Raw genomic sequence first — 57,252 nt, forward strand, 5'->3', positions numbered from 1 at the left:
GACGCACAGGACAACCGCGAGCAGCCCGATCACGGCCAGGATCAGGCTGAGCTTGGACAGCATTGCGCAAAATTTTGTGTACATGGATTAATCTTTTTCTGACCCGGCCGTCCCACCGCCCCGCAAAGGACAGGAAGACAGGCGCCCCCCGCCTTGCGGCAGGAGGCATGGCCTGCCCGGCAGCTTACTTGGTGTCCTGGACCGCTTTAACGAGGCGCTTCATGTCGGGCGTGGTCATGAACTTGTCGTAGACCGGGCCCATTACGGCCTGGAACGACTTCTTGTCCACTTCCACGATCTCGGCGCCAGCGGCCTTGACATTGGCCAGTGACTTCGCTTCCTGCTCGTCCCACTTCTGGCGCTCGAATGCCACCGACTCCTTGGCCGCCGCGCGGATCATGTCCTGCTCGGCCTTGGGCAGCTTGTCATAGATGATCTTGGACATCACCAGGATCTCGGGCGCCATCGAATGCTCGGTCTTGGAGTAGACCTTCACGGCTTCCACGTGTTTGGCCGTGTCGAACGACGGAATGTTGTTCTCGGCGGCGTCAATCAGGCCGGTCTTCAGGCCGGTATAGACCTCGCCATAAGGCATGGGGGTGGCGTTGGCGCCCATCGCGCTGACCAGCGCGACCCAGAGGTCGGATTGCTGGACACGGATCTTCAGGCCCTTGGCATCAGCGACGGTCCTGATCGGCTTCTTCGCGTAGATGGAGCGTGCACCACTGTCATAAAAAGCCAGGCCGATGAAACCGGCAGACTCGCAGCTCTTCAGGATCTCGTCACCGACCGGGCCGTCGAGCGACTTGCGCATGTGCGCGATGGAGCTGAACAGGAAGGGCATTGTCGGCACCTGGGTCAGCGGACAGATGGCGTTCATCGGGCCGACATTGACGCGCGTGAAGTCGAGCGCGCCAATCTTCACCTGGTCGATGGTTTCCTTCTCGCTGCCGAGTGCCTGCTTGTTGAAAACCTTGATCTTGTGTTTGCCGCCGCTCTTTTTCTCGAGAAGCTCGCCCATGTACTTGACGGCCGCGACGGTGGGGTAGTCATCAGCGTTGTGCGTGTCGGCCGAGCGGAACTCGGTGGCCTGGGCAGCACCCATGCCAAGGCCCGCCAGCAAAGCGGCAAGGGCGGCCGAGCGAATAGCCGAAATGCGGGGAGTTCTGTTTGTCATGATGCGATGTCTCCTGAGTTATGGTTGCGCGTTGAAATGGGAAAGCTACTGCGAAAACGGCGTTTCGGCAATGCCGCGAACGCCGGGATGGGCCACGAACACCGCGCCCGCCAGCGCGGGCTCATAGCCGGCGATAGGTTGCGCGGGGGTGATGGAGGCGATGAAGAGCTGGTCCATGCGTGCGCCGCCGAAGCAGCACATCGAAGGCTTCGCGGCCGGAACTGCAATGGAGCGGTCCAGCTTGCCCGCAGGCGTGAAGCGGTGAACCAGACCGGCATCGTTGCCGCAAATCCAGTAACAGCCCTCCTCGTCGACAGCGGCGCCATCGGGTCGCCCCGGCAGCGGCTTCATGTCAACAAACACCCGCTGGTTCGTGGGCGTGCCGGTGTCGGTGTCGTAATCGAAGGCCCAGATGGTCTGCACTGACGGATGGGAGTCCGACAGGTACATGGTGCGCCCGTCAGGGCTGAAAGCCAGGCCATTGGGCGTGATGAAGCCGCTCAGGAGGTTTCTCAGCTCGCCATTTTTTTCATGGCTGTAGAGGCAACCCGCACGGGAACCGAGAGCCATATCGAGCACCATGGTGCCGGCCAGGAAGCGCCCCTGGCGGTCGCAGCGGCCGTCGTTGAAGCGCATGCCAGCCTGCGCATGCCGCACCCCGGCCAGCAGCCGGACATCAAGACGGCCGCCATCATGCGGCTGCAATTCGAATACGCCAGTTTCCATGCCCGCCACCCAGCCCGACTGCGTGCCCCGCGGGGCAATGCAAGCGAGCATTTCAGGCGCCAGCCAGTGGCTGGTGCGCCCTGTTGCGGCCTCCCAGCGGCACAGCTTGCGCGCCGGAATGTCGACCCAATACAGCGCCTGCTCGGCGGCATGCCAGACCGGGCTTTCGCCCGTGGCATTGCGCGCATCGAGCAGCAGCTCGGCCCGCGTCGCGTCCGTGAGGGTGCTCATGCGGTCAGTCGCCGAAGGGGCCGGCCACGACAAAACCGCCGCCCTGGTATTGAACCACCGGATCATTCAGATCCGGCTGGGGGGTGCGCGCATACACCGCATCGCGGAAAACATCCGAGCTGTCTTTCGGCACATAGCCGATGTGGCGAGCGCGGCTGTTGTCCCACCAGGTCACGGCGTTGTCAGACATGCCAAAAATGATGCTGTGGCCCAGCACCGGCGTCGTCAGGCAGGCGGTGATGAGGCGGTGCAGGTCGTCATAGCTCAGCCAGGTGGCCAGCATGCGGCGGTCCCTGGGCTCGGGAAATGAAGAGCCGATGCGCACGCAGGCGGTTTCTATGCCGTAGCGGTCAAAGTAGAGCCGCGCCAGGTCTTCCCCAAACGCCTTGCTCAAGCCATAAAAGCCGTCGGGCCGTGGCGGATGATCCGCAGTGATCGTCTGGTCCTGGCGGTAAAAGCCGGTGACGTGGTTGGAACTGGCAAACACCACACGCTTGACGCCGTGTTTGCGCGCAGCCTCATAAAGGTTGTAGGCGCCAAGGATGTTGGCCTGCAGGATGGGCCCGAACGGCCCTTCGACCGAAACGCCACCCAGGTGGATGATGGCATCCATCCCCTTGACCATCTCGTTGACGGCAGCCGCATCGGCCAGGTCGGCCAGCACCACTTCCTCGCCCACAGCAGCATCGCCAAACGGCTGGACATCGGACAAGCGAAGCACCGAGCAATTGGCCTTCAGGCGCTCGCGCAAGGCTTTTCCCAGACCGCCGGCAGCACCGGTCAGCAAGAGTTTTTCATGAACTTTGATTGTCATTTTGGGCATCCTGGTCGGATTGCGAATTGGAACTGGACTTTTTCATGAAGTTTGTTAAAGTCAAACAAGTCGTCAGTCATAGGTTGTCTGATGACTGGGAATTCTCCAACCCCTCCATTTGCTTGTCAACGGTTTTTTAATGACCCTCAGGAAAACCCTTAGTCATCCCGAGCCCCTGCCCGCGCGCCACCTGGCGGCGCCAGGCGCACGCCGTCCGCGCGGACTGGTCGGTGAAATCGTCGAAAGCCTGGCCAACAGCATTCGCGATGGCCAGTTGCAGCCCGGCGCGAAGCTGCCGACAGAAGCAGAAATCATGGCCCGGTTCGATGTCAGCCGCACGGTGGTTCGCGAATCGCTGTCGCGGCTTCAGGCGTCCGGCCTGGTCGAGACCCGGCATGGCATCGGCACCTTTGTACTGCCCCCGCAGGAAAGCGGCAACTTCAGGATCATGGCGGAAGACTTCGCCACGGTAGCCGATGTCATTTCAGTGCTCGAGTTGCGCATCAGCCTTGAAACCGAGGCCGCAGGCCTGGCGGCCCAGAGGAGAACGCCCGAGAACCTGCTGGCCATGCAAAATGCACTGCGTGCCTTTCGGGAGTCCATCAATGATGACTCCGACGCCGTGCCGCCCGACTTCCAGTTTCACATGGAAGTGGCCCGCTCCACAGGCAACCGGCATTTCGCCGACCTGATGACCTACCTGGGCACCATGATCATTCCGCGCACGCGCGTGAACATCGTGCACAACGCGCCCGAAGGCCGGCTGAACTATCTCGAACGCGTGAACAGCGAGCATGAAAGCATCTACAGCGCCATCAGCAACCAGGATGCCGAGGCCGCCCGCGCCGCCATGCGGACCCACCTGTCCAACAGCCGGGAGCGCCTGCGTCGCGGCAACAATCTGCTCTCCATGCAACCTCCGGACGGGCTCGCGAACCAGGCCTGACTGGCTCTGTGACACCTCTGTTGCGATGGCGTCGCATGGAGCCATGTTGTACGACAACTGACAATTAAGTGCAGCGTAGCAACCCACCCGCCCGCCCCTCACCAGGAAGCACCTGCGGCTGACGCAGCCCTCAGCTTCGATACCCACCCCGTCAAGACACACCCAGCGGCATTTCATTCCACGGCTGCGCGCATGGTCGGCTGCAGGACCGGGTCAGCCCGCGTCCAACCCTGAAAACACCCCGCGGACGGCCCGCACCCGCACCCGGAGCAGGACCCAGGCAAGCCTGAACACCACCCCAGATCCGCGGCAGTAGCCCATGGCCATGCCATGTTTTGCCCGACCACGCCGGTCTCGCAATGCGACACCGGCACGCCCGCATTTTCTTATGGCATGCGGGTTAACACCGATAAAACAGGCTGAAAAGGCAATTGAATTAGTTATGTTTTATAACCACAATTCACCCACCAACCAAAGCTGACCATGACTTCCAACACCTCTTCCACCGACATCCAGCTAGACATTCGCGGCGCGCATCAAGAGATCGCAGTGATCCGCCTGAGCCGCGTTGCCAAACGTAATGCCGTCAACGACAGCCTGATTCTGGCCTTGCGTGACATCTTCGAAAAACTGCCCACAACCGTCCGTGCTGCCGTGATCCACGGCGAGGGCGAGCACTTCTGCGCCGGCCTGGACCTGGGCGAACTGGAGGAGCGCGACGCCGGCCAGGGCATGCACCATTCGCGCATGTGGCACGCCGCGCTCGAACGGGTGCAGTTCGGCCCGGTTCCGGTGATTGCCGCGCTGCAAGGCGCCGTGGTCGGCGGCGGACTAGAGCTGGCCAGCGCCTGCCATATCCGCGTAGCCGATGAGACTGCCTTCTATGCGCTGCCGGAGGGCTCTCGCGGCATTTTTGTCGGCGGTGGCGGATCGGTTCGCATCCCCAAGCTGATAGGCGTCGCACGCATGACCGACATGATGCTGACCGGCCGGGTCTACAACGCACAAGACGGCGAGCGCGCCGGCTTTGCGCAGTACCTCGTACCCGAGGGCCAAGCCTTCGACAAGGCCATGGAACTGGCCGCACGTGTGGCGCAAAACGCCCCCCTGACGAATTACGCACTGATGCATGCCCTGCCCCGGATTGCCGAGCAGCCGGCCGAGCAGGGCTACCTGACGGAAGCCCTGATGGCGGCCATTGCCCAAAGCGCGCCTGAGGCCAAGGACCGGGTCCGCGCCTTCCTCGAAGGCCGGGCTGCCAAGGTGCAGAAAAGCTGAAGCCGCGCGGCCCAGCACGGAACGACATATCACCCCATCACGCAACAAGCACAACAAGAAAAACGCGAGCACGCCCGGAAGAGACAAGCATGACCAGCCCGAAATTTCGTCCCCTGACTTTTGGTGTCACCCGCGTCAATCTGCGCGACGGCGCGCCTGGCGTGCACTACCTGCGTGCCGATCAGCCCCTGCTGGACTACCCCGGCCGAATGACCGACCGCCTGCAGCACTGGGCGCAGGTGGCACCCGACCGGACCTTCATGGCGCGACGCGAAAAGCTTGCCGACTGCGGCACGGGCGACTGGCGTCATGTGAGCTACGCCAACGCCTGGGCCAGCGCATGCAGCATCGCCCAGGCGCTGATCAACCGCGGCCTGAGCGTGGATCGGCCGGTGGCCATCCTGTCCGAGAACGATCTCGAGCACGCGCTGCTGGGATTGGGCTGCATGTTGGCCGGGGTGCCCTTTGTGCCGGTCTCGCCGGCCTATTCGCTGGTCAGCCAGGATTTCGACAAACTGCGCCACGTGTTCAGGACGGTGACGCCCGGCCTGGTCTTTGCAGCAGACGCGACGCGCTACGGCCGGGCCATCAAGGCGGCCGTTGACGCCGACATTGAAGTGGCGTTGACCAGCGGCGAGATGGACGGCCGTGGCAGCACCTCGTTTGCGGAGTTGCTGGCCACGCCTGTCACGGCCCAGGTCGACGCCGCAATGGCCGCCACGGGGCCAGACACCATCGTGAAATTCCTGTTCACCAGCGGCTCGACCAAGCTGCCCAAGGCGGTGATCAACACCCAGCGCATGTGGTGCGCCAACCAGCAGCAAATGACGCAGTCCATGCCCGTGCTGGCCAGCGAACCGCTGGTCCTGGTGGACTGGCTGCCCTGGAACCATACCTTTGGCGGCAACCATAACTTTGGCATGGTGGTCTTCCACGGCGGCACGATGTACATCGACGACGGCAAGCCCACCCCCGCGCTCATGGCAGAGACCCTGCGCAACCTGCGGGAGATTGCACCGACGGTGTATTTCAACGTGCCGACGGGGTTCGAGGCCATTGCCAACGCCATGAAGACCGATGACACCCTGCGCAAAAACCTGTTGTCACGGGTGAAGATGTTCTTTTATGCCGGTGCCTCGCTGGCCCAGCCAGTCTGGGACAGCCTGTACGCATCACAGGAAAGAGAAGTCGGGGAGCGCATCGTCATGACCACCGGACTGGGCATGACCGAGTCGGGGCCCTTTGCGATTTTTGTCACCAACCCGAACGTCAAGGCGGGCGACCTGGGCGTGCCGACACCGGGGATGGAACTCAAGCTGGTCGACATGGATGGCAAGACCGAAGTGCGCTACCGCGGCCCCAACATCTCGCCGGGCTACTGGCGCGACCCCAAGGAGTCGGCGGCGCATTTTGACGAGGAAGGCTTTTTTTGTTCGGGCGATGCGGTCAAGTGGATTGACGAGACCGACGTTCACCAGGGATTGAAGTTTGACGGCCGCATTGCCGAAGACTTCAAGCTGGCCACCGGCACCTTCGTGAGCGTGGGCCCCCTGCGCGCCCGGATCGTGGCAGCCGGCGCACCCTACATACAGGACGTGGTGCTGACCGGCATCAACCTGAAAGAGGTGGGCGCCATGGTGTTCCCGACCCAGGCTGTGCGTGCGTTGAGCGGCCTCGACGCCGGCGCACCGATGGCCGATGTGCTGTCCAGCGCGCCGGTGATTGCCCACTTCCAGCATGTGATCGACACCCTGGCCAAAACCGCGTCCGGCAGTGCCGGCCGCATTGCGCGCATGTGCCTGCTCGCCGAGCCGCCCACCCTGGACCGGGGTGAAGTCACCGACAAGGGCTCGATCAACCAGCGCGCCGTGCTGGCGCACCGCGCCGAAACGGTAGAGGCGTTGCATGCCGACAGGCTGCACACCATCCTGAAACCACAAGCGCTTTAAAGGAACCCCCTCATGGCCACCCCAGGCTTTTTCTCCCACTTTGACGACATCTGGATGCTGGACGGCGTGCGCACGCCCATGGTCGATTACTGTGGCGCACTCGGCCACATTTCGCCCACGGACCTGGGCATCAAGGCCGCGCGCTCCGCCCTGGAACGCAGCGGCGTGCCAGCCGCGCATATCGGCTCCGTCATTGCCGGCAACATGGCGCCGGGCGACTTTGACCAGTTCATGCTGCCGCGCCACATTGGCCTGTATGCGGGCGTACCGCTGGAGGTGCCTGCCCTGATGGCGCAGCGTATTTGCGGCACCGGTTTTGAGCTGTTCCGGCAGGCCGGCGAGCACATCCAGAGCGGCGCCTGCGAGGCGGCCCTGGTGGTGGGCGCCGAGAGCATGACGCGCAACCCGATTGCCGCCTTTGACCACCGCACCGGCTTCAAACTGGGCGCGCCGGTCGGTTTCAAGGACTACATGTGGGAGGCCTTGAAAGACTCGGCGGCGGGTATCAACATGATCCAGACGGCCGAGAACCTGGCCAAAAAATACGGCGTCACGCGCGAGCAGGTCGACGAATTTGCCTCGCAATCGTTTGCCAGGGCCGTCGCAGCGCAGCAATCCGGCTTCCACGCGGGCGAGATCGTGCCGGTGGTGTCTGAAACATTCGGGCTTGAAGGCTACGCATCGCGCAGTATCAAGCTGCAGGGCAAGCTCACCGAAGTGGCGCAGGACACCCACGCCCGCATTTCACCCGCCGAGGTGCTGGCCAAACTCCGCCCGGTGTATGAAGGCGGCGTCCAGACCGGTGGCAACAGCGCGGCGCTGGTCGATGCGGCTGCGGCGGCCATTGTGGCCTCCGGCAGCTATGCCAAAGCCCATGACAAAAAGCCACTCGCACGCGTGGTTGCCGCCGCCGTGGTGGGCGTGCCACCCGAGATCATGGGCATCGGCCCGGCACCAGCCATTCGCCTGCTGCTGGAGCGCACCGGCATGACGCTGGACCAGATTGGCCGCTTCGAGATCAATGAAGCCCAAGGCGCGCAAACATTGGCCGTAGGCCGCGAGCTGGAACTGGATTTGAACAGGCTCAACGTCAACGGCGGCGCCATCGCACTCGGCCATCCGCTCGCCACCACCGGCGTGCGCCTGACCATCACGCTGGCGCGCGAACTCAGGCGTGCCGGTCTGCGCTGGGGCATTGCATCGGCCTGCATTGGCGGCGGACAGGGCATCGCCTTGCTGCTGGAAAACCCGGGCGCGGCCTGACGCAACCAAATAGCAAACCAGTAGCGAACTAATAGCGAACTAATAGCGAACCAGTAGTAGCAAACCAGAATTTTTGAAAGCCTGACATGAATATTCAAGGACAAGCCGCCCTGGTCACCGGCGCAGGCTCCGGACTCGGGGAAGCCACTGCGCGCGAGCTGGCCCGTCTGGGCGCGAAAGTCGCGGTGCTTGACGTGAATCTCGCCAACGCCGACAAGGTCGCCGCCGAAATCAACGCGGCGCACGGAGACGGCAGCGCCATAGCCTGCCAATGCGACATCACCGACACCGAAAGCCTGCAGGCTGCCATCGCCAAAGCGACGGCCGCGCATGGCACTGCCCGCATTCTGATGAGCATTGCCGGTATAGGCAGTGCCAAACGCGTGGTCAGCCGCGACGGCTCACCGGCCCCGCTGGAGGACTTTGTGCGCGTGGTGAACGTCAACCTGATCGGCACCTACAACGTGGCCCGCCTGTTTGCGGCAGAGTGCGCCAAGCTGGCGCCGCAGGAGGACGGCGAGCGCGGTGTGATGGTCTTCACCGCCTCGGTGGCCGCCTTTGATGGCCAGGTCGGCCAGCAAGCCTACAGCGCGTCCAAGAGTGGGGTCGTCGGCATGACCTTACCCATGGCCCGCGACCTGGCGCAGCACGGTATTCGGGTTTGCACCATCGCCCCCGGCCTGTTTGCAACACCGCTGATGAGAACCCTGCCCGAGCCGGTGCAGCAGTCGCTGGCCGACAGCATTCCGTTTCCTCCGCGCCTGGGCAAACCGGAAGAGTTCGCCCAACTGGCCAGCCACATCGTCACCAACATGCACCTGAACGGCGAAGTGATTCGTCTCGACGGCGCTCTGCGCATGGCGCCACGCTGACCCGGGAGCCCTTCATGAGCAAGACCACCGTCTACGACATCAAGGTGCAGTTCGGCGACTGCGACCCGGCCGGCATCGTGTTCTTCCCCAACTTTTCGAAGTGGATGGACGCCGCCTCGCTGCACTTCTTCATGGAATGCGGCGTGCCGCCATGGCGTGAACTCGTCAAGACCACGGGCATCGTCGGCACGCCCCTGCTGGAGATCCACACCCGGTTCATGCGCCCCGCCACCTACGGCCAGACGCTGCACATCCACACCAGCATCGAGGAGTGGCGCGACAAGGTGTTCATCCAGAAGCACATCGTCAAGCGCGGCGAAGAGGTGCTGTGCGAAGGCCGCGAAACCCGCGCCTTCGTGGTCCGCCCGGCGGGCGAACCCGACCGCATCAAGGCCATCCCGATTCCGGACGACATCAAGGCCAGGTGCTTTGAGTAGCTGAGCCCATTGATCTTCAAGAACCTGCATTTTTAATTCAACGAGACAAGCCCATGACGACACACCGCGCCGCCTGCATGCAACCAGACGTGGCGCGCGGCATGGCGCAATCGGCCGATCTGCTCGGGACGGACGCCGAGGAATGGCGCCGCCTGATCAAGACCCTTGGGCTCTCAGCCGAGTCTTGATGCGCTTGCCTTCCACTGGTCCATTCGCTTCCCTCGCTTTCCCCGCCTACCTAACTACAAGGAGACATTTCATGCAAACACGTCGCAATTTCATTCAGACCTCGGCGGCGCTCGCCGCAGCGACCGCCGGCCTCGCGCCTTTTTCTGCCTTCGCGCAGGCGCTGGAGCAGGTCAAGATTCTTTACGGCTTTCCGGCCGGCAGCTCAGGCGACATTTGCGCGCGCCGCGTGGGCGACAGGCTCGGCGGTACCGCTTACGCCAAAAACAACGCGATCGTGGACACCAAGGCCGGCGCCGGCGGCCGCATTGCGCTGGAAGGGCTCAAGATGGCCGCGGCGGACGGGTCTGTGTTGGCGATGACACCGTTCTCATGCATGTCGCTGTATCCGCACATCTACAAAAAACTGGCTTATGACCCGTTCAAGGACTTTGTACCCGTGGGCACCGCCTCCGTGATGCACCATGGCCTGGCTGTCGGGCCCCTTGTGCCAGGCTCGGTCAAGAACGTCCAGGACTTTCTCGCATGGGCCAAGGCCAACCCGAAAGACGCCAGCTATGGCTCGCCCGCGGCCGGTTCAACCCCTCATTTCATTGGTGCCTTGCTGGGCATGAACAACAACGTTGAACTCAAGCACGTACCCTACCGTGGGTCGGTGCCCGGCGTGACCGATGTTGTCGGCGGACAGCTCGCCGCGATGGTCACACCGCACGGCGATTTCATTCCCAACCACAAGGCCGGCAAGCTGCGCATCCTGGCAACCTCCGGAAAACAGCGTTCGCCGTTCGTACCCGAAGTCGCAACCTTCGCCGAGCAGGGCTTTGCCGACCTGACCGTTGAAGAGTGGTTCGGCTTTTACGCGCCTGCGAAAACCCCCGCAGCCGTTATTGCGGCAGCCAACGCCGCGATCAACGCCGCGATCAAGGACAAATCTGTCATTGATTCGTTGACGGTGGTGGGGCTGATCCCGTTTGGTGGCAGCGCCGAAGACATGGCACGCAGCCAAAAAATTGAGTTCGACCGCTGGGGTCCGCTGATCAAGAAAATCGGTTTCACCGCCGAATCCTGATCTCTGACTGATGCCTGAATGATGTCTAGCAGACGAGTCGCAGTGGCGATCCATGCACTACCAGCCCTCGCATCATCAGGCGTCTGCGACCAGCTTTCACCTGCCGCTGCAGAACATCCAGCTCGTTGTTGCGACTCTGCATGGGTTTCAAATTTCAGCTGTTAGAGATCAATGACATTCCGGGAACTTGTGAATCCGCTGAAAGATTCAGTTGCCACTGAGCAACGACATTCCGGGAATGGCCTGGTCGAAAAATCAACCACTACTACCACGAGACAAGCATGAAAATTTCCTCCCTTATCACCCTGACCGGACTGGCCGGACTGGTCGCCACAGGTGCTGCTCAAGCTCAAAGTGTCAGCCTTTACGGCATCATCGATGCCGGCGTCGAGTCTGTCAGCAACGTGGCATCAGCCGGCGGCCGCATCACGCGCATGCCCTCCAATACCGGCATCCTTCCTTCTCGGGTGGGCATGCGTGGCACAGAAGATCTTGGCGCTGGCTTGAGCGCCATCTACACGCTTGAAATGGGTTTTGCCCCGGACACAGGCGCTTCGGGCCAAGGTGGCCGTCTATTCGGGCGCCAGTCGACGGTGGGACTCAGTGGTAACTGGGGCGCGGTCACGCTGGGCCGTCAATGGACCATGCTGTTCTGGTCCCTGCTGGATTCGGATATTGTGGGGCCCAGCATCTATGGACTCGGCTCTCTGGACAACTACATCCCCAATTCACGCATCGATAATTCAATTGCGTACAAAGGCAAATTCAGCGACTTCACCGTAGGCGCTACCTACAGCCTGGGCCGTGACACCGTCAATGCAGGTCCATCGCCTGCCGGCACCAATTGCCCAGGCGAAAGCGGGGCTGATTCCAAGGCATGCCGCGAGTGGTCGGCCATGGTGAAATACGACACCAAGACCTGGGGCGCAGCATTGGCTTATGACGAACTGAACGGCCGCACGCCTGCCAGCGCTACGGATGTGGTGCTGCCTGCCGGCCTGACCAGCAGTTCCAAATCCGACTCCCGGCTGATGGTGAACGGCTACGTGAACCTGGCCAGCGTCAAAGTCGGCGGTGGTGTCATTCGCCGTAACAACGACGGCAGCGCGACGCGACCCAAAAGCGACCTTTGGTACGTCGGAGCCTCTTACCCAGTCTCTCCGGCCTGGACGATTGACGGAACTCTCGCCAAGCTGAACTACAAGAACGTCGACAACTTTGACTCCACCCTGCTGGCGGTGCGATCGCTGTACAAGTTATCGAAGCGCACGACCTTGTACGCTCAAATCGGCACGATTCGCAACGATAGCCAGACCAACGTTTCTGTCAGTGGCGGTGCACCTGGCAGCAACCCCGCTTTGGGTGGATCGCAGACCGGGACGATGGTGGGCATCAACCACAAGTTCTAAGCGCAGAGACCTTTGCGCATGAGCTACCAGCCACATCTACACGACATCTGCTTCATTCTTCACGATGTGCTCAAGGCCCCTGCGCAGCTGCAGGCGCTTGAGCCCCATGCGGACTGCGATATCGAGCTGATGCGGCAGGTACTGGACGAGGCGGGGAAATTCGTCACCCAGGAAGTGGCGCCCCTGCAAGGTGTCGGTGATGCCATCGGCTGCAAGTTTGTCGACGGGTCGGTCATCGCACCGCTCGGGTTCAAGGACGCTTACCAGGCCTTCTGGCAAGCGGGTTGGCCCGCGCTGGCGTGCGCGCCCGAAGATGGCGGCCAGGGCCTGCCCGCCCTGCTCGAAGCCGTACTCTATGAAATGCTCAGCGCCGCCAACCACGGCTGGACCATGGCGCCGGGCCTGCTGCACGGCGCCTACGAGTGCCTGAAGCACCATGGCAGCGACGAGCTGAAGGCGCGCTACCTGAGCAAGATTGCCACCGGCGAATGGCTGGCCACCATGTGCCTGACCGAGCCCCACGCGGGCAGCGACCTCGGCCTGGTGCGCACGAAGGCCATGCCGCAGCCCGATGGCAGTTTCCTGCTCAGCGGCACCAAAATCTTCATCTCCGGCGGTGAGCATGACCTGACCGACAACATCGTGCACCTGGTGCTGGCGCGCCTGCATGGACCTGGCATTGAAGCGCCACCCGGCCCGAAAGGCCTGTCGCTGTTCCTGGTGCCGAAATTCATGCCCGATGGCACGCGCAGCCCGGTGCATTGCGAACGCATCGAGGAAAAGATGGGCCTGCACGGCAGCCCCACCTGCGTCATGCGCTTTGATGACGCCACCGGCTGGATCGTCGGCGAGCCCGGCCGCGGCCTGAGCGCCATGTTCGTGATGATGAACGCGGCCCGGCTGCATGTCGCGCTGCAGGGCATCGGCCTGCTCGATGCCGCATGGCAGAAAGCCGACGCCTATGCCCGTGAGCGCCGGCAGATGCGCGTACCCGGGCAGCGCAACAGTGCCGAGGCTGCCGATCTCATTGCCGGGCATCCCGCCATCCGCCGCATTCTGGACACCCAGCGCGCCTGGATCGACGGCGGCCGCCTGCTGGCCTACAAGACCGGCATCGAACTCGACATCGCCAGGCACCATCCCGATGCCGCGCGCCGGGGCAGCGCCCAACGCTGGTGCAGCCTCGTCACGCCGGTGCTCAAGGCCGCGCTCACCAGCCAGGCTTTCCACGGCGCCAGCGACTGCCTGCAGGTGTTCGGCGGCCACGGCTACGTGAAGGAATGGGGCATCGAGCAGATCGTGCGCGACTCGCGCGTGACCATGATCTACGAAGGCACGAACGAGGTCCAGGCGATCGACCTGCTGGTGCGCAAGGTGTTGCCGGACGGCGGCTCGGCACTGGCGGCCCTGCTGGATGAGCTGGGCGATGCATTGGATGCCGGCAATGCCGCGCACGCCGAACTGTTGAGCCGCTTTGCCGGGCTGCGCTCGCTCGCCTCTGCGCTGGCGCAGGCGGCTCCCGGCAACCCCGAACTGCCTTACTGGGTGGCGGACGACTACCTGCGTGCCCTCGCCTTGGCCCTGCTGGCCTGGGCCTGGGGCCAGATCGAGTCGGCCATGCCCCCCCTGGCTTCCGGGGAAGATGCCACACGCTGGACCGCGCCGGCAAGCGCCCTGCGCCACTGGGTACTGCCTGAATTCGACATGCGCATGGGTATCATCAAGGAGCGGCTGGACACCACCTGACCCGGCCATCTCCTTCATCCTCTACTTCATGCCCGAAAAATCTCCCGTCCCCGCCGTCGAGAACGTCAAGACCACTTACCTGGAGAGCCTGATCGGCTACAACGCACGCCGCGCCGCGCTGGTCATCATCGACGCCTTCCTGCAGAAAATGGCCGTCTACGGCTTGCGGCCGGTGGATTTTTCGGTACTTTCCCTTATCCACCACAACCCCGGTATCACCTCGCGCCAGCTGTGCGCGACGCTCAACATCCAGCCGCCCAATCTGGTGGGCATGATCAAGTCGCTGGAAAACCGCTCACTGCTGACCCGCCGGCCCCATCCCAACGACGGCCGGGCCGTCGGCCTGCACCTGACCGCCAGCGGGCAGGAACTGATGCACGATGCGGAACGCACGGCACAGGAGCTGGAGTCTGACGCCGCCAGCCGCTTGACGGCGGCCGAGCGCAAGACCCTGATCCGCCTGCTGCAAAAAATCTACCTGTGAGGCCTGGATGCCGCACGCAGGTGGCTCGGCCCGGTGGCCTGGCGTGTCGCCCCTCAACACCCGACACCTTGTGCGTTCACCGCGGCCTTTGAAGTCTTTTGGCTGCAAGCCTAAACCGTACGGGCATAGGTAGCTATAAAACTAGTAGCAGCGCGGAAATTGCGTTATATTTGGCGCAAGCTTTTTGCTTGCCAGGCTGCCGCGGCCTGACCGTGACCCGATTGTGACCAGAGGAGATAAACAATGAGTGTCAAAGAAAATGCAGCTGTCAGCCAGTTGCTTGAACTGCTGGAAGCACGCTATGCACTGCGCGTGTTGTGGGCCCTGAAAGACGGCCATCCCCAGACGTTCCGCCTTCTGCAAGACAGCATTGGCAGCATCACCCCCAACACACTCAATACGCGGATCAAGGAATTGCGCGCCGCCGGCCTGCTCGGCCACGGCAGCGATGGCTACACGGTGACCACACTGGGCGCCGACCTCCTCAAGCGCCTGAACGACCTGCAGGCATTCGCCGGCAAGTGGGTCGTCAACCAGACCAAAGTCAGCATCGTCAAGAAAAAATAGCAGGCCATAACAGGCCTTGCGCGCGGCGCGTCCAGGGCGCCTCAACGAGCCTTGACGAGGCAGGCCGTGCGCCTTCCCCCGTGTTGGCCTCTCAATTCAGACAGCGGTTTCCAGCAGCTCGACCGGGTTGCCAAATTTTTCAGCCGCAGCCCTGACGGCCGGGTCGCGCAGTCCACATAAAAAGCCGCCGTCGATCAGCGGCTCGTCCCCCACCGTCACCGTGCTGTCCAGCGCGACCAGATCCATATGAACGGGTGGCTCTTCCCACTGGGGCATGGTGCGCAATATATAGTCGCTTGGGCGGGCCAGATCAATGCCAAAGTGAAGCGCTCCCGGGGCGTTGGAGCCGGCGGGGTAGATCGTGTGGCGCGGCGCCTTCGGATTGAAACCGCAACCCAGCTCGATCAACCGGCCGCCCACCAGCATTTCGCGCAGGATGCCGGCCTCGCGGCATTCGCCCGTGACTTCCACGATGGTGTCACTTTCAAACCGGCAGCCTATTCGTCCCTCAAACGGTTTTTCAAATCCAACCGCCCACTGGGGGTAAAACGTGCCCGACATTGCAACAGGCGCCTGTGCGTCGTTGCGATGCGCCGTACGGTCCCACAGGTTGGGGCCATGGGTGGGCAGGTAATGGACATAGCAACCCGGCTCGTCGGCAAACATTTTGCCGCGCCAGCGGTTGTGGGCGAGCAGCAACTCGCGCATCTCGGGCGTGTATTGAATGGAAAAATCGCTGCCCCGCACATCTGAAAACTTTACCGTGAAATCCCGGCCGGCCGGATAACGCCTGGCTGTGGCGCGAATGATTTCGCCGATTAACTCCGCTGGAAAACGCGCCTGCGGTGTGTGCAGCAGATCGAGATCGCGAAAATACGTGATCTTGACCCAGCGCTGGCCCGCCGCGCGCCGGGCAATAAAAAACGGATCGAAAATCGAACAGAACCAGGTCGACACCACAAAGTCGGCCTCGGCCACCAGCACCTTGACTGACTCGGGCACCTCGATCACCTGACTGGTGGTTTCCATGTACTGCCGTACCGTCGCGCCACGCGCGCGCGCCAGGCCCGTAACAGCATCGGCGACCCGCGTATCGAGCAGTGGGTCGGTCAGCAACAGCACTTTGTCGCCCTGCCTGAAGGCAAAGGTGCGCTGAAAATTCTCCAGCGCGGCAAAATAATTTTTTGTCTGCGTAATGGCGGGATTCAGGGGCTGCGGCAATCCAGCCAGCAGGTCGCCTGCAGCGAGGCCGGAAGATGCGATTTCGGAGGAGGCAGGTTTCATGGCAATCAGGTCTGAACGGAATACAGGGAATCAATCAAGGAATCAATCAGGGAATAAAGGCTCAGTCAAGCGCAGCGCCCGAACGTCTGACGGCATCGCCCCAGAGTATCCGGCTGCTGGCCATGTGCCGGGCCAGCTCTTCGGGTGTGCCGGGCGCCACTTCGGCCCCGCGTGACTGCAGCTGATTGCGCAGTTCAGGGTCGGCCAGCGCTTTATGAATAGCCTGGCTCAGGCGATCAACAACAGGCCGCGGCGTACCGGCCGGTACAAAGATCGCGTCCCAGGCGCTGACGTCCAGGCCCGGGAGACCCGACTCGGCAAGGGTGGGTATATCGGGCCAGCCTGCGACGCGCGTGCCAGTGGTCACGGCCAGGGGTTTGACGCGCCCGCTTTTGGCCTGTGGCGCCGCGTTGGGCATCACCTCAATCATCAGGTCTACCTGTCCGCCGATCAGGTCGGTCATGGCCTGCGCGCCGCCACGGTAGGGAATATGGACGACAGCCAGTCCCGCACGGGATTTGTAGATTTCACCCGCGAGGTGTGAGGTGGTGCCATTGCCTGCGGAACCGAACGTGTATTTGCCGGGGTGGGCTTTGAGCAGCTGGGTGAGTTCGGCCATCGAGTTGACTTGCAGCGTGGGCCTGACCACCACCATGGCGGCAATGCGCGTGAGCTGGCTCACCGGTTCAAAATCGCGCACCGGGTCAAACCCCGGCGACTTGTAGATGGCATGGTTGATGGCATGCGTGCCGTTGGTGCCATACAGCAGGGTATAGCCATCAGCAGGGGCTTTCGCGGCAGTGACGCTGCCTACATTACCGCCCGCACCCCCGAGGTTTTCCACCACGATGGGCTGGCCAAGTTCTTTGGCGGCGCGCAGCATGACTAGGCGCGCCAGCGTGTCGCCACCACCACCGGCAGGAAACGGAACAATCAGCTTGATGGGCTTGTTGGGATAGGCGCCGACCGGCTGGCCCTGCACGGCAGGCACGAGCGTGGCCAGCGCCACACCACAGACCCAGGCCAGGCGGGTGATGGATTGGGTGATGGATGTGAACGGGAGTTGCAGCAGTTTGACAGGGGGCGGGGTCATGGCGTCTTCCGGAAGGACTGGTAATCACTGGGCTGGGCCCAGGCGGGCATCAAATATTCTTAGATGACTTATATTTTTGCATGCAATAACGGCGATATTATCGGGTTAATCCCTTATTTTTCGATTTATTGCATGCAATAATGCCTTGATTCCCTTTCCTCAGTAGGCGACTTCCGCCCCACACCGCATTTTCATGAAGGCCCGCTGATGTCATCCCAGATTGACTACACCACCCGTGAACTGAGGCGAAAAATCCTCAGTGGCGAGGTGGCCCCCGGGAATCGCATGGTTGAGCTGGAGCTGTCGGCGCAACTGGCGGTGTCGCGCACCCCGATCCGCATCGCGCTCGGTGAACTCGAAAAGGAAGGCTTGCTCGAGCGCCTGCCCACCCGCGGCTTTCGGGTTCGCCAGTTCACGGTAGACGAAATTGCCAACGCCGTCGATGTGCGTGGCGTGCTCGAAGGAATGGCCGCCAGAACTGTGGCCGAGCGCGGCCTGAAGCCCCGCGTCCGGGACGAATTGCAGGCTTGCGTGGACGAAGGCCGGCTGCTGCTGCAACAGGCCCAAGCCGCCGGCCATGTCATTGACGCGGCCCGCTGGGTGCCCATGAATGCGCGGTTTCACAATGCATTGGTGCAGGCAGCCGGCAACAGCACCCTCACCTCTGCGCTGGCCCATGTGAGCAAGACGCCCATGGCCGGAGCCGGCGCCCTGAGCCTCAACGGCATGCTGCCGCTGCTTGAATTCGGGTTCATCGCGCGGGCGCAAAGCGACCATGAAGACGTACTGGCTGCGCTGCTCGCGGGTGAAGGCGGGCGGGCCGAAGCCCTGATGCGCGAGCATGCCCACCGCAGCCGCGACAACAAGCGCGAACTGATCCTGCGAATGCAAAAAACTTCACCCGGCTGAGCCCGGCGGCATCGACGCGGTTTTCCGGATTTTTTCCGGATTTTCATCCAAAAACCCACTGCGGACGGGCGCAAAAAGCCATCACTTGAATGGCCACTTTTCCACCGTGAGACAGCCGCCTCACTCAAGCGTGAAGGGGCTTTGTTCGCATGACGCGCGCACATCCGAACCGGGCACAAACCGGAACTTTGCCACTGCCACCGGCCTGGCAATTACAATTCCCGGCAGCCCCGCTGAAGCAGCGGGATCGAAGATGGGCCACCCGAAACGGGGCCGCGCCCGCCACCACGCCGAAAATTTCGCCCTCAAAACCGAATCCCTTGTCTTGAAAAGGGCTTTGTAACCCCCAGTTAACCCCCTTGTTAGCTTAAACCTTGTCTTCAAGCATGTCTGAAAATACACAACCCGAGCAAAATCAACCACTTACCGGAGCGCCTAGCCCCGAAGAGCTGGAAGCCGCGCAAGCCGCCAACGAGTTTGACGCGCTGACCCAGGCCCAGGCTGAACTGGTCACCCTGCAGGCCAAAAACACCGAGCTGGCCGACAGCTACCTGCGCGCCAAGGCCGAGACGGAAAACGCCCGCCGCCGCGCTGACGACGAAATTGCCAAGGCACGCAAATTTGCGCTGGAAAGCTTTGCGGAAAGCCTGCTTCCCGTTGTCGACAGCCTCGAGGCCGGCCTGGCACACAAGGACGCAACGCCCGAACAGATCCGGGAGGGTGCGGACGCCACGCTCAAGCAACTCAAAACCACCCTCGAGCGCAACAAGATCGTGGAAATCAACCCCGCCAGCGGAAGCCGGTTTGACCCGCACCAGCACCAGGCGATCAGCATGGTGCCCGCCGAGCAGGAAGCCAACACCGTAGTCAGCGTGCTGCAAAAAGGCTACCTGATTTCCGACCGCGTGCTGCGCCCCGCCCTGGTCACCGTAACCGCGCCGAAATAAACGCATAAATCAGGCTGAGGCACTTGAACTCGTACAAGTTATCCACAAGTCATCAACATGCTCATTCACAGCGACTGAGCCATCAGCCACACCACCATCCAATCGTCAACGAATCAAAAAAGCAGGAGTAAATCATGGGAAGAATCATCGGCATCGACCTGGGCACCACCAACAGCTGCGTGTCCATCATGGAAGGCAACACGCCCCGCGTTATTGAAAACTCGGAAGGCGCGCGCACGACCCCGTCCATCGTCGCCTACCAGGAAGACGGTGAAGTGCTGGTCGGCGCCTCGGCCAAGCGCCAGGCGGTCACCAATGCCAAGAACACCTTGTACGCCATCAAGCGCCTGATCGGCCGCAAGTTCACCGAGAAGGAAGTCCAGAAGGACATCAACCTCATGCCCTACAAGATCGCGGCTGCCGACAACGGCGACGCCTGGGTCGAAGTGCGCGGCAAGCAGATCTCGGCCCAGCAGGTCAGCGCGGACATTCTTCGCAAAATGAAAAAGACCGCTGAGGACTACCTCGGCGAGCCCGTCACCGAAGCTGTGATCACGGTGCCGGCCTACTTCAACGACGCGCAGCGCCAAGCCACAAAAGACGCCGGTCGCATTGCCGGCCTGGAAGTCAAGCGCATCATCAACGAGCCCACCGCTGCAGCCCTGGCCTTCGGACTGGACAAGCAGGAAAAGGGCGACCGCAAGATTGCCGTATATGACCTGGGCGGCGGTACCTTCGACATCTCCATCATCGAAATTGCCGACGTTGACGGTGAAAAACAGTTTGAAGTGCTGTCCACCAATGGCGACACCTTCCTGGGCGGCGAAGACTTCGACCAGCGCATCATCGACTACATCATTGCCGAGTTCAAAAAAGAGCAAGGCGTGGACCTGAGCAAGGACGTGCTGGCCCTGCAGCGCCTGAAAGAAGCCGCTGAAAAGGCCAAGATTGAACTGTCGAACAGCGCGCAGACCGACATCAACCTGCCCTACATCACCGCCGATGCCTCAGGCCCCAAACACCTGAACATCAAGCTGTCCCGCGCCAAGCTGGAAGCCCTGGTGGAAGAGCTGCTCGAGCGCACCCTTGCGCCCTGCCGTACCGCCATCAAGGATGCGGGTGTGAGCGTGGGCGACATCCACGACGTGATCCTGGTCGGCGGCCAGACGCGCATGCCCAAGGTGCAGGAGATGGTCAAGGCGTTGTTCGGCAAGGAGCCCCGCAAGGACGTGAACCCCGACGAAGCGGTGGCGGTAGGCGCTGCCATTCAGGGCCAGGTGCTGTCGGGCGACCGCACCGACGTGCTGCTGCTCGACGTCACCCCGCTGTCCCTCGGTATCGAAACCATGGGCGGCGTGATGACCAAGATGATCAAGAAAAACACGACCATCCCGACGAAGTTTGCACAGACTTTCTCGACGGCTGAAGACAACCAGCCGGCCGTGACCATCAAGGTGTTCCAGGGTGAACGTGAAATCGCTTCGGGCAACAAGGCCCTGGGCGAATTCAACCTCGAAGGCATTCCGCCGGCAGCACGCGGCACGCCGCAAATTGAAGTGTCCTTCGACATCGACGCCAACGGCATCCTGCACGTCGGCGCCAAGGACAAGGGCACCGGCAAGGAAAACAAGATCACCATCAAGGCCAATTCCGGTTTGTCTGAAGCCGAAATCCAGCAGATGGTGAAAGATGCCGAGTTGCACTCCGCCGACGACAAGAAAAAAGTCGAGTTCGTACAGGCCAAGAACAATGCCGAGGCCATGGTCCACAGCGTGCGCAAATCGCTGGGCGAGTATGGCGACAAGCTGGAGGTCGGCGAAAAGGAAAAAATCGAGACCGCCATCAAGGATATGGAAGAAGCGCTCAAGGGCGACGACAAAGACGCTATTGAAGCGAAAAACACGGCCCTGATGGAAGCCAGCCAGAAGCTGGGCGAAAAAATGTACGCCGACATGCAGTCATCTCAGGCAGCGGGTGCTGAAGCAGCGGCGGGCGGGGCAGGTGCCGAGCAGGCCCATGCCAAACCAGCCGACGACAACGTGGTGGACGCCGAAGTCAAGGAAGTCAAAAAGGGCTGACCAGAAACAAGACCTGACGACGGGCAGCCCTGAATTGGCGCGATAACTGCATGCTGCAAGGCGGAAACCAGGAGCAATCCGGGATTTCCGCTTTTGCGTTTTCGGCCCTTTCATGCAGCGCCAGCCGATTCCGCTGTTTTGTGCCCTGTTGTTTTGTGCACTGTTGTGATTGACAGCCCAAGAACCCTGTTAACGAAGATTCCCTGACCCACCTGCCATGGCCAAAAAAGACTATTACGACACGCTGGGCGTCCCCAAGAACGCCAGCGACGACGACATCAAAAAAGCGTATCGCAAGCTCGCGATGAAGCACCATCCTGACCGCAACCAGGGTGACAAGTCCAAGGTTTCCGAAGAAAAATTCAAGGAAGCCAAGGAGGCCTACGAGGTACTGTCCGACGAAAACAAACGCATGGCCTACGACCAGTACGGCCATGCGGGTGTGGACCCGAATATGCGGGGCGGCGGCCCTGGCGCTGAAGGCTTTGGCGGGTTCGCCGAGGCGTTCGGCGACATCTTCGGCGATGTGTTCGGTGGCCAGCGCGGCGGGCAGCAACGCGGCGGCCGCCAGGTGTACCGCGGCGGCGACCTGAGCTACGCGATGGAAATCACGCTGGAAGAAGCAGCGCATGGCAAGGAAGCCCAGATCCGCATTCCCAGCTGGGACGACTGCAACACCTGCCACGGTTCGGGCGCCAAACCCGGCACCAAAGTGGTGACCTGCACCACCTGCCATGGCCACGGCGTGGTGCAGATGCGCCAGGGGTTTTTCAGCGTGCAGCAGACCTGCCCGCAATGCAAGGGCACGGGCAAGCTGATTCCCGAACCCTGCGTGGCCTGCCACGGCGTGGGCAAGACCAAGAACAACAAGACGCTGGAAGTCAAGATCCCGGCGGGCATCGATGACGGCATGCGCATCCGCTCCACCGGCAACGGCGAGCCGGGCACCAACGGCGGCCCGCCCGGTGACCTGTACATCGAGATCCGGATCAAGAAGCACGAAATTTTTGAGCGCGACGGTGACGACCTGCACTGCGCGGTACCGATCAGCTTCACCACCGCGGCCCTCGGCGGAGAGATCGAAGTGCCCACGCTGGCGGGCAAGGCCGCGATTGACATCCCGGAAGGCACCCAGGCCGCCAAGCAGTTCCGGCTGCGCGGCAAGGGCATCAAGGGCGTGCGTTCCAGTTATCCCGGCGACCTGTACTGCCACATCACGGTGGAAACGCCGGTGAAGCTGACGGAGCACCAGCGCAAGCTGCTCAAGGAGCTCGACGAGTCGCTGAAAAAAGGCGGCGCCAGGCATTCGCCTAGTGAAGAGGGTTGGGCCGACAAGCTGAAGAGCTTTTTCAGCGCCTGATACGCTGCGCTGCTGACCCTGCGGCGCTCCTCTTCGCTCCTCTCAATGCCCAATGCCGGACCTGCTCCGGCATTTTTCATGGCACGCCGGATGGGGGGCGCCTTCTGCAACGCATTGTGACTGTCACACCGTTGTCGTCATGCCGCGCCTACGATCATCCTTTTCAACCTGGGAGGTACGTCATGGCGAAATCGACCACCACTCACGCACGGCAAGCCATCGGCTGGCTCACCCTTGCAAGCACCAGCCTATTGCTGGGCGCCTGCAGCATGCCGGGCACACGCACCAACGCCAGCCTGCCCACGCTGGACGGCCGTGCCCCGCTGGTGATTGCCCACCGCGGCGCATCCGGCTACGTGCCCGAAGAAACCCTGGAAGCCTACGCCCGCGCGATTGAACTCGGCGCCGATGTCATCGAGATGGACCTGGTGTCCACCAAGGACGGCGTACTGATCACCCGCCACGACCCCAACCTGGCCATCAGCACGGACGTGGCCAAACACCCTGAATTCGCATCGCGCAAGAAAACCATCCGGGTCGATGGCGAAACACAGACGGGCTGGTTCAGCAACGACTTCACGCTGGCCGAAATCCGGATGCTGGGCGCCATTTCCACCGACGCCGAACGCCCGCAGCAGTACAACGGGCTGTACAAGGTGCCGACTTTCCAGGAGGTCATCGACCTGGCCAAAGCCAGGTCGGCGCAAACCGGCCGCACCGTCGCGATTTACCCGGAAACCAAAAACCCCAGCTACTTCCGCGCGCTCGGCCTGCCCATGGAGGACAAGCTGATCGCCATGATCAACGCCGCTGGCTGGAACAGCAAGACGGCACCCATCTATGTGCAGTCATTTGAACCCGGCAGCCTGAAGTACATGAAGAGCAAAGGCCTGAACACGCGCCTGATCCAGTTGATAGATGGCGACGGCGTGGACATGAAAACGGGGACGGTGACTTTTGCCAACCCCAGCGACCGCCCTTATGACTGGACCCAGGCTGGCGACAAGCGCCTTTATAACGTCATGACCACGCCGGCAGGGCTGGCCGAGATCAAGACCTATGCGGACGGCATCGGCCCCTGGAAGCGCTTCATCATCAGCACCAAAGGAGCCATCGGTGCCGACGGCAAGATCAACGATGCCGATGCGACGTCAATCCAGGCCACCAGCCTGGTGGCGGACGCCCACAAGGCGGGCCTGTTTGTTCATCCCTTTACCTTCCGCAACGAGTCACGCCGCCTTGCTGCCGACTACAGGGGCGGCGCCAAAAATGAGTACCTGGCCTTTTACCGTGCGGGTGTGGATGGCGTCTTCACCGACTTCCCGGACACGGCGCTTGAAGCCCGCGCGTTGTACCTGAAAGAAACCGGCCGCTGAAAGTCCTTGAACAATGGGTCCCCACGGACCATCCCGCGCAGGTTTTCTCAAAATTGCACACTTGCGAATGAGCTTTGGCGCCATCAGGGAACAGCCAGGGCGCTGCCAGGCAATAGCTGGCTTATAGTGCCGGGTAACCCTTTACCCACCCTCTTTCCCACCTTCTTTCGCGCTACGCAGAAGCCATCACCACCATGAAAACCAAAGCCGCCGTCGCCTGGAAAGCGGGCCAACCCCTGACCATTGAAACCGTCGATCTTGAAGGCCCGAAGTTCGGCGAGGTGCTGGTCGAGATCAAGGCCACCGGTATTTGCCACACCGACTACTACACGCTGTCGGGCGCCGATCCGGAAGGCATCTTCCCGGCCATTCTGGGCCATGAAGGCGCGGGCATCGTGGTCGATGTTGGCCCCGGCGTGACCACGCTCAAGAAGGGCGACCACGTCATTCCGCTCTACACGCCGGAATGCCGCCAGTGCAAGTTCTGCCTGAGCCGCAAGACCAATCTGTGCCAGCTGATTCGTGGCACGCAGGGCAAGGGCCTGATGCCCGACGCCACCAGCCGCTTCAGCCTGGACTGCCAACCCATCTTCCACTACATGGGCACCAGCACCTTCAGCAACTACACGGTGGCGCCCGGAATTTCGCTGGCCAAAATCCGTGAAGACGCACCGTTTGACAAGGTCTGCTACATCGGCTGCGGCGTCACCACCGGCATCGGTGCGGTGATCTTCACCGCCAAGGTGGAAGCCGGCGCCAACGTGGTGATCTTCGGCCTGGGCGGCATTGGCCTGAACGTGATCCAGGGCGCGAAGATGGTGGGCGCCGACAAGATCATCGGCGTGGACATCAACCCCGCGCGGCAGGAGATGGCACGCAAATTCGGCATGACGCATTTCATCAACCCCAAGGAAACAGACAACGTGGTCGATGCCATCGTGCAGCTGACCGATGGCGGCGCCGACTACAGCTTTGAATGCATAGGCAACACGAAAGTCATGCGGCAGGCGCTGGAATGCACCCACAAGGGCTGGGGCCGCAGCATCATCATCGGCGTGGCCGAGGCCGGCGCCGAAATCAGCACCCGCCCCTTCCAGCTGGTCACCGGCCGCAAGTGGGAAGGCTCAGCCTTTGGTGGCGCGCGCGGCCGCACCGATGTGCCCAAGATCGTCGACTGGTACATGGACGGCAAGATCAACATCGACGACCTGATCACCCACACCATGCCGCTGGAAGACATCAACAAGGGCTTCGATTTGATGAAGCGTGGCGAGTCGATTCGCGGCGTGGTCATTTACTAGCCCCCACGTTCGCTCTACTAGCGTGTAGCTCTCTGCCCCCTCAGGGGGCGCTGCGCCTGCGGTCTGGCAAAGCCAGTCCCGCGGCCCCTGCTGGTGAAGACATAGCCCCCACGTCCGCTCGCAGCACTTCGGCTCCTTCCGACGTCTCTAAGCGTCTCTTAAGCGTCTCTTAAGTCGCCCAAAATACACTGCGGCGCTATGCCGCTGCTCTCCCTCCCCTCAGGCTCTGCGTCCGCGTTCAGTCCGGTGTCCAGGTCAATGCCTGCAAACGCCACCCCCTCGCGCGCGGGTATTCGGCCGCTGTGGATCGTCATCCTGTCCAGTCTCTGGATCGCCACTGTTTGCAACATCGCGCTGTGGCGTGAGCTGGCGCGCTTGCCCGACCTGAGCAGGGGCGAGGTTCTCACCATCAGCCTGGCGCTGGCGCTGGTGATCGCGCTGTCGACAGCCGCATTGCTCAGCCTGCTGGCCTGGCGCTGGACCCTGAAGCCGTCCATCACGCTCTTTCTGGTGTCTGCCGCCCTGGGCGCCTATTTCATGCTGGCCTATGGCGTGGTCATCGACAAGACCATGATCCTCAATACCCTGCAGACCGATGTGCGCGAAACGCGCGACCTGCTGAACTGGCACCTGCCGGTAACCATGCTGCTGCTGGCGGGATTGCCCGGATTTCTCCTGTGGCGGCAAAAAATCCGGATGCAAAGCCCCGCGCGTCAGCTGCTGTCCAACGCCATGACCCTGGTCACCGCATGCGCCGTGCTGGTGCTCGTTGTGATGCTGTTCTTCCAGAGCATCGCTTCGGTCATGCGCAACTACACGCATGTGCGCTACCTGATCAATCCACTCAATTCCTTTTACGCACTGGGAAGGGTTGCGGCCCAGCCCTTTCAGCGCAACGAATCCATCGTCTTGCCCCTGGGCGAGGACGCAAGGCTCGCTGCCAGCGACGCGGCCGCCGCCAAACCGCCTCTGTTGCTGCTGGTGCTGGGTGAAACCGCACGCAGCGGCAATTTCGCGATCAATGGCTATCGGCGGGCCACCACACCGGAGCTGGCGCGGGAAAACATTGCCAGCCAGCGCAACGCCTGGTCCTGCGGCACCAGCACGGCGGTGTCGGTGCCCTGCATGTTTTCCAATTTCGGCCGCGAAGCGTATGACTCACGGCCTGCGAATTACGAAGGCTTGCTCGATGTTTTGCAGCACTCAGGCCTGGCCGTGGTCTGGATAGACAACCAGTCGGGCTGCAAAGGGGTATGCGACCGGGTCGCCAGTGTGTACACCACCAGCCTGAAGGTACCTGGCCTGTGCGACGGCGGGGAATGCTTTGATGAGGTGATGCTGCAAAACATGGAGGAACGCATCGCTGCCCTGCCTGCAGAACGCAGGGCCAGGGGTGTGGTCGTAGTGATGCACCAGATCGGCGGCCACGGCCCGGCTTACTACCAGCGTTCACCACCGGCCTTCAAGAAGTTCTTGCCCGAATGCATCAACAACGCCCTGCAAAGCTGCGGACGCGATGAACTGATGAATGCCTATGACAACAGCGTTGTCTACGCCGACCATCTGCTGGGGTCCACCATTCGGTGGCTCAAAACGCAGGAGGCGCACAACTCGCCCGCCATGCTGTATGTGGCCGACCACGGCGAGTCCCTGGGCGAAAACAACCTTTACCTGCATGGCATGCCCTACGGGATGGCGCCCGACGTGCAAAAGCGCGTACCCTGGATCACCTGGCTGTCGCCGGAATTCGAGCAACTCAGCAGTATCACCACGGCCTGCCTCAAGCAGCAGCTCGATGCGCCGGTGAGCCATGACAATTACTTTCACTCGGTGCTGGGCCTGATGAAGGTGCAGACCAGCGTCTACCAGCCCGCGCTCGATATCTATGCCGGCTGCGCCAACCGTGGTCCCGGCAGTGTGCACGCGCAGACGTTGCGCACTGACTCGTCCTGACGAATCGTCCTGACGCCGCATAGGGTTTTTAGGCAGCTGCAGCCACTTGTTGCACGTCGGTTTAATATTCACTTCCACCTCAACTACAAATACATTATTCAAATGAAGAATATGAATATCCGCAAAGCTCTCGCCTCCACAATTCTTGTCGCCCTGGCCCTGGGCGCCGGCATTGCGCATGCCGCCGATTTGCTGGACACCGTGAAGCAGCGCGGCACGCTGAAAGTGGCGCTGGAAGGCACTTACCCGCCTTTCAACTACAAGGAAAACGACAAGCTCGCCGGTTTTGAAGTGGAGCTTGCCAATGCGCTGGCGCAAAAGCTCGGCGTCAAAGCCGAATTCACCACCAGCGAGTGGAGCGCCATCCTCGCAGGCCTGCAAGCCGGCAAATACGATGTGGTCATCAACCAGGTCGGCATCACCGACAAGCGCAAGGAAACCTTTGATTTTTCCGAGCCCTACACCATCTCCAGCCCGCAGCTGATCATCCGCAAGGACGAAAAGCGCGTCTTCAAGACGCTGGCTGACCTCAAGGGCAAAAAGCTCGGCCTGGGCCAGGGCACCAACTTTGCCGACATGGCCAAGAAGGTTGGCGACATCGACATCAAAACCTATCCCGGCGCGCAGGAATACCTGCAGGACCTGGCTTTGGGCCGCATTGACGCGGCGCTGAACGACAGCCTGCTGATTCCCTATATCGTCAAGCAGACCAAGCTGCCTCTCAAGCCCGGCGCGCCCGTGGGTGAACTGGAGAAATCAGGCATTCCTTTCGTCAAGAACAATCCCAAGTTCAAGGCCGCCATCGACAAGGCGCTGGCTGATCTGCAGGCAGACGGCAGCTTCGCCAAAATTTCGAACAAATGGTTTGACCGCGACGTGAGCAAGCCACCCGTCGCCAAGTGAATCCCTGCAAGACCCCATGAGAACCCAGTAACATTCATCCAGCCGTGCGCTCCAGGCGCACCCGATGTCTGAAGCACCCCGGCATGAAGCCGGGGTTTTTATTTGTGGAGACTGCCATGGACATGACTGCTGTAACCCAGTTGCTGGGGGACGCTTTACCACTGATGCTCAAGGGCGCGGCATGGACGCTGCTGCTGGCCGTGGCATCGGTTTTTTTTGGCGCCATCATCGGCACTTTTGTGGCCATCACACGGTTGGCGAAGATGCCCGGCCTGGCGCGGTTTGCCGCGCTGTATGTCAGCTGCATGCGCGGCACGCCGCTGCTGGTGCAGCTGTTTGTGATTTACTTCGGCCTGCCCAGCATTGGCATCCAGTTCGACCCGATCACGGCGGGCATCCTGGGGCTGAGCCTCAACGTCGGCGCGTACCTGTCGGAAACGATTCGTGGGGCGATCAATGGCGTTGAACACGGGCAGTGGAATGCCGCCCGCAGCCTGGGCCTCACGCAGGCGCAAACGCTGCGCCATGTAATCGGGCCGCAAGCCTTGCGCCTGGCCGTTCCCAGCCTGTCCAACAGCCTGATCAGCCTGATCAAGGACACCTCGCTGGTCTCGGTGATTGCCGTGGGTGAACTGATGCTGGCCACCAAGGAAGTCATTGCCACCACCTTCCAGCCCTTCCCGTTGTACCTGGCGGCGGCCGCGATTTACTGGGCCATGAGCGCATCGTTTGAAACGCTGCAGAAAAAGCTGGAAGTGCGGCTGAACCGGAGCTATTTGCGCTAGCGTGGCGCCGGGATGCCGGGCGGATCGGCATCAGCAGCCGGCCCGGCCTGAATCCATACCTCGGTGCCGGGCTCCACGAGGTCGAACAGCTCCACGATGTCCGCGTTTCTCATGCGCACGCAGCCGAGAGACAAGGGCTCGCCCATGGGCAGGCCGTCCGGGCATCCGTGGATGTAGATGTACCGGCGCATGGTGTCGACCGCGCCAAAGCGGTTCTTGCCCGGCTCGCGGCCGCAGAGCCAGAGAATGCGGGTCAGTATCCAGTCCCTGTCCGGATTCGCCTCGGCCAGCCCCGCTGAAAACATCTCCCCCGTAGGTCTGCGTGCGACAAATACCGTCCCTGCCTCGCAGCCCGCGCCTATCTTTGCCCGAATGACGTGAGCGCCCCGCGGCGTGCAGGCGCTGCCTTCCAGTTCGCCGGGGCCGTTCCTGGCGGTCGATACCGGATACGCACGCACAAGCACGCCGCCACAGTAGAGGCGCAGTGCCTGGTCGTGAAGGCTGACGAGGATTCGAATGCTTTCCACGTCTCGTGTCACATCACAACATGCGCAAACTTGCCGAGGCGCTGCCCGACAATGCGCTTTCAGCTTTCATTGAGCAAACCGTCCTTGAGCGCCTGTTCCTGGTTCGCAAAAATGGCCATGGCCGTCGCCATGCGCTTGAACCCGAGCTTGCGGTAAAACGGCTCCTTGCCCGGCACTGCATACAGGATGATCTTCTTGTGACCTTTGGAAAGCCGTACCAGCGCCGCAACCATCTCTTTGCCCAAGCCGGAACCCTGCCGCTCCGGCGCCACCGCGATGTCGCAGATGTAAGAGCAGTCCCTGCCGTCCGCCACGGCGCGGCCGGCGGCAATCAGCGTGCCGGCGTCATACACAAAGCACTTGAACATGCTGTTTGAAAACACGACCCGAAGATCGGCCGGTTGCTTGTCGCCCAGAGGCGCCACCCGGTAAAGATTGGAGAGCGCTTCCCAGTCCTCCCCAAGCATGCCTTCCGATGAATATTTCCACTCGATCGCCAAGTTGAACTCCTGTTGCTTTCAAACGGTACGGCGTGCCCTGCAGGCCAGATCAGCCAAATGCACGCTGCTTTTTCAGACCCTTTTTGGACTATAGCCCGCGCACCGAATTGCCGTCGCGGCACCTCAAAACAGGCTGCCCTGACCCGCCGCCCCCGGCGGTCTGAACTGACTCAAATCCAGTTCAATGCGCTGGCGGTTAAAGCCCAGCCGGGCGCAGGTTTTCTCGAAGCGCTGGCGTATCAGGTCGGCCCACAGGCCCGCACCCTTCATGCGCGAGGCGAAATCGCTGTCGTAGTCCTTGCCGCCGCGCATCTCGTGAATCCGCGCCATGATGCGCGCAGCGCGCTGCGGATAGTGCAGCTCCAGCCACTCCTTGAAGATAGGCGCGACTTCCCAGGGCAGGCGAATGACGGTGTAGAACGCGCTGCGCGCACCGGCCTCCCAGGCAGCCTCCAGTACCAGCTCCATGTCGTCGTTCACAAAAGGGATTTGCGGCGCCACGCTCACGCCCACCGGCACGCCTTCGGCGGCCAGCCTCTCGATGGTGCGCAGCCGGCGGTGTGGCGCTGCGGCGCGCGGCTCCAGCTTGCGTGCCAGTTCGCCGTCCAGCGTGGTGATGGTCACATACACCGCCGCCAACCTGTCGGCCGCCATGGGCGCAATCAAATCAAGGTCGCATTCGACACCGCTGGATTTGGTGACCAGCGAAAACGGATGGCGCGCCTCCTGCAGGACTTCGATCACGCCCCGTGTGAGCCGCAGTTCGCGCTCCACGGGCTGGTAGCAGTCCGTGGCCGAACCGATGTTGAGCAGTTTGGGCACGTAGCTTCGTTTGCCGAGGTCGGCGCGCAGCACCTCGGCAATATTGCGCTTGGCGATGATCTTCGTCTCAAAGTCCAGGCCGGGCGAAAGGTTGAGGTAGCTGTGCGTGGGCCGCGCATAGCAATAGACGCAGCCATGCTCGCAGCCCCGGTAGGGGTTCAGGCCGTAGTCGAAGAAGATGTCGGGAGAATCGTTGTGCGAAATGGCGCTGCGGGCGTCTTCCATCATCACTTCTGTCTCAATACGCGGAACCTCGCCGATCACATCGCCTGTTGCATCTTGCAAGGTGCCCCAGCCATCGTCGTAGGCCTCGCGCGCATTTTTCTCGAACCGGTGTGCAATGCGCGTGGCGCTGCCCCGGCCCTTGATGGCATGAAGGGGAATTTTGACCTCGGTCATGGGACTCAAACGGCCTGGCTGGCCGTGTTTTTGGCGTCAATAAACAAGAACTTGGGTAGTCGGATAAATACTGTATTTATGTAAGGGGTATCCGCTTAGCTCCAGTGGAGTCGGATATACTGGATAAATACCCAGTTATTATGCCAGTTCCAGCCCAAGACTACCCCCGCACCTGGAGCGAATTCCTCGATTGGTTTTCCTCCGAGGAGGCTTGCCTGTCTTACCTGGAGCGCTTGCGCTGGCCGCACGGCTTCGCCTGCCCAAATTGCGCCAGCATGGCGGCGCCATACCGATCCAGCCGCACGCGATTGATGTGCCAGGACTGTGGGCGACAGACGACCGTGACCTCGGGCACCATCTTTGACAAGACCCGTACGCCGCTAAAGGTATGGCTGGCGGCGGCGTGGTATCTCACCAGCCAGAAGCAAGGTGTCAGCGCCCTAGGCTTGCAGCGGGTGTTGGGGCTGGGCAGCTACCAGACGGCCTGGACCATGCTGCACCGCTTTCGCTGTGCCATGGTGCGCCCGGATCGGGAACGCCTGAAAGGTCTGGTCGAGGTGGATGAAACCTACCTGGCCATCTCGGACCGACAGCAGCCCATCTCTGCCGTGGGTCGCAAGAGCCGCACCAGCAAAGTACTGGTGGTGATGGCCGTGGAGATACTGCAGCCCAAAGGATTTGGCCGGATTCGTCTGCACCGCATCGCCAATGATTCTGACGAATGCGTGGTGCCGTTTGTCCAGCAGTCGGTGGAGCCCGGCGCCCAGATTCGCACTGACGGCTCGGCCGCCTATCGTTCGCTCAGCGAGCTGGGCTATGACCATGAGCGCACGGTCATGCTGGGCTCGGATGTTCCTGCCCATGTCTCCATGGCAGGGGTGCATCGGGTGGCCTCACTGGTCAAGCGCTGGATCCTGGGCACGCACCATGGCTCGGTCCAGCCCGAGCATCTGGATGCCTACCTGGATGAGTTTGTCTTTCGCTTCAATCGCCGCACTTCGGGCTCTCGCGGGATGCTGTTTTACCGGCTGCTGCAGCAAGCCGTTGTCACGAAACCCGTGACCTATCAGGACATCACCCGAACAACACAGGACATGGTGGAATCGGTCTAGTGGAGCTAAGCGGATACCCCTTATTTATGTACAGTATATTGAATACTCCGCCATCCGGCAAGCGGCCTGCAGCCCGCCTGGCACGGTTTCATAATGCTGATTTGTACCGGAGGTTCACATGGCTCATGTACTGGCAAAACTCCGCGGCGCCCGGCTGGTCGATGTGAAGGCGCAGCTCGACAAGGATGCAGCCAGCCACGCCGATCAGGGCATGTACCTGGAGCACCTGTGGCAAAACGCAGAAGACCCCGCCGAGGTTTTGTTTCTTTTTCAGGTGACGGACCTCGACCATTGCCGCCAGCTCGTGAAAAAAAACCACGCGCAGGCTCGGCGGCAAGATCCGGCGGTTTCCCTGCCCGAGATGATCTTTCTGGAGGGCCTGTAAACCCCGCAGTCGCGGCGGGCAAAGCGGATGACAGGACAATCGCCCATGCATTCACTTTCGGCCATCCATCCCATGACCAAGCGCCCCGAAAACGTCCACGACCGCTACCACGCCCATGTTTATTTTGGCCCCGCCACCGTGGCGCAGGCCCGAGCGCTGTGCGAGCAGGCAGGTGAGCTGTTCGGGGTGGCCGTCGGCCGTGTGCATGAACGTGAGATTGGGCCGCACCCGCACTGGAGCTGCCAGCTGGCATTTGACCGCGTCCAGTTTGAGCGCCTGATCCCGTGGCTGGCACAAAACCGCAACGGGCTTGATGTGTTCGTGCACGGGGTCACGGGCGATAACCTGGCCGATCACACGACCCATGCCTCCTGGCTGGGCGAGGCCTCTGAATTGAAGCTGGACATGTTCAGGCGTTGAGCGGGAGGCCTGAAACGCTATTGATTTGATTGCGGACCTGGACGGGGCGAAGAGTCACAGTGTCTCACTGCAACACGTGGGGCTGGGATGGGGGCGCGGCCGATGCGAAAGACCACGTTTTTTTATACGCCGCTGGCCCTCACCCCAACCCTCTCCCAAAGGGAGAGGGAGCAAGAAAAAGCACGTCGCACGCACTGAGCTGGGTCGTCACAACAAAAGCCCCAGATGCGGGACTCAAATGCGAGGCCCGAATGCAGGAATTATGGCGAGAGGGGTCGCACCTTGGCCGCGCCGCGTACAGGCAGTTGACGGGATTCAACGCTTCTGTACAACACCGCGCCCGCCAGCAGGGACAACAGGAAGGCGGCCAGCAAGCCCAGCGCGTTGGCCATCAACTGGGTGGGCCAGAAAAAACCCACCACGGCATTGACCAGAAGGTTCACCGGGAAGTGAATCAGAAACACCGAGTACGAAATCTGGCCGAGTTTTAACAGCCAGAGGGGCTCCCGCCATTGCCGGGCAACAGCGCTTGTTTGCAGCCACACCAGGCCCAGCGCCACCAGCAGCGCCAGGGCAATACGGCCCCTGAAATCAAGCAGCAAGGCCGCCACGCCGAGCAGGACAATGGCCAGCAGCCACTGCTCCCGTTGGGCTTGGCTTGCCGCCCGCGAGGCCCAGAAAGCCAGCATGCCCAAGGTGTAGGAACCCAGGAAATACAGCGCCGTCACGTCCAGACCGGCGTGGCGGTTGAAGAAGAACAGCGATGCCGCTCCCAGCAACAGTATCAGACCCACGCCGAGGTGCGCCGGCACCTGCGGCCAGCGCTGCCGCAGCGCGCGTGCGCCAGCAAACACCAGCACACTGCTGACGAACAGCTGAAAATCAATCGCCACATACCAGACACCCGCCGACAGGGCCTCCTGGCCCAGCACATCCTGCAGCAGCAGTACGTGGGCAACTACCTGCAGCAAAGTCGGCGCAGCAGGCACAGACGGGTGCGCAAACCACGGCCGCACCAACGCGGCCACCAGCACGCACACAGCCAGCGCCACCAGATAGGGCGGCACCAGCCGGCGGTAGCGGCGAAGCATCAACCGGCCCGGTTGCGTGAAAGCCGCCCAGCCCTCGGGCGCCAGCGAACTGGCAGCCAGAAAACCGCCCACCACCAGAAACACCTGCACCGCCATCCGGCCATAGTCGTAAAGCCAGCCCGTCAGGCCCGGCACAACCGTGTGAACCACGTCCGACATCGGCCCGTAAAAAGCCAGATGGTGCCAGACGATCAGGGCGCAGGCGATGCCCTTGAGGGCATCAATGCCGTGCAGGCGCTGGTCGGCTGAACGCATGAGGGCGGGATGAAAGCCGACGCGAAATGCTAGGGCACCCGCCTAGAGAGCCAGCCGAATGCGCGCGTCTTCGTACTCACGCTTGAGCTGGGCTACAAATTCTGCGGCGCTCTGCACCTTGCTGACCGGGCCGATGCCCTGGCCGCAACCCCAGATGTCCTTCCAGGCCTTGGACTTGTCGCCGCCAAAGTTCATCTTGCTCGGATCGCTCTCGGGCAGGTTCTCGGGGTCCATGCCCGCGGCCCGGATGGACGGGGCAAGGTAGTTGCCGTGCACGCCGGTAAAGAGATTGCTGTAAATGATGTCGTCGGAATTGCCTTCAACGATCGCCTGCTTGTAGGCGTCGGAGGCGCGGGCTTCTTCCGTGGCGATAAACGCCGAACCGATGTACGCAAAGTCGGCGCCCATGGCGCGCGCGGCCAGCACCGCGCCACCGGTCGAGATGGCGCCAGACAGCGCCAGCGGGCCGTCAAACCACTGGCGAATTTCCTGGATCAGGGCAAACGGGCTCTTGACGCCCGCATGGCCACCCGCGCCGGCCGCCACGGCAATCAGGCCGTCGGCACCCTTTTCGATCGCCTTGCGCGCATGCTTGTTGTTGATGATGTCGTGCAGCACCACGCCGCCGTAACTGTGGGCCGCGGCGTTGATGTCTTCGCGCGCGCCCAGGCTGGTGATGCAGATGGGCACCTTGTACTTCACGCACAGCGCCATGTCATGCTCCAGCCGCTCGTTGGACTTGTGCACGATCTGGTTGATGGCAAACGGTGCGGCAGGCTTGTCAGGATTGGCTTTGTTATACGCCGCCAAGGTCTCGGTGATCTCGGCCAGCCAGTCTTCCAGCTGCGCGGCGGGACGTGCATTGAGCGCAGGCATGGCGCCGACCACGCCGGCCTTGCATTGCTCGATCACCAGCTGGGGGTTGCTGATGATGAACAGCGGCGAGCCAATGATGGGCAACGGCAGGTTGTTCAGCGGTGCGGGAAGTCTGGACATGGTGTCTTTCAACAGGTCAGTAAAACAACATTTTCAAAAAATGACGCTAGCCCATTGTTAACGGGCGCAACCAGCTACTAATTTAATAGCGGACGGGTTTTAGAATGCGTCCAGTGCCAGGGCAGTCACGCAGTCCGCACCTTCGACAATGCTGTCGCGCATGCCGGGCGCCTTGGTCAGCAGGTGGTCGGCATAAAAACGGGCGGTGGTGATTTTGGCCTTCATGAAATCGGCGTCCACGCCCTGGGCAAGCTGCTCCTGGGCCACCAGTAATGAACGCGCCATCTGCCAGCCGGCCACCACGTTGCCTGCCAGCATCAGGTAGGGCACGCTGCCGGCAAACACGGCGTTCGGGCTGGCCTTGGTGTTGCCCGCCACAAACTCGACCACATCCACCAATGCTTCACGGGCGGCCTTCAGCCGCCTGGCCACCGCCACTGCGTCGGCATTGCCCTGCCGGATCAGTTCGCTTTCAGTCGCTTCAATCTGCTTCGCAATCGCCTTGGCTGTCTGGCCGCCATCGCGCGAGGTCTTGCGGCCCACCAGGTCGTTGGCCTGGATGGCCGTCGTGCCTTCGTAAATGGTCAGGATCTTGGCATCGCGCATGTACTGCGCCGCGCCGGTCTCCTCGATGAAACCCATGCCGCCGTGGACCTGCACGCCCAGCGAAGTGACTTCCAGGCTCATCTCGGTGCTGTAGCCCTTGACCAGCGGCACCATGAACTCGTAGAAGGCCTGGTTTTGTTTGCGCACTTCGGCATCAGGATGGTGGTGCGATGCATCGTAGGCCGCCGCGGCGACCGACGCCATGGCGCGGCACCCTTCGATGTAGGCGCGCATGGTCATCAGCATGCGCTTGACGTCGGGGTGATGAATGATGGGCGCGCTGGCCTTGATCGATCCGTCAACGGGTCGGCTCTGCACCCGCTCCCGGGCAAAGCTCACCGCCTTCTGGTAAGCGCGCTCGGCCACGGCAATGCCCTGCATGCCGACGGCATAGCGCGCCGCATTCATCATGATGAACATGTACTCCAGCCCGCGGTTTTCTTCACCGACGATATAGCCGACGGCGCCGCCGTGGTCGCCATACTGCAGCACGGCCGTGGGCGATGCCTTGATGCCCAGCTTGTGCTCGATGCTGACGCAATGCACATCGTTGCGCGCGCCCAGGGAACCGTCCTCGTTGACCAGAAACTTGGGCACGACAAACAGGCTGATGCCCTTCACGCCTTCGGGTGCGCCGGTCACGCGCGCCAGCACCAGGTGCACGATGTTCTCGGCCATGTCGTGCTCACCGTAGGTGATGAATATCTTGGTGCCGAACACCTTGTAGGTGCCATCGGGCTGCGGTTCGGCGCGGCTGCGCACCATGGCGAGGTCAGAGCCCGCCTGCGGCTCGGTCAGGTTCATGGTGCCGGTCCACTGTCCGCTGACCAGCTTTTCAAGGTAGATGGCCTTCAGATCATCGGAGCCGGCCGTCAGCAGGGCTTCGATGGCGCCGTCACTGAGCAGCGGGCACAGGGCAAAACTCATGTTGGCCGAATTGAGCATCTCGCCACAGGCCGCGCCTATGGTCTTGGGCAGGCCCTGGCCGCCAAACTCGGCCGGATGCTGCAGGCCCTGCCAACCACCTTCCGCGTATTGTTTGAAGGCCTGCTTGAAACCAGGGGTGGTGGTGACCACGCCATCTTTCCAGCTCGAAGGATTTTTGTCGCCCTCCCAGTTCAGCGGCGACAGCACGTCCTGGTTGAACCTGGCGCACTCTTCAAGCACCGCCTGCGCCGTCTCGAAACCGGCGTCTTCAAAGCCGGGAATTTGCGCCACCTGGTCGATGCGGGCCAGGTGCCTGATATCGAACAGCATGTCCTTCAGAGGGGCTACGTAACTCATTTGTCTCTCCACTTTTTTCATTGCGGCCGTCGGGGTGCGGCCGTTCCAGATACAAAAAGGGCGTCAATCAAGACGCCCTTTCAGGGGATTACAGTGCCGCAACCAGCTCGGGCACAGCGGTGAACAGGTCAGCCTCCAGCCCGTAATCAGCAACGCTGAAAATCGGTGCCTCGGGGTCCTTGTTGATCGCCACGATGACCTTGCTGTCCTTCATGCCGGCCAGGTGCTGGATGGCGCCCGAGATGCCCGCGGCGATGTAGAGCTGCGGCGCCACGATCTTGCCGGTCTGGCCCACTTGCCAGTCGTTGGGCGCATAGCCCGCATCGACCGCGGCACGCGAAGCGCCCAATGCGGCACCCAGCTTGTCAGCCAGCGGCAGCATGACTTCGTTGAACTTCTCGGCAGAACCGAGCGCACGGCCGCCCGACACGATGATCTTGGCGGCGGTCAGTTCGGGGCGGTCGCTCTTGGCGATCTCGGAGCCGACAAACGACGACTTGCCGCTGTCGGCCACACCTGCCAGCGTTTCCACGACAGCCGAGCCACCCGTGGCGGCTGCCGCATCGAAGCCCGTGGTGCGCACGGTGATGACTTTGGTGGCGTCCAGGCTTTGCACAATGGCAATCGCATTGCCGGCATAGATGGGGCGCTCAAAGGTATCCACCGCATCGACCTTGGTGATGTCGGAAATCTGGCCGACATCCAGCGTGGCCGCCACGCGCGGGGCGATGTTCTTGCCCGAGGCGGTGGCCGGAAACAGGATGTGCGAATAGCTGGCGGCGATGGCGACCACCTGCGCGGCCATGTTTTCCGCCAGGCCGTGCTCAAAGTGCACGCCATCGACGTGGATGACTTTGGCGACGCCGACGATCTGGCTGGTGGCCTGGGCTGCAGCTTCGGCACCCTTGCCGGCCACCAGCACATGCACCTCGCCACCACACTGGGTGGCAGCGGTCACGGTGTTGAGGGTCGCGGGTTTGATGGCGTTGTTGTCGTGTTCGGCTACTACGAGTACAGCAAGTGCGGTCATGTCAATTCCTTAGATTACTTTGGCTTCGTTCCTGAGCTTGTCCACCAGGGCGGCGACATCGGCAACTTTCACACCGGCGCTGCGCTTGGGCGGCTCGCTGACCTTCAGGGTCTTGATGCGCGGCTTGACGTCCACGCCGAGGTCTTCCGGCTTGACGTTGTCGAGCTGCTTTTTCTTGGCCTTCATGATGTTGGGCAGCGTCACATAGCGCGGCTCGTTCAAACGCAGGTCGGTGGTGATGATGGCGGGCAGCGTGAGGGCCAGCGTTTCCAGGCCGCCGTCGACTTCGCGCGTGACTTTGGCCTGGCCGCCTTCGACTTCCACTTTGGAAGCGAAGGTGGCTTGCGGCCAGCCCAGCAGCGCGGCGAGCATCTGGCCGGTCTGGTTGCAGTCGTCATCAATGGCCTGCTTGCCCAGGATCACCAGTTGGGGTTGCTCCTTGTCGACCAGGGCCTTGAGCAGCTTGGCCACGGCCAGCGGCTGCAGTTCTTCGGCGGTCTCGACCAGGATGGCGCGGTCGGCGCCGATGGCCATGGCGGTGCGCAGGGTTTCCTGGCACTGCAGCACGCCGCAGCTGACGGCGATGACTTCGGTGACCACGCCCTTTTCCTTCAGGCGGGTCGCCTCTTCGATGGCAATCTCGTCAAACGGGTTCATGCTCATCTTGACGTTGGCGATGTCGACGCCGGTGCCGTCGGATTTGACGCGGACTTTCACGTTGTAGTCGACTACACGCTTGACGGGTACCAAGACCTTCATTTCAGGGCTCCAGAGTTTGTTAATTGACGTTGACGTAAACGTAAGCCTTGCATTCTATGCTGCGGCCTTCGTGGTGCGGGCGGCCAACTTGTTGCCCGGAGGGTTATCCGCGGCAGCAAGCAAAAAAAGAACGGTCGTTCTATTTCATTATAAATGGCTCCCCCAGAGGAATTAGAGCATCCCTACCAAACAGCTGTCGTGCAGGCGTCAATTGGGGAATCGCCCCGGGGACGCCGACGCCCTGCGCTGCGGCAACTCAGGAAGTCCTGGCGCCCTCCACACCGCTGACACGCGTATGGATCACCCGCTGCGGATACGGAATCTCGATACCGTTCTCACGCAGGGCCTTCAGCACCTCCAGGTTGATGCTGGAGCGCAGGTTTTGCTGGCCGTTTTCGGGGTCGGTCATCCAGTAGTTGAGCGTGAACTCCAGCCCATCGGCCCCGAAATTGGTCAGGTTCACGGAAGGCTCGGGATCGCGCAGCACGCGCGGCTGACTGAGCGCCGCTTCGGCCAGCAAACGCATCACCAGCGCGACATCGCTGTCATAGCCCACCGACACCACGGTGGACTGCAGCACGCGCAAATCACTGAGCGAAAGATTTTCGATGCGGTTGCTGATGAACATCTCGTTGGGCACGATGGATTCGCGGCCGGATGGTGCCCGCACGACGGTGTAGCGGGCGTTGATGTCGGTGATGCGGCCTTCGAAGGTATCGACACGCACGTTGTCCCCGATACGCACGCTGCGCTCGGCCAGCATCACGAAACCGCTCACATAGCTGGCGGCCAGTTTTTGCAGGCCAAAGCCCACACCCACGCCGATCGCGCCGCCCAGCACCGACAGTGCCGTCAGGTCAATGCCCACCGACGACAGCGCCAGCAACAGGCCCACAAACATCAGCACCACCCGGGCGGCATTGCTCACCGCCTTGCGCAAGGACAGTTCGCCACCTGTGGCGGAGCGCAGCAGGCGCGCCTCCAGGGCCGAGGAAATCCACAGCGCGATCAACAGCACCACGCCGGCCGTCAGCGCCCCTTCAAGCATGGTGCGCACCGACAGGGTCGAGTTGCCGACCTTCCACTTGATGCCATCCAGCTCCTCAAGAATGACCGGCAGCAGGCCGCTGACCCAGAGCACCATGGCAATCCAGGCCAGCCATGAAATCGTGCGCTCCAGCGCCCGCACCAGCGGCGCATTTTTAAACGCCACCTGCAGCACCTTGACGCCCAGGCGAATCAGCGCCAGCGCCAGCAGCACTGGAATGACCACCTTGAAGACTGCCAGCGGAAACATCCGCGCCAGCAGCGCCTGGGCCGCATAGGCAAAAGACAAAAGCAGCAGCGGGAACAGCACCCCGTCCACAATGCGCCGGCCAAAGAGGATGGATGACTCGTCAGCACTGTGCCGGGCACGGCTGGCCACACGTACCACCAGCCAGGCCAGCAGGACGCATGCAACCAGCGAGGCCAGTTCAGTCAGCGCGGAGGGCTGGGTCAGTGCTGCAAACCAGGCATCCAGGTTATCGATGCGGGCTGGGGGACGGACGAGTGAGCTATTGGCGGGAATCAGGGCGCCGGCGCTGGCCATGGCGGTTTCCTTTGTTCAACTGTGTTCGAATTTTTGTTCAATAAAGAGACATTTCACCGCTGTGGCGAGAAACTGTTCACACGGCCTGACGCCCGGCGGTATGCGGCGCGCATGACGCCTCCTACAAATCGGCCAGCACACGGATATGCGCTTCGACGCTGCGCCCCAGCGCCCGCAGGTTGTAGCCGCCTTCGAGCGACGACACGATGCGGCCCTGCGCGTGGCGCTTGGCCACATCCTTGATTCGCTGGGTGATCCACGCGTAGTCCTGCTCCACCAGTCCCAACTGGCCCAGCTCATCATCCCGGTGTGCATCGAAGCCGGCACTGATGAAAATCATCTCGGGCTTGAAGCCCTCGAGGCGCGGTATCCAGATGGTCTCGATCATTTCGCGCACCTCCATCCCCTTGGTGTAGGCGGGCACCGGCACGTTGACCATGTTGCTGGCATGCGTTCCGGTGCCGCTGTAGGGATAAAAGGGATGCTGGAAAAAACTCACCATCAGCACGCGCTGGTCGCCGCTGAGGATGTCTTCGGTGCCATTGCCGTGGTGTACGTCGAAATCGACGACCGCCACGCGCTTGAGGCCATGACGCTCCAGGGCGTATTTGGCCGCAATGGCGACGCTGTTGAAAATGCAAAACCCCATGGCCTTGTTGTGGCAGGCATGGTGACCCGGCGGGCGCACGGCGCAAAAGGCGTTTTCGATCTCGCCGGCCATCACGCTGTCGGTGGCCGCGAGCGCGGCACCGGCGGCACGCAGGGCGGCGTTCCAGGAGTGGACGTTGAGTGCGGTGTCCGGGTCAATCTGCGCATAGGCCGGCCCACCCGCGTCAATGTCGTCGGCCAGGTGATCGCTCAGGCCGCGGATCGCCGCCACCATCATGCGGTCGTGCGCCAGCTCGATGTCGCCCAGTGCAGCCAGCGGCGCCTCGCGCCGGTCCAGCGCATCCGCAACGCCCGAGGCCAGCAACCGGTCTTCAATGGCGTCGAGCCGCTCGGGGCATTCGGGATGCCCCGGACCCATCTCGTGCATCCGGCAGTCTTTGTGAGTGAAATAACCAGTCGCGTTCATAGCATGAAAATTTTGCGGTAAGGTTGACGACATGAACGTCAAAGAAAAACTTCAAGCGCTCCTGAATCAGCTTAACACGGTCATTGTCGGCAAGTCCTCACAAGTGCAAGACTGTGTAGCCTGCCTGCTCGCAGGGGGTCATCTGCTGATTGAAGACGTTCCCGGCGTGGGTAAAACCACCCTGGCCCATGCGCTGTCGCGCTCGTTCGGCCTGCAGTTTTCCCGCGTGCAATTCACGGCCGATTTGATGCCCAGCGATTTGTCGGGCGTCTCGATCTACGAGCGCCAGAAGGAAAGTTTTGTCTTCCATCCCGGCCCCGTGTTCGCCCAGGTGCTGCTGGCCGACGAAATCAACCGGGCCAGCCCCAAGACCCAGAGCGCGCTGCTGGAGGCCATGGAAGAAAAGCAGGTCACCGTGGAAGGCGAAACGCGCCCCCTGCCCGTGCCCTTTTTTGTCATCGCCACGCAAAACCCGCACGACCAGCTGGGCACCTATGCCCTGCCCGAGTCGCAGCTGGACCGTTTTCACATGCGTATCTCGCTGGGCTACCCCGACCGCGCGGCCGAACGCGAGCTGCTCCGGGGCGGCGACCGGCGCGAGATGGTCGACAAGCTGCCGGCACTGCTGGCGCCGCACGACCTGCTGGAGCTGCAACAGCTGGTCGCGCAGGTGCATGCCGCGGACCCCTTGCTGAACTATCTGCAGGACCTGGTGGCGGCCACGCGCTCGGGGCGCTGGTTTCTGCAGGGCCTGAGCCCGCGGGCCGGCATCGCCGTCATGCGCGCCGCCAGGGCGCAGGCCTTCCTGGACGGCCGCGACTATGTCGCCCCCGACGACATCGCCGCCGTGCTGCCGCAGACCGCAGCGCACCGCCTCATTCCCGTCAGCGATGCCGGCCGCGGCTCCGTGGAACAGGTACGCGCCATGCTGGAAGCCGTGCCCTTGCCATGAAAGAGCTTTGTCATTGCGGACTTGATCCGCAATCCACCGCCGCAACAGCCTGGATTCCGGCTCAAGGCCGGAATGACAAACGATGAATACGGCCATCATCAGTCCATTGGCTTTCATACGCAGCCGGTTCCAGCACTGGTGGCAGAGCAAGCTGCCTTTCACCGACAGCGTCATGCTGACGCAGCGCAACGTTTACATCCTGCCCACCCGCCCCGGCCTGATGCTCGGCGTGACCCTGCTGGTGCTGCTGGTCGCCTCGATCAACTACCAGCTCAATCTGGGTTACCTGCTGACCTTTATGCTGGCCGGCAGCGCCCTGGTGGGCATGCATGTGTGCCATGGCACGCTACGCGGACTTGCCATGAATTTGAAAGCGCCACCCGCCCAATACGCGGGGGCCACAGCCTCTTTCGACGTCAAACTCACGAACACCCGGCGAGCAGCGCGCCATGGCATCGGGCTGAGTGTGCTCGACCCGCACGACGTGGATGCGCAAAAAGGCCGCGAGCGGCACTGGGCCTGGACCGATGTGCCGGCGCAAGGCAGCAGCGTGGTGCAGGTCGCTTTCACGCCGCCGCGCCGCGGCCTGCACCGCCTTCCAACCCTGACGGCGGAAACACGCTTCCCGCTGGGCACCTTCCGGGTCTGGACGGTCTGGCGGCCAGCGGCCCAACTCCTGGTCTACCCTGCACCTGAACTGCACCCGCCGCCACTGCCCCCCGGGGAACCGCGCTCCGGCGGTGCCGCAGCGGCAGCGCGGGCGCAAAGCACTGGCGAGTTCGACGGCATCCGCGGCTACCGGCGCGGTGACCCCATGAAGCTGGTGGTCTGGAAAAAGGCCGCCAAGGCCGACGAACAGGGTAACGGCCTGGTGGTGCGCGACACGCAGCAGGCCCAGCGCCATGAGCTCTGGCTGGATTTCATGCAGGCGGGTTCTTCGGGTGTCGAGCAAAAGCTGTCGCGGCTTTGCGCATGGATTCTGCTGGCCGACAAGCTGGGGCTGGACTACGGCGTGCGCTTGCCTGCGCTGGAGATCAAGCCTGGCAGTGGGGAGGCGCATAAGCGGCAGTGTTTGGAGGCACTGGCTGTATGTTGACAGGGGGTTTTTCTGCGGCTGCTGGCCGGGATTCGCCCCGGCGGGCGACTTACTTTTCTTTGCTTCGCCAAAGAAACCTAAGGAAAAGAAAGGCGACCCGCAGTCTGGGTCCCTGCGCTGCGCTTCGGGCAACCTGTGCTGCTCGACTCCGGCGGGGGTCCGCAGAACTCGCCTGCGGCTCAAACAGCTGCGGCCCTGATCCCGCCTCCATCTGCGCTGCTCGGCCCAGCCAGGACGGGTGGGGCGCGGATACCAATACCGACTACCTGAAGAAACAAGGACACGCCATGGCGTGTCCTTGTTTGTCCTTGTCTTTTTTGTCTTGGGGTTCGGTATTTGCTATTCGGACTGCCCCGTCCTGGCTGGGCCGAGGAGCGCAGAGGCAAGCGGATCAGGGCTCGCGATTGTCTGAGCCGAAGGCGAGTTCGAGCGAGACCCCGCTTGCCTCGAGCACCGCAGGTTGCCCGAAGCGCAGCGCAGGGACCCAGACTGCGGGTCGCCTTTTCTTTTGCTTACTTTTCTTTTGGCGAAGCAAAAGAAAAGTGAGTAGCCGCCGGGCTACCCCCGGCCAGCAGCCCTCAGCAGAGACCCAAAAAACCCCGCGGCAAAGACGATACCCGATCAGCGGCTCGGGCAGCCAGCAGGAGCAGGAGCAGCGATGCTGACCCGCCTCACCACCCTCCCCCGCGAAGCCCGCGACACGCTGTTCCTGCTGCTGGTCATCGCGTGGGTGCTGCTGCCGCAGGTGGGCAACCTGCCCTTGTGGTGCAGCGCACTGGCCGGCGCTGTGCTGGTCTGGCGCGGCTGGCTGACGCTGCAGTCCCGGCCGCTGCCGGGCAAATGGTGGCTGGTCGGCCTGCTGGCCCTGACCATTGCCGCCACGCTGATGACCCACCGTACCCTGCTGGGACGCGACGCCGGCGTCACCCTGCTGGTCGTGTTGCTGACGCTGAAAACCCTGGAATTGCGCGCCCGGCGCGATGCGTTTGTGGTGTTCTTCCTCGGTTTCTTCTGCATGCTGAGCAACTTTTTTTATTCGCAATCACTGCTCACCGCAGCCAGCATGTTGCTGGGATTGCTGGGGCTGCTGACCGTGCTCGTCAATGCCCACATGCCGGTCGGCAAACCGCCGCTGGCGCTGGCCGCGCGGACCGCCGGCGGGATGGTCCTGCTCGGCGCCCCTATCATGGTGGTGCTGTTCCTGCTGTTCCCGCGGCTGGCGCCGCTCTGGGGCGTTCCCAGCGATGCCATGACCGGCCGCAGCGGCCTGAGTGCGAGCATGCAGGTGGGCAACATCGCCACCCTGGCGCTGGACGACAGCGTGGCCATGCGCATCCGGTTTGAAGGCCGCCCGCCACCCCAGCAGGATTTGTATTTTCGCGGCCCCGTGATGTCCAGCTTTGATGGCCGGGAGTGGCGACCGCCGCTGTTCAACTTCTCCCCGCGTGGCGGCCAGGGCGGGGTGGGCAGCAATCTGTCCGTGGCGGGCGCTCCCGTCAGCTACGAAGTCACGCTGGAGCCCACCAGCCGTCCATGGCTTTTTGTGATGGAAGCCGCAGCCCAGAGCCCGGTGTTGCCGGGCTATCGAAGCGTCATGCAGGCCGACCTGCAATGGACGGTGAATCGTCCGATCACCGACCTTGTTCGCTACAAGGCACAGAGCTACCCAATCTTTCGGCATGGGCCGACGCGGCCGGTCTTCGGGTTGCGGGAGTTTGTGGCGTTGCCCCCCGGCTTCAATCCGCGCACCCTCGCGCTGGCCAACGAGATACGCAGTGACCCGCGCTACCGAAACGCCAGCAATGCCCAACTGGTTCAGCTCGTGCTGGATCGCCTGCGCAGCGGCTACACCTACACCCTGGAGCCCGGCGTGTATGGCCAGCACACGGCCGATGAATTCTGGTTTGACCGCAAGGAGGGTTTTTGTGAACACATCGCATCGGCCTTTGTGATCCTGATGCGGGCGATGGATATCCCCGCGCGCATCGTGACCGGCTACCAGGGCGGTGAATTGAACGGGGTGGATGGCTTCTGGGTGGTGCGGCAAAGCGACGCCCATGCCTGGGCAGAAGTCTGGCAAGAGGACCGCGGCTGGGTACGGGTCGACCCGACCTCGGCGGTTGCCCCCGGGCGCACCGGCGCCTTCCAGCGGCTCGCTGCGCCCCAGGGCGTAGTGGCCCAGACACTGGGAAACATCAGCCCGACGCTGGCGGCGCAGCTGCGCGCCACCTGGGAAGCGGTCAACAACGGCTGGAACCAGTGGGTGCTCAACTACACCCAGGGCAAGCAGCTCAACCTGCTCAAGGAGATCGGCTTTGACTCCCCGAGCTGGGAGGATTTGAGCTACGTTCTGCTGGGCATCATCGTGCTGGCGGCACTGCTGGGCGCCGCCTGGACGCTGTGGGACCGCACCCAGCACGACCCGTGGCTGCGCCTGCTGGCCCGCGCACGCAGGCGGCTCGCCAAAGCCGGTATAGACAGCACCCCGGCCACCCCGCCGCGCCAGCTGGCGCAGCAGGTGCTGGCACGCTATGGCGGCGGAAGCGGCAGCCCGGGGCAGGCACTGCACGACTGGCTGATGCAGCTGGAGCTGCAGCGCTACGCGGCGACGTCTTCCGGCCAGCGCAGCCAGCGCCGGGAAATCAGGCGCTTGCGGCAGCAATGGAGCGCGCTGGCATGGCCTGCTTAAAATTGAAGCATCGCCCCGTTTTCTCCTCATGAAGCCTCAGATGCCTCTTTACAAGTTCAGTTTTGCGCTGGTTTTGATAACCGTCCTCGCCGGCACGGCAGGGCTTGCCGGCGCAAAGCCCGTGAAGAAAACGGTGGCTGGCAACTCAGCGCAGGCGCAGGGCCCGCTCTATGCCACGCGCCCCGATGCCATGCAGTTTGCCGACGACCTGGCGAGCCGGCGCGACCTGGACGCGAACTGGGTACGCGACACCATCGGGCATTCGCGGTATATCCCCACGATCTCGCGGTTGATGCAGCCCTCAGACAAACCCTTCGTCAAGAACTGGCGGGTGTACCGCAGCCGGTTCATCGACCCCATCCGCATTGAGGCTGGCGCGCGCTTCTGGACGTCCAACCGGTCGGCACTGGAGCGTGCCGAAAAGGAATACGGCGTGCCGGCCGAGATCATCGTCGGCATCATTGGCGTGGAAACCATTTACGGCCGCGACACCGGCAGCTTTCGCGTGATGGACGCCCTGGCCACGCTGGCTTTCGACTTTCCGGCAAGCCACCCGCGGGCTGCGGAGCGCAGCGAGTTTTTCAAAGGCGAAATCGAGCAGTTTCTGACCCTGCAAAGCCGCCGCGGCGTCGACCCTTTTGAGGCAAAAGGCAGTTATGCCGGCGCCATGGGCATGCCCCAGTTCATGCCCTCCAGCTGGATCAAGTACGCGGTGGACTTCGACGGCGACGGCACCATTGATTTGTGGAACAGCCCGGCTGATGCGATTGGCTCGGTCGCAAGCTACTTCAAGGCCTTCAACTGGCAACCGGGCATGCCCACGCACTACCCGGTGAGTTTTGACACCAGTCGCCTGGACATGGACGCCCTGATGGCGCCCGACATCCTGCCAACCTTCGGCGTGGCCAGCTTCACCGCCAAAGGCGCGGTGCTGGAAGGCGCCGCGTTGCAACACGCCGGCCCGCTCGCGCTGATCGAACTGCTCAACGGGCCGGACGCACCGAGCTATGTGGCGGGCACCGAAAATTTTTACGCTATCACCCGCTACAACTGGAGCAGCTACTACGCCATGGCGGTGATTGAGCTGGGGCGGGAAGTGGCTGCGCGGGTCAAGCCAGCCACGCCGTAACGGGCGGGCTGCATGGTGGCACTGGTAAAAACTCGTTAAGACGGAAAGTGCTATGAACTTGAGAGCCTCTTGCGCAGTATGTGCAAGGGCTTGGGTAGTTTTCCATTCAAATTCTGTCGCTGGAGTTGATGTTGGATTGTTGGATTGTTGCAATGCAAGACCTGCCCCCCCACAAGTTTGGCAGCGTGCATCTATTGGCAAATCATGGCGCGAGCCATTGACACCGGATGGGTGCGGCGCTAGCCGGCCAGGTGACCGATGTCGCTAACCGACGTGTTGTCTCAATATGGCTACCTGGCCGTATTCGTCGGCAGCGTTCTCGAAGGCGAAACCATCCTGATCCTGGCCGGTTTCGCAGCACATCAAGGTTACCTGTCGCTCCCCCTGGTCATCACGCTGGCATTCTGTGGCGGTACGGTGGGTGACCAGATTTTCCTCTTGCTTGGGCGGTACTACGGCGGCCCCCTGCTTTCGCGCTTCCCACGTCTAGCCTCACGCGCCCAACCGGTCAGTCAGTTGATACTGCGTTACCACGCCGCCCTCATCGTTGGGGTCCGTTTCATGTATGGATTTCGCATCGTTGGCCCGCTCATAATTGGCATGAGCGATGTGCCGGCATGGCGATTCGTGTTGCTCAACCTTCTTGGGGCTGCGCTATGGGCCGTGCTGATCGGCGGGGCGGGCTATCTTTTCGGCCAAGCATTGCAATCGCTGATTCCTGACCTCAAGCGGCATGAGGAAATGGCGCTGTTGCTGATTATTGCGGTGGCTGTTCTCATCGGCTTGGTTCGTTGGCTACACGCCCGCCGTCGCTAACAGCCCCCGGGTCAGGTCTTGCAATGCAACACCCCCTTGTGAAATGGGCATTAAAAGCGATCAAAAGTGGAGCGGCGCGGCGAAGCACGGACCGCGCTTCGCTAATCCTGGGGCTTTCCCGGTCTGCCCGCGGTGTCGCTCAGAAAACGGCTCATATCGCGCGACAGGCTCATGAAAAAAATGGCGAATTGCTGCGGGTCCCATGCATAGAGGTCGGCAAACACCTGACTCGAGACTTTCACCACGATGCAGTCATCGGTGGTGGCATCGCCACTGAAGCGCCGCGGTCGCAGCGCGATCATTGCCGGAAAGCCCACACTCTCTCCCGCGTTCATAGTTCGGATGATGTCCTTGCCGCCGTCGGTATCCTCATAAACGGTGATTTGACCTTTTAGCAACACGAAGAAGCTATTGGCGGTATCGCCCTTGCGGTAGAGGGTCTCATTGGCTGTCAACTTCAGCACTTCACCGTCGGCCAGCAGCTTCGCGACAAAACTCTGCGACAGCGCGCCGAATGCCGACATTTCCTCGAAGGCGTCGGCGGCCAGGTACTCGTGGAGTGTTGCAGGGTCGAGAATTTCCATGTTTGGTGTCCGGTTGGGGCGGTTCGCATCATGGCGGCAAGACTTGGGAAAAAGGTTGGGGAAAAGGTCTTGTATTGCGACTATGAAATCGAAGATGCAGTCTCCCATTTTGCAAATCTACGCGCAAGTACAAGTCGGATTTGCCCTGATACCTCTCTTTTCCCCATGCGTGTCAAGTCTTGCCGCATAGCCTCTCGCCGCACAGCCATCAGCGCCCGTCGCTTCCGGCAGGCCAAAGGGATCACCGCTCACGCCCGCAAGCTCAAAACCCTTCAGAGCCGGGGGGCAGATCTTGCGTTGCAACATCTACTCCCAGTTTGGCAACAGCCTAGCAGCGACGGCCGCCTGCATCGACCCTGTGCGCACAGGCATCGATCTGCCCGGCTTGCGGAAAGAAAATCAGCTTTATCCGGGCAGTGCAGAATTTGCCGAGCGCTTGCGTTGGCCCCAAGCATGGCATCACAATGGCTGAGAAAGCTCACCCAACCCTTGGAGAGCCGCTTGCAGCCCGCTTCTTACACCCGCACCGCAGTCGCCCTGCACGCAGCCATGGCCCTGCTCGTGGTGGCGGGGTTTTCCGTCGGGCTGTACATGGTCGGACTGCCGCTCAGTCCGCTCAAGCTGCAACTCTATTCGTACCACAAGTGGATCGGCGTCACGGTGGCAGCACTGCTGCTGCTGCGCGTGGGCTGGCGCGTCCGGCACGCGCCGCCGCCGCTGCCCACGGCGATGCCGGCATGGGAGCTGAGCGCGGCGCATGCCAACCATCTGCTGCTGTATCTGCTGATGGCCTGCGTGCCGGTGTCGGGCTGGCTGATGAGTTCGGCCAAAGGCGTGACGACGGTCTACCTGGGCCTGTGGCCGCTGCCGGACATGGTGGCCCGAAACGAGGCGCTGGGGCTGTTTCTGCAAGCGCTGCACCGCATCCTCAATTACGCGCTACTGGGTCTGGTAAGCCTGCATGTCGCAGCGGCGCTCAAACACCATTTCATCGACCGGGACGGCTTGCTGGGCCGGATGTTCCGGTTCAAGGGAGCCCGCCCATGAGATTCCCTGCTGTCGCTGCGGCCCTGCTGCTGTCCTGCGCATGTGTCCAGGCCACCGAATACCGGCGGCTCGACCTGGCGGGCAGCCATATCCGCTTTACCTCGCGGCAAATGGGCGTCCCGGTGGATGGGGCCTTCCGCAAATTCGACGCCAGCCTTGCCTTCGACCCCGAGGCGCCCGCCGCGGCCCGCGGACAGCTGCGCATCGACCTGTCCAGCGTCGACACCGGCCTGCGGGAGGTCAATGAAGAGGTAGTGGGTGCGCAGTGGTTCGATGCCAGCCGCCATCCCGAGGCGCGCTTCGAGATGCGCCAGATCCAGTCGCAGGGCGCCGGCCGCTTCCAGGTCAGCGGGGTCCTGAGCATCAAGGGCGCCAGTCAGCCCGTGGTGGTCAACGCGGTGCTCAAGACCAGTGGCAAGCAGGCCGTCATGGAAGGCTCTTTTGTGATGAAACGCCTGGATTTCGGCATCGGCGGAGGCACCTGGGGCGATGTTCGCGTGGTGGCCAACGAAGTGATGGTGCAGTTTCACCTGGTCCTTGAACCGTAGCGGCCCACCGTCAGGAGTTACTCATGAAAGAAATGAAAAAACTTGTTGTAGCGCTGCTGGGCAATCTATTCCTGGCTTCGGCGTTCGCCGTCGTCGATGTGTATGAGCGCGACCCGGACCACACCTTCGCCTGGTTCGAATTCAACCACCTGGGCTACAGCACGCAGCGCGACCGTTTCGACAAGGTCGACGCCACCATCACCCTGGACCTTGACAACCAGGTGGGCAGCGTGGAGGTGAGCATCGACGTCCAGTCGGTCAGCACCGGCTCGCTGCTGTTCGACCAGGTCCTGCGCAGCGACATGTTCTTTGATGCCGAGCAGTTTCCCGTCATTACCTTCAAGTCGAGCCGGCTGAGCTTCGGCAAGCTCGATGACGTCACCGCCGTCGAAGGCAATCTGACTGTCAAGGGCATCACCCGGCCTGTGACCCTGACGGTCACGCACTTCAAATGCATGATGCACCCGATGCTGCGCAAACCGGCCTGCGGGCTCAACGCCACCGGCAAGGTCAAGCGCAGTGAGTTCAATCTGGGCCGGTTCGTGCCGCTGATCAGGGACGAAATCACCCTCCATGTGGTGATGGAGGCGCTCAAGCGTTGAGGATGCCTGCCGCGTTCTGCGCCCTGCTGGCGACAGGCCAGCGTAGCGCCGTTCAAACGGGCTGGATCGTGATGTCCACCGTCATGGTTTCCTTGCCACCGCCCTGCCGCACACCCTTGGCCGGCGGGCAGGCGTTGTAGTCCGTTCCCATGGCCAGCCGAACATGGCGCTCGTCAATCAGGCAGCTGTGGGTTACATCGATGCTGACCCAGCGCCGGCTGGCGACGTCCAGGCACACATCCACCCACGCATGGCTGGCCAGGTCAGGCTCGTTGGCCGCGTAAAAATAACCGCTCACATAACGCGCAGGAATGCCCAGGCCGCGGCAGATCGCCACCATCACGTGCGCCTGATCCTGGCACACGCCTGCACCGGCCTTGAACGCCTCGAGCGCCGTGGTCGTCACGCTGGTGCTATTTTTTTGATAGCTTACCGCCCCTGCCACACCCTGGCTCAGGGCCAACAGCATGCCCAAATCGGCCTGGCCCCGGATGGCGGAAGTCGTGACAAAACGGCGGCCGAACTCAGCCAGCACCGGGTCTGGCTGGGCCAGATGCGTGGCCCGCAAGAAGAAGTCCGGATGCGGCAGGTTCGCCGCATCGGTGAACTCGGCCACCCCCAGGGTTTCAACGTCACCGGCCGCATTGACCAGGCTCCAGCGCACGTTGTCAGCCTCCTGGCCGACGAAGGTGTAGGAATGGATGGGATTGCCAAAGGCGTCGAGCTGGGAAAAAAGCTTTTCGGGCGCACCCAGGCTCCAGAAATACACCGTTTGCGCCGGGCCGGACTGCGGGGTCAGCCAAAGCGTCTGCAACGCGTAGCGCAGGGGTTCGGTGTAGCGGTAGTCGGTCGTATGCCTCACGTGCAGTTTCATGGAATAAGAGCCCCCACGTTCGTTCGCTTCGCGTAACTCTCTGCCCCCCGAGGGGGCTGGCCTTGCTTGGGGCGGCCCGACGCTGCGGCCATCGCCCCCACGTTCGTTCGCTTCGCGTAACTCTCTGCCCCCCGAGGGGGCCGGCCTTGCTTGGGGCGGCCCGGCACTGCGGCCATCGCCCCCACGTTCGTTCGCTTCGCGTAACTCTCGAGGCCTTGCAGGCCGCGGCTGGCGAGACGCTGCGCCTCTGTCGCCTGTCCAAACCTGCTCAAGCAGGTTTGGAGCCGCAGGCTCCAGCCCCGAGGGGGCTGGCCTTGCTTGGGGCGGCCCGGCGCTGCGGCCGCCGTGACCTCATGCTGTTTCAATTGGTCGCCGGAACGAGAAATTCGCGGCTGATGTGCGCGCCGATTTCGTTGACCCGGTCCAGGAACTGGGTCAGGAAGGCATGCAGGCCGGTCGCGAGGATTTCGTCGATGCGGGCATATTGCAAATCGGCGCGCAATTTTCCGGCGCGGCGCTGCGTTTCGCTGGACGCGTCGCTGGTCACCATGGCGAGATTGCTCATGACCTCGTTCAGGCAGGCCAGCAGGGAGCGCGGCATGTCGGCCCGCAGGATCAGCAGCTCGGCCACGCGCTCGGGCTTGATGACGTCGCGGTACACCTTGCGGTACACCTCAAAGCCGGACACGCTGCGCAAAATCGCGCTCCAGTGGTAGAAGTCGTACTCTTGGTCTTTCTCACCGGTTGCGCCCAGAAAATCATTCTCCACCGCATGGAACTTAACATCCACCAGCCGGGCGGTGTTGTCGGCCCGCTCCAGGAAGGTCCCCAGGCGCAGAAAATGAAAAGCCTCATCCTGCAGCATGGTGCCCGCCGTCACGCCGCGCGAGAGATGCGAACGGAACTTGACCCATTCAAAAAACTGGCCCGGGTCGCGCTCGAAGTCACTGCTCCGCAGCATGCGGATGATTTCCAGGTAAGTCTGGTTTTGCGTCTCCCACACTTCGGTGGTCAGAGTGCCCCGCACGGCGCGGGCGTTTTCGCGGGCGTTTTTCAGGCACGAGATGATGCTTGACGAATTTTTCTCGTCGCGCACCATGAAGTCCATCACTTCACGCGGATTGATGCTGTCGCCGTACCTGGCCGCATAGGCCGGCTTGAGTTCGCTGATGCTCAGCAGGCTCTGCCAGCCGCCTTGCGCCACCGCCGCGGACTGGGGCAACAGCGAGGTCTGGTAGTTCACGTCAAGCATGCGCGCGGTATTCTCGGCGCGCTCGGTGTAGCGCGACATCCAGAAAAGGTGATCAGCAGTTCTTGATAGCATGATCAAACACCTCCAACCGTTGACTGTGACTGTGATTGCGTCTGCATGGGCATGCCATGGCCTTCCTGCAATATCCAGGTGTCCTTCGTGCCGCCGCCCTGTGAAGAGTTCACCACCAGCGAGCCGTCTTTCAGCGCCACGCGGGTGAGGCCGCCCGGCACCATCTGCACGTCCTTGCCGCTCAGCACAAAGGGCCGCAGGTCGATGTGTCGCGGCGCCACGCCGCTTTCGACATAGGTGGGGCAGGTCGACAGGCTCAGTGTGGGCTGGGCAATATAGCCCGAGGGGTTGGCCAGCAGCGCCTGGCGGAAGTCCTCGATTTCGGCCTGAGTGGCGGCCGGCCCCACCAGCATGCCGTAGCCCCCCGCGCCATGAACCTCCTTGACGACCAGATCCTTGAGATTGGCCAGGGTGTACTGCAGGTCTTCAGCGTTGCGGCACATGTAGGTTGGCACGTTCTTGAGGATGGGTTTTTCGCCCAAGTAGAACTCGATCATTTTCGGCACGTACGGATAGATCGACTTGTCGTCTGCCACGCCGGTGCCGATGGCGTTGCACAGCGACACATTGCCGCTGCGGTAGACATTGAGCAGCCCCGCGCAGCCCAGCGTGGAGTTGGGACGGAAAGCCAGCGGGTCCAGGAAATCGTCATCGACGCGGCGGTAGATCACGTCCACCCGACGCGGCCCGCGCGTGGTGCGCATATAGACAAAGTTGTCCCTGACAAAGAGATCCTGACCTTCGACCAGTTCCACGCCCATTTGCTGCGCCAGGAAGGCGTGTTCAAAGTAGGCCGAGTTGTACATGCCGGGCGTGAGCACCACGACAGTCGGCTCGGCCGTGGCGGGCGGAGCCATGGCCCGCAGTGTTTCCAGCAACAGATCGGGGTAGTGGGCCACGGGCGCCACGCGGTTCTCGCTGAAGAGTTCGGGGAAAAGCCGCATCATCATCTTGCGGTCTTCCAGCATGTAGCTCACGCCGCTAGGGACCCGCAGGTTGTCCTCGAGCACGTAGTACTCGCCCTCGCCCTGTGCATTGGGCGCGCGCACGATGTCGATGCCGCTGATGTGCGAATAGATGTTGCCGGGCACGTCCACGCCCATCATTTCCGGGCGAAACTGGGAATTCTGGAAAATCTGCTCGGACGGGATCACGCCGGCCTTGATGATCTCCTGGCCGTGGTAGACGTCGTGGATGAAGCGGTTCAGCGCCGTGACGCGCTGCACCAGCCCCTTTTCCATGCTGGCCCATTCCTGGGCCGGAATGATCCGGGGGATCAGGTCGAATGGAATCAGCCGCTCGGTACCTGCGCCGTCCTCGTCCTTGGCGCCATACACGGCGAAGGTGATGCCGACGCGGCGAAAAATCATCTCGGCTTCGGCGCGGCGCGCCTCCATCACTTCGGGAGGCTGTTTGGCCAGCCAGCGCTGATAGCCCTGGTAATGGTCACGAATGCTGGACTCCGTTGCATTCATCTCGTCAAACATGGGTCGGCTCATTGGCTTGGTCTCCAGCAAGGTTTGCGCATGGCGTAGTGATGACTAGCTTAGCAAGTTATGCGCCAGATTGGCGAATCGGGTATCACGTCGCGGTTTTCTTTTTCACTTCCGGTGGAATCCTTTTTTTTCTCCTTTTCCTTATGGCTCAGGCACATGATGCCAGTAGTGCTGGCCTGCCTGCCGCTGGCACGTGATGTCCGCCGGTTTCAGGCTCTGCCAGACGGCTGCCCCACACTGCGGCGACCTGAGCAGCCTGATGCCGCGTTCGTTGTAGCGCGCCACCACCAAGTCCACCGGATGGCCAAACCGGTTGCGGTAGCCTGCCTGCACCAGCGCCAGCCGGGGCTGGACGGCATCGAGGAACACAGCACTCGACGAGGTCTTGCTGCCGTGGTGCGGCACCAGCAAAAAGTCGGCCTTCAGGCCAGGCGGGTCACCGCTGGTGGCCAGCCGGAGCTCCTGGGCGGACTCGATGTCGCCCGCCAGCAAGGCGGTCTGCGCGCCGTTGGAGATACGCAGCACGCAGCTCATGGCATTGGATTTGTTCGCCGCCTCGTAGTCGGCGGCCACCGGGTGCAGCACTTCAAAAGTCACCGCATCCCAGACCCAGCGCAGGCCCGCCGTGCAGCGGGCCGATTTGCGCACAGCCTGCAACTCGTGGCTGTCCTCAATCGAGCTGAGCAGGCTGGCTTGCGGCTGCATGGCCAGCACGGCCCGCGCGCCGCCAATATGGTCGATATCCCGGTGGCTCAGCATCAGCATGTCCAGTCGCTCACCAAGGGCGCGCAGCAGCGGCACCAGCACGCGGTGCCCGGCATCGCTCTCGCGCGAAAAGCGCGGGCCGGTGTCATACAGCAGCGAATGGGTGGCCGTGCGCACCAGTACGGCATTGCCCTGCCCGATGTCCGCTGCCAGCAACTCAAACTGCCCCGGCGCGACCCGCACCGGTTGCCACAGCAGTACGGGGAGCAGTAGCGGCACGCCCAGAGCGCGCCAGTGCCAGGGCAGGCGCAGCGCCAGCAAAACACCCCCCAGCACACCAAAGGCAGCGCACCACGGCGGCGCCGCGGCCACGCTGACAGAGGCCAGCGGCCAGGCGGCCAGCCACTGCAAAAAGACCGCCAGCAGGCCCACGGCCCACGCCGCCGCGTCCCACACCGGCGCCCACAGCACGCCCAGCATGGCCAGCGGCGTCACAACCAGCGTCACCCAGGGAATGGCCACCGCGTTGGCCAGCAGGCCGACCAGCGACACCTGGTTGAACAGCAGCAGCGACAGGGGCGTGAGCGCCAGCGTGACCACCCATTGCTCCCGGGCGGCGCGCAGCAAGGCAGCAGCCGGTTTTGCCAACAGCCGCGGCACCCACCCTTGCTTCACCGGACTTCCTGAGAGAAGCGGGCCATCACCCGCCGAATCACGGGCACCAGACGCTCCTGGATTTGCAGCAAACAGCACGCCCACCGCAACAAACGACAGCCAGAAACCCGCCTGCATCAGCGCCCAGGGGTCCAGCGTGACCACCACCGCCATGGCCAGCAGCCAGGTTTGCAGCCAGGGCCACTGCTTGCCGCTGTGCCGCAGCAACACCACCGTCGCCAGCATCCAGATGGTTCTCTGCGCCGGCACGCCCCAGCCTGAAAACAGCGCGTACAGGACCGCGAGCAACAGGCCGCCCCAGGCTCCGGCGCTGACGGCCGGCAGCGCCAGGCAAAGCCGGGGCGTCAACCCGGCAGAGCGCCGCCACAGGCCGCTCAACAGCAGGGAGGCGAGCCAGGCGAACATGGTGATGTGCAGGCCCGAAATACTCATCAGGTGAGCGACACCGGTGGCGCGAAAGACATCCCAGTCAGCGCGATCAATGGCGTTCTGGTCGCCCACCACCAGGGCGGCCACTACACCGGCCAGCTGGCGGTTGCCAACGCGCTGGAAAATCGCTTCACGCACCGACTGCCGGGCGCTCTCTACCGGATGATCCCAGCCGCCGGACAGCCGTCGGGGCGGCGCATCGTTCAGCCCGGCGCGCACATAGCCGGTGGCCTGAATGCCCTGCTCCCACAGCCAGAGTTCGTAGTCGAATCCGTGCGGGTTGCTGTTGCC

53 protein-coding genes (2 of these 53 cut by a window edge) are annotated in these 57,252 nt (G+C 62.4%); 32 read left to right on the forward strand and 21 right to left on the reverse strand.

The window, feature by feature from the left end:
* The 4 genes from BPRO_RS15515 to BPRO_RS15530 form a co-directional block, all read right to left on the reverse strand.
* On the reverse strand, positions 1–84 hold the start of the coding sequence (locus tag BPRO_RS15515) for a TRAP transporter small permease (RefSeq protein ID WP_011484015.1). The gene continues 405 nt to the left of window position 1, outside the view; 84 of the gene's 489 nt are visible here — the first part of the coding sequence; the start codon lies at positions 82–84; the stop codon falls past the left edge of the window.
* A gap of 100 nt (positions 85–184) precedes the next feature.
* On the reverse strand, positions 185–1,177 hold the full coding sequence (locus BPRO_RS15520; protein ID WP_011484016.1) for a TRAP transporter substrate-binding protein: 993 nt from the start codon (positions 1,175–1,177) through the stop codon (positions 185–187).
* A 45-nt stretch (positions 1,178–1,222) separates the two neighbouring features.
* A complete protein-coding gene (locus BPRO_RS15525; RefSeq protein ID WP_011484017.1) occupies positions 1,223–2,134 on the reverse strand; it encodes an SMP-30/gluconolactonase/LRE family protein in 912 nt (303 codons plus the stop codon).
* A gap of 4 nt (positions 2,135–2,138) precedes the next feature.
* A complete protein-coding gene (locus tag BPRO_RS15530) occupies positions 2,139–2,948 on the reverse strand; it encodes an NAD-dependent epimerase/dehydratase family protein (RefSeq protein WP_011484018.1) in 810 nt (269 codons plus the stop codon).
* A 139-nt stretch (positions 2,949–3,087) separates the two neighbouring features.
* Between BPRO_RS15530 and BPRO_RS15535 the strand changes: the two genes are divergently transcribed.
* From BPRO_RS15535 to BPRO_RS15585, 12 genes are all read left to right on the forward strand, one after another.
* Positions 3,088–3,894 (forward strand): FadR/GntR family transcriptional regulator, encoded by an 807-nt coding sequence (locus BPRO_RS15535; protein ID WP_011484019.1) that lies wholly within the window; start codon positions 3,088–3,090, stop codon positions 3,892–3,894.
* 483 nt (positions 3,895–4,377) lie between these two features.
* Positions 4,378–5,172: a crotonase/enoyl-CoA hydratase family protein gene (locus BPRO_RS15540; protein WP_011484020.1), complete on the forward strand. Its 795-nt coding sequence runs from the start codon at positions 4,378–4,380 to the stop codon at positions 5,170–5,172.
* 89 nt (positions 5,173–5,261) lie between these two features.
* Complete coding sequence (locus BPRO_RS15545) at positions 5,262–7,121, forward strand: feruloyl-CoA synthase (RefSeq protein WP_011484021.1); 1,860 nt, start codon at positions 5,262–5,264, stop codon at positions 7,119–7,121.
* A gap of 12 nt (positions 7,122–7,133) precedes the next feature.
* Positions 7,134–8,384 (forward strand): thiolase family protein, encoded by a 1,251-nt coding sequence (locus tag BPRO_RS15550; protein WP_011484022.1) that lies wholly within the window; start codon positions 7,134–7,136, stop codon positions 8,382–8,384.
* An 86-nt stretch (positions 8,385–8,470) separates the two neighbouring features.
* Positions 8,471–9,256 (forward strand): SDR family NAD(P)-dependent oxidoreductase, encoded by a 786-nt coding sequence (locus BPRO_RS15555; RefSeq protein ID WP_011484023.1) that lies wholly within the window; start codon positions 8,471–8,473, stop codon positions 9,254–9,256.
* A 14-nt stretch (positions 9,257–9,270) separates the two neighbouring features.
* Positions 9,271–9,693 carry an acyl-CoA thioesterase gene (locus BPRO_RS15560; protein ID WP_011484024.1) on the forward strand — a complete coding sequence of 141 codons (423 nt, stop codon included), beginning with the start codon at positions 9,271–9,273 and terminating at the stop codon, positions 9,691–9,693.
* Positions 9,694–9,746: 53 nt separating this feature from the next.
* On the forward strand, positions 9,747–9,881 hold the full coding sequence (locus tag BPRO_RS30725; protein ID WP_255349051.1) for a hypothetical protein: 135 nt from the start codon (positions 9,747–9,749) through the stop codon (positions 9,879–9,881).
* A 71-nt stretch (positions 9,882–9,952) separates the two neighbouring features.
* The gene (locus tag BPRO_RS15565; RefSeq protein ID WP_011484025.1) at positions 9,953–10,948 is read left to right on the forward strand and encodes a Bug family tripartite tricarboxylate transporter substrate binding protein; all 996 of its coding nucleotides are present in this window, start codon (positions 9,953–9,955) and stop codon (positions 10,946–10,948) included.
* A 281-nt stretch (positions 10,949–11,229) separates the two neighbouring features.
* Complete coding sequence (locus tag BPRO_RS15570) at positions 11,230–12,357, forward strand: porin (RefSeq protein ID WP_011484026.1); 1,128 nt, start codon at positions 11,230–11,232, stop codon at positions 12,355–12,357.
* Positions 12,358–12,375: 18 nt separating this feature from the next.
* Positions 12,376–14,103, forward strand: coding sequence for an acyl-CoA dehydrogenase family protein (locus BPRO_RS15575; RefSeq protein WP_011484027.1), 1,728 nt, complete (start codon positions 12,376–12,378; stop codon positions 14,101–14,103).
* A 28-nt stretch (positions 14,104–14,131) separates the two neighbouring features.
* A complete protein-coding gene (locus tag BPRO_RS15580; RefSeq protein WP_011484028.1) occupies positions 14,132–14,587 on the forward strand; it encodes a MarR family winged helix-turn-helix transcriptional regulator in 456 nt (151 codons plus the stop codon).
* Positions 14,588–14,830: 243 nt separating this feature from the next.
* On the forward strand, positions 14,831–15,154 hold the full coding sequence (locus BPRO_RS15585; protein ID WP_011484029.1) for a winged helix-turn-helix transcriptional regulator: 324 nt from the start codon (positions 14,831–14,833) through the stop codon (positions 15,152–15,154).
* A gap of 96 nt (positions 15,155–15,250) precedes the next feature.
* Here the strand turns inward: BPRO_RS15585 and BPRO_RS15590 are convergent, their stop codons facing one another.
* Together BPRO_RS15590 and BPRO_RS15595 are read right to left on the reverse strand one after the other, a co-directional pair.
* Positions 15,251–16,438 (reverse strand): hypothetical protein, encoded by a 1,188-nt coding sequence (locus BPRO_RS15590; protein ID WP_011484030.1) that lies wholly within the window; start codon positions 16,436–16,438, stop codon positions 15,251–15,253.
* Positions 16,439–16,499: 61 nt separating this feature from the next.
* Positions 16,500–17,531 (reverse strand): Bug family tripartite tricarboxylate transporter substrate binding protein, encoded by a 1,032-nt coding sequence (locus BPRO_RS15595; protein ID WP_011484031.1) that lies wholly within the window; start codon positions 17,529–17,531, stop codon positions 16,500–16,502.
* A gap of 207 nt (positions 17,532–17,738) precedes the next feature.
* On the opposite strand from BPRO_RS15595, the gene BPRO_RS15600 reads away from it, so the two are divergent.
* From BPRO_RS15600 to BPRO_RS15640, 9 genes are all read left to right on the forward strand, one after another.
* Positions 17,739–18,440: a GntR family transcriptional regulator gene (locus tag BPRO_RS15600; RefSeq protein WP_011484032.1), complete on the forward strand. Its 702-nt coding sequence runs from the start codon at positions 17,739–17,741 to the stop codon at positions 18,438–18,440.
* A 386-nt stretch (positions 18,441–18,826) separates the two neighbouring features.
* Positions 18,827–19,387 carry a nucleotide exchange factor GrpE gene (gene grpE / locus BPRO_RS15605; RefSeq protein ID WP_011484034.1) on the forward strand — a complete coding sequence of 187 codons (561 nt, stop codon included), beginning with the start codon at positions 18,827–18,829 and terminating at the stop codon, positions 19,385–19,387.
* A 134-nt stretch (positions 19,388–19,521) separates the two neighbouring features.
* Complete coding sequence (gene dnaK, locus BPRO_RS15610; RefSeq protein WP_011484035.1) at positions 19,522–21,465, forward strand: molecular chaperone DnaK; 1,944 nt, start codon at positions 19,522–19,524, stop codon at positions 21,463–21,465.
* A gap of 217 nt (positions 21,466–21,682) precedes the next feature.
* Entirely contained in the window at positions 21,683–22,825 is a 1,143-nt protein-coding gene (gene dnaJ / locus BPRO_RS15615; protein WP_011484036.1) for a molecular chaperone DnaJ, read from the forward strand.
* Between the two features lie 182 nt (positions 22,826–23,007).
* Positions 23,008–24,201, forward strand: a complete 1,194-nt coding sequence (locus tag BPRO_RS15620; RefSeq protein WP_011484037.1) for a glycerophosphodiester phosphodiesterase — start codon at positions 23,008–23,010, stop codon at positions 24,199–24,201.
* A gap of 194 nt (positions 24,202–24,395) precedes the next feature.
* Positions 24,396–25,502: an S-(hydroxymethyl)glutathione dehydrogenase/class III alcohol dehydrogenase gene (locus BPRO_RS15625; protein WP_011484038.1), complete on the forward strand. Its 1,107-nt coding sequence runs from the start codon at positions 24,396–24,398 to the stop codon at positions 25,500–25,502.
* A gap of 258 nt (positions 25,503–25,760) precedes the next feature.
* A complete protein-coding gene (locus BPRO_RS15630) occupies positions 25,761–27,455 on the forward strand; it encodes a phosphoethanolamine transferase (protein WP_011484039.1) in 1,695 nt (564 codons plus the stop codon).
* Between the two features lie 111 nt (positions 27,456–27,566).
* Positions 27,567–28,358: a transporter substrate-binding domain-containing protein gene (locus BPRO_RS15635; protein ID WP_369794587.1), complete on the forward strand. Its 792-nt coding sequence runs from the start codon at positions 27,567–27,569 to the stop codon at positions 28,356–28,358.
* A 116-nt stretch (positions 28,359–28,474) separates the two neighbouring features.
* Positions 28,475–29,143, forward strand: coding sequence for an amino acid ABC transporter permease (locus BPRO_RS15640; protein WP_011484041.1), 669 nt, complete (start codon positions 28,475–28,477; stop codon positions 29,141–29,143).
* On the opposite strand, the gene BPRO_RS15645 is transcribed toward BPRO_RS15640, so the two are convergent.
* The 3 genes from BPRO_RS15645 to BPRO_RS15655 form a co-directional block, all read right to left on the reverse strand.
* Entirely contained in the window at positions 29,140–29,670 is a 531-nt protein-coding gene (locus BPRO_RS15645; RefSeq protein WP_011484042.1) for a L,D-transpeptidase, read from the reverse strand. The genes BPRO_RS15640 and BPRO_RS15645 overlap by 4 nt on opposite strands.
* A 59-nt stretch (positions 29,671–29,729) precedes the next feature.
* Entirely contained in the window at positions 29,730–30,170 is a 441-nt protein-coding gene (locus BPRO_RS15650; protein ID WP_011484043.1) for a GNAT family N-acetyltransferase, read from the reverse strand.
* Positions 30,171–30,293: 123 nt separating this feature from the next.
* A complete protein-coding gene (locus BPRO_RS15655) occupies positions 30,294–31,391 on the reverse strand; it encodes a PA0069 family radical SAM protein (protein WP_011484044.1) in 1,098 nt (365 codons plus the stop codon).
* A 140-nt stretch (positions 31,392–31,531) separates the two neighbouring features.
* Between BPRO_RS15655 and BPRO_RS15660 the strand changes: the two genes are divergently transcribed.
* The 3 genes from BPRO_RS15660 to BPRO_RS15670 all read left to right on the forward strand — a co-directional run bounded on the left by BPRO_RS15660 (position 31,532) and on the right by BPRO_RS15670 (position 33,308).
* Positions 31,532–32,503 carry an IS1595 family transposase gene (locus tag BPRO_RS15660; protein WP_011484045.1) on the forward strand — a complete coding sequence of 324 codons (972 nt, stop codon included), beginning with the start codon at positions 31,532–31,534 and terminating at the stop codon, positions 32,501–32,503.
* 118 nt (positions 32,504–32,621) lie between these two features.
* Complete coding sequence (locus tag BPRO_RS15665; RefSeq protein ID WP_011484046.1) at positions 32,622–32,888, forward strand: hypothetical protein; 267 nt, start codon at positions 32,622–32,624, stop codon at positions 32,886–32,888.
* Positions 32,889–32,960: 72 nt separating this feature from the next.
* Positions 32,961–33,308: a DOPA 4,5-dioxygenase family protein gene (locus BPRO_RS15670; protein ID WP_041389909.1), complete on the forward strand. Its 348-nt coding sequence runs from the start codon at positions 32,961–32,963 to the stop codon at positions 33,306–33,308.
* Positions 33,309–33,568: 260 nt separating this feature from the next.
* On the opposite strand, the gene BPRO_RS15675 is transcribed toward BPRO_RS15670, so the two are convergent.
* From BPRO_RS15675 to BPRO_RS15705, 7 genes are all read right to left on the reverse strand, one after another.
* Positions 33,569–34,654: an acyltransferase family protein gene (locus BPRO_RS15675; RefSeq protein ID WP_011484048.1), complete on the reverse strand. Its 1,086-nt coding sequence runs from the start codon at positions 34,652–34,654 to the stop codon at positions 33,569–33,571.
* Positions 34,655–34,696: 42 nt separating this feature from the next.
* Positions 34,697–35,650, reverse strand: a complete 954-nt coding sequence (locus BPRO_RS15680) for an NAD(P)H-dependent flavin oxidoreductase (protein WP_011484049.1) — start codon at positions 35,648–35,650, stop codon at positions 34,697–34,699.
* Positions 35,651–35,749: 99 nt separating this feature from the next.
* On the reverse strand, positions 35,750–37,540 hold the full coding sequence (locus BPRO_RS15685; protein WP_011484050.1) for an acyl-CoA dehydrogenase: 1,791 nt from the start codon (positions 37,538–37,540) through the stop codon (positions 35,750–35,752).
* A gap of 88 nt (positions 37,541–37,628) precedes the next feature.
* Positions 37,629–38,570, reverse strand: coding sequence for an electron transfer flavoprotein subunit alpha/FixB family protein (locus BPRO_RS15690; protein WP_011484051.1), 942 nt, complete (start codon positions 38,568–38,570; stop codon positions 37,629–37,631).
* Positions 38,571–38,579: 9 nt separating this feature from the next.
* Positions 38,580–39,329 (reverse strand): electron transfer flavoprotein subunit beta/FixA family protein, encoded by a 750-nt coding sequence (locus tag BPRO_RS15695; RefSeq protein WP_011484052.1) that lies wholly within the window; start codon positions 39,327–39,329, stop codon positions 38,580–38,582.
* Positions 39,330–39,585: 256 nt separating this feature from the next.
* On the reverse strand, positions 39,586–40,920 hold the full coding sequence (locus BPRO_RS15700) for a mechanosensitive ion channel family protein (RefSeq protein ID WP_011484053.1): 1,335 nt from the start codon (positions 40,918–40,920) through the stop codon (positions 39,586–39,588).
* Between the two features lie 121 nt (positions 40,921–41,041).
* Positions 41,042–41,995 (reverse strand): histone deacetylase family protein, encoded by a 954-nt coding sequence (locus tag BPRO_RS15705; protein WP_011484054.1) that lies wholly within the window; start codon positions 41,993–41,995, stop codon positions 41,042–41,044.
* Between the two features lie 31 nt (positions 41,996–42,026).
* Between BPRO_RS15705 and BPRO_RS15710 the strand changes: the two genes are divergently transcribed.
* The 5 genes from BPRO_RS15710 to BPRO_RS15730 all read left to right on the forward strand — a co-directional run bounded on the left by BPRO_RS15710 (position 42,027) and on the right by BPRO_RS15730 (position 48,677).
* Positions 42,027–42,947, forward strand: coding sequence for an AAA family ATPase (locus BPRO_RS15710; RefSeq protein ID WP_011484055.1), 921 nt, complete (start codon positions 42,027–42,029; stop codon positions 42,945–42,947).
* A gap of 82 nt (positions 42,948–43,029) precedes the next feature.
* Complete coding sequence (locus tag BPRO_RS15715) at positions 43,030–44,043, forward strand: DUF58 domain-containing protein (protein ID WP_011484056.1); 1,014 nt, start codon at positions 43,030–43,032, stop codon at positions 44,041–44,043.
* A gap of 658 nt (positions 44,044–44,701) precedes the next feature.
* Positions 44,702–46,732 carry a transglutaminaseTgpA domain-containing protein gene (locus tag BPRO_RS15720; protein WP_011484057.1) on the forward strand — a complete coding sequence of 677 codons (2,031 nt, stop codon included), beginning with the start codon at positions 44,702–44,704 and terminating at the stop codon, positions 46,730–46,732.
* A 40-nt stretch (positions 46,733–46,772) separates the two neighbouring features.
* On the forward strand, positions 46,773–47,861 hold the full coding sequence (mltB, locus tag BPRO_RS15725; protein WP_041388866.1) for a lytic murein transglycosylase B: 1,089 nt from the start codon (positions 46,773–46,775) through the stop codon (positions 47,859–47,861).
* A 258-nt stretch (positions 47,862–48,119) separates the two neighbouring features.
* Positions 48,120–48,677, forward strand: a complete 558-nt coding sequence (locus BPRO_RS15730) for a DedA family protein (protein ID WP_011484059.1) — start codon at positions 48,120–48,122, stop codon at positions 48,675–48,677.
* Between the two features lie 101 nt (positions 48,678–48,778).
* Here the strand turns inward: BPRO_RS15730 and BPRO_RS15735 are convergent, their stop codons facing one another.
* Positions 48,779–49,261 carry a cyclic nucleotide-binding domain-containing protein gene (locus BPRO_RS15735; RefSeq protein ID WP_041388867.1) on the reverse strand — a complete coding sequence of 161 codons (483 nt, stop codon included), beginning with the start codon at positions 49,259–49,261 and terminating at the stop codon, positions 48,779–48,781.
* Positions 49,262–49,714: 453 nt separating this feature from the next.
* Here BPRO_RS15735 and BPRO_RS15745 point away from each other — a divergent pair, with 453 nt between their 5' ends.
* The 3 genes from BPRO_RS15745 to BPRO_RS15755 are packed head-to-tail and all read left to right on the forward strand — an operon-like array spanning position 49,715 to position 51,458.
* Entirely contained in the window at positions 49,715–50,308 is a 594-nt protein-coding gene (locus BPRO_RS15745; RefSeq protein WP_011484061.1) for a cytochrome b, read from the forward strand.
* Positions 50,305–50,856, forward strand: a complete 552-nt coding sequence (locus BPRO_RS15750) for a YceI family protein (RefSeq protein WP_011484062.1) — start codon at positions 50,305–50,307, stop codon at positions 50,854–50,856. Before BPRO_RS15745 ends, BPRO_RS15750 begins: the two co-directional genes overlap by 4 nt.
* Positions 50,857–50,879: 23 nt before the next feature.
* On the forward strand, positions 50,880–51,458 hold the full coding sequence (locus BPRO_RS15755) for a YceI family protein (protein ID WP_011484063.1): 579 nt from the start codon (positions 50,880–50,882) through the stop codon (positions 51,456–51,458).
* Positions 51,459–51,510: 52 nt separating this feature from the next.
* Here BPRO_RS15755 and BPRO_RS15760 read toward each other — a convergent pair whose 3' ends face one another.
* From BPRO_RS15760 to BPRO_RS15780, 4 genes are all read right to left on the reverse strand, one after another.
* Complete coding sequence (locus tag BPRO_RS15760; protein ID WP_011484064.1) at positions 51,511–52,332, reverse strand: transglutaminase family protein; 822 nt, start codon at positions 52,330–52,332, stop codon at positions 51,511–51,513.
* 361 nt (positions 52,333–52,693) lie between these two features.
* A complete protein-coding gene (locus BPRO_RS15770) occupies positions 52,694–53,656 on the reverse strand; it encodes an alpha-E domain-containing protein (protein ID WP_011484065.1) in 963 nt (320 codons plus the stop codon).
* Positions 53,657–53,658: 2 nt separating this feature from the next.
* Positions 53,659–55,155: a circularly permuted type 2 ATP-grasp protein gene (locus tag BPRO_RS15775; RefSeq protein ID WP_011484066.1), complete on the reverse strand. Its 1,497-nt coding sequence runs from the start codon at positions 55,153–55,155 to the stop codon at positions 53,659–53,661.
* Between the two features lie 138 nt (positions 55,156–55,293).
* Positions 55,294–57,252, reverse strand: partial view of a DNA internalization-related competence protein ComEC/Rec2 gene (locus tag BPRO_RS15780; protein WP_049764132.1) — the 3' portion only. The gene runs 585 nt beyond the window's last position; the window shows 1,959 of its 2,544 coding nt (coding positions 586–2,544); its start codon lies off the right edge, out of view — the gene reads right to left on this strand; the stop codon is at positions 55,294–55,296.

This window comes from Polaromonas sp. JS666 (assembly GCF_000013865.1).
Classification (GTDB): domain Bacteria; phylum Pseudomonadota; class Gammaproteobacteria; order Burkholderiales; family Burkholderiaceae_C; genus Polaromonas.

Coding starts and splice junctions, on each gene's coding strand:
- BPRO_RS15570 (WP_011484026.1), top strand. CDS start 11,230: ATGAAAATTTCCTCCCTTATCACCCTGACCGGACTGGCCGGACTGGTC.
- BPRO_RS15595 (WP_011484031.1), bottom strand. CDS start 17,531: ATGACCCCGCCCCCTGTCAAACTGCTGCAACTCCCGTTCACATCCATC.
- BPRO_RS15555 (WP_011484023.1), top strand. CDS start 8,471: ATGAATATTCAAGGACAAGCCGCCCTGGTCACCGGCGCAGGCTCCGGA.
- BPRO_RS15775 (WP_011484066.1), bottom strand. CDS start 55,155: ATGAGCCGACCCATGTTTGACGAGATGAATGCAACGGAGTCCAGCATT.
- BPRO_RS15715 (WP_011484056.1), top strand. CDS start 43,030: ATGAATACGGCCATCATCAGTCCATTGGCTTTCATACGCAGCCGGTTC.
- BPRO_RS15675 (WP_011484048.1), bottom strand. CDS start 34,654: ATGCGTTCAGCCGACCAGCGCCTGCACGGCATTGATGCCCTCAAGGGC.
- BPRO_RS15755 (WP_011484063.1), top strand. CDS start 50,880: ATGAAAGAAATGAAAAAACTTGTTGTAGCGCTGCTGGGCAATCTATTC.
- BPRO_RS15625 (WP_011484038.1), top strand. CDS start 24,396: ATGAAAACCAAAGCCGCCGTCGCCTGGAAAGCGGGCCAACCCCTGACC.
- BPRO_RS15700 (WP_011484053.1), bottom strand. CDS start 40,920: ATGGCCAGCGCCGGCGCCCTGATTCCCGCCAATAGCTCACTCGTCCGT.
- BPRO_RS15730 (WP_011484059.1), top strand. CDS start 48,120: ATGTCGCTAACCGACGTGTTGTCTCAATATGGCTACCTGGCCGTATTC.
- BPRO_RS15560 (WP_011484024.1), top strand. CDS start 9,271: ATGAGCAAGACCACCGTCTACGACATCAAGGTGCAGTTCGGCGACTGC.
- BPRO_RS15705 (WP_011484054.1), bottom strand. CDS start 41,995: ATGAACGCGACTGGTTATTTCACTCACAAAGACTGCCGGATGCACGAG.
- BPRO_RS15745 (WP_011484061.1), top strand. CDS start 49,715: ATGGCATCACAATGGCTGAGAAAGCTCACCCAACCCTTGGAGAGCCGC.
- BPRO_RS15575 (WP_011484027.1), top strand. CDS start 12,376: ATGAGCTACCAGCCACATCTACACGACATCTGCTTCATTCTTCACGAT.
- BPRO_RS15635 (WP_369794587.1), top strand. CDS start 27,567: ATGAATATCCGCAAAGCTCTCGCCTCCACAATTCTTGTCGCCCTGGCC.
- BPRO_RS15670 (WP_041389909.1), top strand. CDS start 32,961: ATGACCAAGCGCCCCGAAAACGTCCACGACCGCTACCACGCCCATGTT.
- BPRO_RS15640 (WP_011484041.1), top strand. CDS start 28,475: ATGGACATGACTGCTGTAACCCAGTTGCTGGGGGACGCTTTACCACTG.
- BPRO_RS15685 (WP_011484050.1), bottom strand. CDS start 37,540: ATGAGTTACGTAGCCCCTCTGAAGGACATGCTGTTCGATATCAGGCAC.
- BPRO_RS15520 (WP_011484016.1), bottom strand. CDS start 1,177: ATGACAAACAGAACTCCCCGCATTTCGGCTATTCGCTCGGCCGCCCTT.
- BPRO_RS15680 (WP_011484049.1), bottom strand. CDS start 35,650: ATGTCCAGACTTCCCGCACCGCTGAACAACCTGCCGTTGCCCATCATT.
- BPRO_RS15655 (WP_011484044.1), bottom strand. CDS start 31,391: ATGACCGAGGTCAAAATTCCCCTTCATGCCATCAAGGGCCGGGGCAGC.
- BPRO_RS15750 (WP_011484062.1), top strand. CDS start 50,305: ATGAGATTCCCTGCTGTCGCTGCGGCCCTGCTGCTGTCCTGCGCATGT.
- BPRO_RS15525 (WP_011484017.1), bottom strand. CDS start 2,134: ATGAGCACCCTCACGGACGCGACGCGGGCCGAGCTGCTGCTCGATGCG.
- BPRO_RS15620 (WP_011484037.1), top strand. CDS start 23,008: ATGGCGAAATCGACCACCACTCACGCACGGCAAGCCATCGGCTGGCTC.
- BPRO_RS15540 (WP_011484020.1), top strand. CDS start 4,378: ATGACTTCCAACACCTCTTCCACCGACATCCAGCTAGACATTCGCGGC.
- mltB (WP_041388866.1), top strand. CDS start 46,773: ATGCCTCTTTACAAGTTCAGTTTTGCGCTGGTTTTGATAACCGTCCTC.
- BPRO_RS15720 (WP_011484057.1), top strand. CDS start 44,702: ATGCTGACCCGCCTCACCACCCTCCCCCGCGAAGCCCGCGACACGCTG.
- BPRO_RS15530 (WP_011484018.1), bottom strand. CDS start 2,948: ATGACAATCAAAGTTCATGAAAAACTCTTGCTGACCGGTGCTGCCGGC.
- BPRO_RS15690 (WP_011484051.1), bottom strand. CDS start 38,570: ATGACCGCACTTGCTGTACTCGTAGTAGCCGAACACGACAACAACGCC.
- BPRO_RS15550 (WP_011484022.1), top strand. CDS start 7,134: ATGGCCACCCCAGGCTTTTTCTCCCACTTTGACGACATCTGGATGCTG.
- BPRO_RS15590 (WP_011484030.1), bottom strand. CDS start 16,438: ATGAAACCTGCCTCCTCCGAAATCGCATCTTCCGGCCTCGCTGCAGGC.
- dnaJ (WP_011484036.1), top strand. CDS start 21,683: ATGGCCAAAAAAGACTATTACGACACGCTGGGCGTCCCCAAGAACGCC.
- BPRO_RS15585 (WP_011484029.1), top strand. CDS start 14,831: ATGAGTGTCAAAGAAAATGCAGCTGTCAGCCAGTTGCTTGAACTGCTG.
- BPRO_RS15600 (WP_011484032.1), top strand. CDS start 17,739: ATGTCATCCCAGATTGACTACACCACCCGTGAACTGAGGCGAAAAATC.
- BPRO_RS15665 (WP_011484046.1), top strand. CDS start 32,622: ATGGCTCATGTACTGGCAAAACTCCGCGGCGCCCGGCTGGTCGATGTG.
- BPRO_RS15760 (WP_011484064.1), bottom strand. CDS start 52,332: ATGAAACTGCACGTGAGGCATACGACCGACTACCGCTACACCGAACCC.
- BPRO_RS15565 (WP_011484025.1), top strand. CDS start 9,953: ATGCAAACACGTCGCAATTTCATTCAGACCTCGGCGGCGCTCGCCGCA.
- BPRO_RS30725 (WP_255349051.1), top strand. CDS start 9,747: ATGACGACACACCGCGCCGCCTGCATGCAACCAGACGTGGCGCGCGGC.
- BPRO_RS15535 (WP_011484019.1), top strand. CDS start 3,088: ATGACCCTCAGGAAAACCCTTAGTCATCCCGAGCCCCTGCCCGCGCGC.
- BPRO_RS15630 (WP_011484039.1), top strand. CDS start 25,761: ATGCCTGCAAACGCCACCCCCTCGCGCGCGGGTATTCGGCCGCTGTGG.
- BPRO_RS15770 (WP_011484065.1), bottom strand. CDS start 53,656: ATGCTATCAAGAACTGCTGATCACCTTTTCTGGATGTCGCGCTACACC.
- BPRO_RS15695 (WP_011484052.1), bottom strand. CDS start 39,329: ATGAAGGTCTTGGTACCCGTCAAGCGTGTAGTCGACTACAACGTGAAA.
- BPRO_RS15710 (WP_011484055.1), top strand. CDS start 42,027: ATGAACGTCAAAGAAAAACTTCAAGCGCTCCTGAATCAGCTTAACACG.
- BPRO_RS15735 (WP_041388867.1), bottom strand. CDS start 49,261: ATGGAAATTCTCGACCCTGCAACACTCCACGAGTACCTGGCCGCCGAC.
- BPRO_RS15660 (WP_011484045.1), top strand. CDS start 31,532: ATGCCAGTTCCAGCCCAAGACTACCCCCGCACCTGGAGCGAATTCCTC.
- BPRO_RS15545 (WP_011484021.1), top strand. CDS start 5,262: ATGACCAGCCCGAAATTTCGTCCCCTGACTTTTGGTGTCACCCGCGTC.
- BPRO_RS15580 (WP_011484028.1), top strand. CDS start 14,132: ATGCCCGAAAAATCTCCCGTCCCCGCCGTCGAGAACGTCAAGACCACT.
- grpE (WP_011484034.1), top strand. CDS start 18,827: ATGTCTGAAAATACACAACCCGAGCAAAATCAACCACTTACCGGAGCG.
- dnaK (WP_011484035.1), top strand. CDS start 19,522: ATGGGAAGAATCATCGGCATCGACCTGGGCACCACCAACAGCTGCGTG.